General features: G+C 71.8%; 42 protein-coding genes and 4 pseudogenes (2 of these 46 cut by a window edge). 28 read left to right on the top strand and 18 right to left on the bottom strand.

From position 1 onward, the window contains the following. Both E9549_RS04255 and E9549_RS04250 read right to left on the bottom strand, forming a co-directional pair. Positions 1 to 1,664, bottom strand: partial view of a BCCT family transporter gene (locus E9549_RS04255; RefSeq protein WP_236825337.1) — the 5' portion only. It extends 208 nt beyond the left edge of the window; only the first 1,664 of its 1,872 coding nucleotides appear in the window; it begins with the start codon at positions 1,662 to 1,664; its stop codon lies off the left edge, out of view. Between the two features lie 324 nt (positions 1,665 to 1,988). After that, positions 1,989 to 3,272 carry a glutaminase gene (locus E9549_RS04250; RefSeq protein WP_236825336.1) on the bottom strand — a complete coding sequence of 428 codons (1,284 nt, stop codon included), beginning with the start codon at positions 3,270 to 3,272 and terminating at the stop codon, positions 1,989 to 1,991. A gap of 311 nt (positions 3,273 to 3,583) precedes the next feature. Between E9549_RS04250 and E9549_RS04245 the strand changes: the two genes are divergently transcribed. Continuing rightward, entirely contained in the window at positions 3,584 to 4,654 is a 1,071-nt protein-coding gene (locus E9549_RS04245) for an alpha/beta fold hydrolase (protein WP_236825335.1), read from the top strand. A 30-nt stretch (positions 4,655 to 4,684) separates the two neighbouring features. On the opposite strand, the gene E9549_RS04240 is transcribed toward E9549_RS04245, so the two are convergent. Beyond that, positions 4,685 to 8,026, bottom strand: coding sequence for a BTAD domain-containing putative transcriptional regulator (locus E9549_RS04240; RefSeq protein WP_236825334.1), 3,342 nt, complete (start codon positions 8,024 to 8,026; stop codon positions 4,685 to 4,687). Positions 8,027 to 8,542: 516 nt separating this feature from the next. Between E9549_RS04240 and E9549_RS04235 the strand changes: the two genes are divergently transcribed. The 10 genes and pseudogenes from E9549_RS04235 (at position 8,543) to E9549_RS04190 (ending at position 21,457) form a co-directional block, all read left to right on the top strand. Continuing rightward, on the top strand, positions 8,543 to 9,043 hold the full coding sequence (locus tag E9549_RS04235) for a MarR family winged helix-turn-helix transcriptional regulator (protein WP_236825333.1): 501 nt from the start codon (positions 8,543 to 8,545) through the stop codon (positions 9,041 to 9,043). 890 nt (positions 9,044 to 9,933) lie between these two features. Next, a complete protein-coding gene (locus tag E9549_RS04230) occupies positions 9,934 to 12,240 on the top strand; it encodes a penicillin acylase family protein (RefSeq protein ID WP_236825332.1) in 2,307 nt (768 codons plus the stop codon). A gap of 48 nt (positions 12,241 to 12,288) precedes the next feature. Beyond that, positions 12,289 to 13,212, top strand: a complete 924-nt coding sequence (locus E9549_RS04225; RefSeq protein WP_236825331.1) for a polysaccharide deacetylase — start codon at positions 12,289 to 12,291, stop codon at positions 13,210 to 13,212. Positions 13,213 to 13,354: 142 nt separating this feature from the next. Then, positions 13,355 to 14,986, top strand: coding sequence for a GAF domain-containing protein (locus E9549_RS04220; RefSeq protein WP_236825330.1), 1,632 nt, complete (start codon positions 13,355 to 13,357; stop codon positions 14,984 to 14,986). A gap of 4 nt (positions 14,987 to 14,990) precedes the next feature. Further along, positions 14,991 to 15,620 carry a response regulator transcription factor gene (locus E9549_RS04215; protein ID WP_236825329.1) on the top strand — a complete coding sequence of 210 codons (630 nt, stop codon included), beginning with the start codon at positions 14,991 to 14,993 and terminating at the stop codon, positions 15,618 to 15,620. Between the two features lie 591 nt (positions 15,621 to 16,211). Further along, positions 16,212 to 17,454, top strand: a pseudogene (istA, locus tag E9549_RS04210) (IS21 family transposase). Then, complete coding sequence (gene istB / locus E9549_RS04205; RefSeq protein WP_236825328.1) at positions 17,451 to 18,224, top strand: IS21-like element helper ATPase IstB; 774 nt, start codon at positions 17,451 to 17,453, stop codon at positions 18,222 to 18,224. Before istA ends, istB begins: the two are co-directional and overlap by 4 nt. A gap of 752 nt (positions 18,225 to 18,976) precedes the next feature. Further along, positions 18,977 to 20,476, top strand: coding sequence for an amidase (locus tag E9549_RS04200; RefSeq protein WP_236825327.1), 1,500 nt, complete (start codon positions 18,977 to 18,979; stop codon positions 20,474 to 20,476). Between the two features lie 29 nt (positions 20,477 to 20,505). Continuing rightward, a pseudogene (locus E9549_RS04195) lies at positions 20,506 to 20,748 on the top strand (integrase core domain-containing protein); the annotation flags it as partial. 19 nt (positions 20,749 to 20,767) lie between these two features. Then, positions 20,768 to 21,457, top strand: coding sequence for an MFS transporter (locus E9549_RS04190; protein WP_236825326.1), 690 nt, complete (start codon positions 20,768 to 20,770; stop codon positions 21,455 to 21,457). A gap of 130 nt (positions 21,458 to 21,587) precedes the next feature. Here E9549_RS04190 and E9549_RS23995 read toward each other — a convergent pair whose 3' ends face one another. After that, positions 21,588 to 22,178 carry a PadR family transcriptional regulator gene (locus E9549_RS23995; protein WP_236825325.1) on the bottom strand — a complete coding sequence of 197 codons (591 nt, stop codon included), beginning with the start codon at positions 22,176 to 22,178 and terminating at the stop codon, positions 21,588 to 21,590. Positions 22,179 to 22,250: 72 nt separating this feature from the next. Here E9549_RS23995 and E9549_RS04180 point away from each other — a divergent pair, with 72 nt between their 5' ends. The 6 genes and pseudogenes from E9549_RS04180 to E9549_RS04160 all read left to right on the top strand — a co-directional run bounded on the left by E9549_RS04180 (position 22,251) and on the right by E9549_RS04160 (position 29,018). Then, entirely contained in the window at positions 22,251 to 23,768 is a 1,518-nt protein-coding gene (locus E9549_RS04180) for a class I adenylate-forming enzyme family protein (RefSeq protein WP_236825324.1), read from the top strand. Next, positions 23,761 to 24,784, top strand: a pseudogene (locus tag E9549_RS23990) (xanthine dehydrogenase family protein molybdopterin-binding subunit); the annotation flags it as partial. The gene E9549_RS04180 and the pseudogene E9549_RS23990, both read left to right, overlap by 8 nt. After that, on the top strand, positions 24,785 to 26,080 hold the full coding sequence (locus E9549_RS23985; RefSeq protein WP_308191117.1) for a molybdopterin cofactor-binding domain-containing protein: 1,296 nt from the start codon (positions 24,785 to 24,787) through the stop codon (positions 26,078 to 26,080). It begins immediately after the preceding pseudogene. Positions 26,081 to 26,111: 31 nt separating this feature from the next. Continuing rightward, positions 26,112 to 26,894, top strand: coding sequence for an enoyl-CoA hydratase/isomerase family protein (locus E9549_RS04170; RefSeq protein WP_236825323.1), 783 nt, complete (start codon positions 26,112 to 26,114; stop codon positions 26,892 to 26,894). Between the two features lie 115 nt (positions 26,895 to 27,009). After that, positions 27,010 to 27,780, top strand: coding sequence for a xanthine dehydrogenase family protein subunit M (locus E9549_RS04165; protein WP_236825322.1), 771 nt, complete (start codon positions 27,010 to 27,012; stop codon positions 27,778 to 27,780). Beyond that, positions 27,777 to 29,018 carry a 2Fe-2S iron-sulfur cluster-binding protein gene (locus E9549_RS04160; protein ID WP_236825321.1) on the top strand — a complete coding sequence of 414 codons (1,242 nt, stop codon included), beginning with the start codon at positions 27,777 to 27,779 and terminating at the stop codon, positions 29,016 to 29,018. The genes E9549_RS04165 and E9549_RS04160 overlap by 4 nt, the downstream gene beginning before the upstream one ends. A 772-nt stretch (positions 29,019 to 29,790) precedes the next feature. Here E9549_RS04160 and E9549_RS04150 read toward each other — a convergent pair. Together E9549_RS04150 and E9549_RS04145 are read right to left on the bottom strand one after the other, a co-directional pair. After that, positions 29,791 to 30,966 carry an NDMA-dependent alcohol dehydrogenase gene (locus tag E9549_RS04150; protein ID WP_236825320.1) on the bottom strand — a complete coding sequence of 392 codons (1,176 nt, stop codon included), beginning with the start codon at positions 30,964 to 30,966 and terminating at the stop codon, positions 29,791 to 29,793. Positions 30,967 to 31,259: 293 nt separating this feature from the next. Continuing rightward, complete coding sequence (locus E9549_RS04145; RefSeq protein ID WP_236825319.1) at positions 31,260 to 31,592, bottom strand: hypothetical protein; 333 nt, start codon at positions 31,590 to 31,592, stop codon at positions 31,260 to 31,262. 349 nt (positions 31,593 to 31,941) lie between these two features. Between E9549_RS04145 and E9549_RS04140 the strand changes: the two genes are divergently transcribed. From E9549_RS04140 to E9549_RS04115, 6 genes are all read left to right on the top strand, one after another. Next, positions 31,942 to 33,153 carry an alpha-hydroxy acid oxidase gene (locus E9549_RS04140; protein ID WP_236825318.1) on the top strand — a complete coding sequence of 404 codons (1,212 nt, stop codon included), beginning with the start codon at positions 31,942 to 31,944 and terminating at the stop codon, positions 33,151 to 33,153. 38 nt (positions 33,154 to 33,191) lie between these two features. Then, positions 33,192 to 34,193, top strand: coding sequence for an acetamidase/formamidase family protein (locus E9549_RS04135; protein WP_236825317.1), 1,002 nt, complete (start codon positions 33,192 to 33,194; stop codon positions 34,191 to 34,193). A 19-nt stretch (positions 34,194 to 34,212) separates the two neighbouring features. Then, positions 34,213 to 34,974, top strand: coding sequence for an SDR family NAD(P)-dependent oxidoreductase (locus E9549_RS04130; protein ID WP_236825316.1), 762 nt, complete (start codon positions 34,213 to 34,215; stop codon positions 34,972 to 34,974). 806 nt (positions 34,975 to 35,780) lie between these two features. Continuing rightward, entirely contained in the window at positions 35,781 to 35,987 is a 207-nt protein-coding gene (locus tag E9549_RS04125) for a DUF2191 domain-containing protein (protein ID WP_236825315.1), read from the top strand. Then, on the top strand, positions 35,984 to 36,400 hold the full coding sequence (locus tag E9549_RS04120) for a PIN domain-containing protein (protein WP_236825314.1): 417 nt from the start codon (positions 35,984 to 35,986) through the stop codon (positions 36,398 to 36,400). Before E9549_RS04125 ends, E9549_RS04120 begins: the two co-directional genes overlap by 4 nt. A gap of 214 nt (positions 36,401 to 36,614) precedes the next feature. Then, positions 36,615 to 37,457 (top strand): HNH endonuclease, encoded by an 843-nt coding sequence (locus E9549_RS04115; RefSeq protein WP_236825313.1) that lies wholly within the window; start codon positions 36,615 to 36,617, stop codon positions 37,455 to 37,457. Between the two features lie 43 nt (positions 37,458 to 37,500). Here E9549_RS04115 and E9549_RS04110 read toward each other — a convergent pair whose 3' ends face one another. The 3 genes from E9549_RS04110 to E9549_RS04100 form a co-directional block, all read right to left on the bottom strand. Continuing rightward, positions 37,501 to 38,109 carry a hypothetical protein gene (locus E9549_RS04110; protein WP_236825312.1) on the bottom strand — a complete coding sequence of 203 codons (609 nt, stop codon included), beginning with the start codon at positions 38,107 to 38,109 and terminating at the stop codon, positions 37,501 to 37,503. A gap of 39 nt (positions 38,110 to 38,148) precedes the next feature. Next, complete coding sequence (locus E9549_RS04105; protein ID WP_236825311.1) at positions 38,149 to 38,901, bottom strand: hypothetical protein; 753 nt, start codon at positions 38,899 to 38,901, stop codon at positions 38,149 to 38,151. Between the two features lie 232 nt (positions 38,902 to 39,133). Next, entirely contained in the window at positions 39,134 to 40,921 is a 1,788-nt protein-coding gene (locus tag E9549_RS04100) for an SIR2 family protein (RefSeq protein WP_236825310.1), read from the bottom strand. Between the two features lie 711 nt (positions 40,922 to 41,632). On the opposite strand from E9549_RS04100, the gene E9549_RS04095 reads away from it, so the two are divergent. Beyond that, positions 41,633 to 41,998, top strand: a complete 366-nt coding sequence (locus E9549_RS04095) for a hypothetical protein (protein ID WP_236825309.1) — start codon at positions 41,633 to 41,635, stop codon at positions 41,996 to 41,998. Next, positions 41,995 to 42,261 (top strand): DUF2442 domain-containing protein, encoded by a 267-nt coding sequence (locus E9549_RS04090; protein WP_236825308.1) that lies wholly within the window; start codon positions 41,995 to 41,997, stop codon positions 42,259 to 42,261. The genes E9549_RS04095 and E9549_RS04090 overlap by 4 nt, the downstream gene beginning before the upstream one ends. 413 nt (positions 42,262 to 42,674) lie before the next feature. On the opposite strand, the gene E9549_RS04085 is transcribed toward E9549_RS04090, so the two are convergent. Beyond that, positions 42,675 to 42,854 carry a hypothetical protein gene (locus E9549_RS04085; RefSeq protein ID WP_236825307.1) on the bottom strand — a complete coding sequence of 60 codons (180 nt, stop codon included), beginning with the start codon at positions 42,852 to 42,854 and terminating at the stop codon, positions 42,675 to 42,677. Between the two features lie 290 nt (positions 42,855 to 43,144). On the opposite strand from E9549_RS04085, the gene E9549_RS04080 reads away from it, so the two are divergent. The 3 genes and pseudogenes from E9549_RS04080 to E9549_RS24435 all read left to right on the top strand — a co-directional run bounded on the left by E9549_RS04080 (position 43,145) and on the right by E9549_RS24435 (position 46,679). Next, positions 43,145 to 44,380 (top strand): hypothetical protein, encoded by a 1,236-nt coding sequence (locus tag E9549_RS04080; RefSeq protein ID WP_236825306.1) that lies wholly within the window; start codon positions 43,145 to 43,147, stop codon positions 44,378 to 44,380. A 101-nt stretch (positions 44,381 to 44,481) separates the two neighbouring features. Beyond that, positions 44,482 to 45,894 (top strand): DUF4041 domain-containing protein, encoded by a 1,413-nt coding sequence (locus E9549_RS23980; RefSeq protein ID WP_236825305.1) that lies wholly within the window; start codon positions 44,482 to 44,484, stop codon positions 45,892 to 45,894. Between the two features lie 162 nt (positions 45,895 to 46,056). After that, positions 46,057 to 46,679 (top strand): annotated as a pseudogene (locus E9549_RS24435) (hypothetical protein). A gap of 40 nt (positions 46,680 to 46,719) precedes the next feature. Here the strand turns inward: E9549_RS24435 and E9549_RS04065 are convergent. The 8 genes from E9549_RS04065 to E9549_RS04030 all read right to left on the bottom strand — a co-directional run. Beyond that, positions 46,720 to 49,077 carry a hypothetical protein gene (locus tag E9549_RS04065; protein WP_236825303.1) on the bottom strand — a complete coding sequence of 786 codons (2,358 nt, stop codon included), beginning with the start codon at positions 49,075 to 49,077 and terminating at the stop codon, positions 46,720 to 46,722. Positions 49,078 to 49,909: 832 nt separating this feature from the next. Then, entirely contained in the window at positions 49,910 to 51,238 is a 1,329-nt protein-coding gene (locus E9549_RS04060; RefSeq protein ID WP_236825302.1) for a hypothetical protein, read from the bottom strand. Positions 51,239 to 51,301: 63 nt separating this feature from the next. Beyond that, a complete protein-coding gene (locus E9549_RS04055; protein WP_236825301.1) occupies positions 51,302 to 51,931 on the bottom strand; it encodes a hypothetical protein in 630 nt (209 codons plus the stop codon). 667 nt (positions 51,932 to 52,598) lie between these two features. Then, the gene (locus tag E9549_RS04050; RefSeq protein ID WP_236825300.1) at positions 52,599 to 52,844 is read right to left on the bottom strand and encodes an excisionase family DNA-binding protein; all 246 of its coding nucleotides are present in this window, start codon (positions 52,842 to 52,844) and stop codon (positions 52,599 to 52,601) included. A gap of 248 nt (positions 52,845 to 53,092) precedes the next feature. Beyond that, positions 53,093 to 55,102 (bottom strand): 3'-5' exonuclease, encoded by a 2,010-nt coding sequence (locus E9549_RS04045; RefSeq protein ID WP_236825299.1) that lies wholly within the window; start codon positions 55,100 to 55,102, stop codon positions 53,093 to 53,095. 148 nt (positions 55,103 to 55,250) lie between these two features. After that, positions 55,251 to 55,961: a spermidine synthase gene (locus E9549_RS04040; protein ID WP_236825298.1), complete on the bottom strand. Its 711-nt coding sequence runs from the start codon at positions 55,959 to 55,961 to the stop codon at positions 55,251 to 55,253. A 6-nt stretch (positions 55,962 to 55,967) separates the two neighbouring features. Next, the gene (locus E9549_RS04035; RefSeq protein WP_236825297.1) at positions 55,968 to 56,339 is read right to left on the bottom strand and encodes a MerR family transcriptional regulator; all 372 of its coding nucleotides are present in this window, start codon (positions 56,337 to 56,339) and stop codon (positions 55,968 to 55,970) included. 104 nt (positions 56,340 to 56,443) lie between these two features. Next, positions 56,444 to 57,671 carry the 3' portion of a SulP family inorganic anion transporter gene (locus E9549_RS04030; protein WP_236825296.1) on the bottom strand. The gene runs 263 nt beyond the window's last position, so only the last 1,228 of its 1,491 coding nucleotides appear in the window; its start codon lies beyond the right edge, outside the window; the stop codon is at positions 56,444 to 56,446.

The following is a 57,671-nucleotide window of genomic DNA, read 5'->3' as shown; positions in this document are numbered from 1 at the left end:
GCCTGCCGCACCGCCTCGAGGGCGACCGTCCGGCGCATCATCGCCGGATCGCTGCGCAGGTCCTTGGCCAGGGACACCATCAGCACGGCGATGACGACGGCGAACGGCACCGCTCCGATGATCGTCAGGTTCTGCAGGCCCTGGAGCGCCTCGTCGCCGCCGGCGAGCATCATCACGGCCGCGACGGAACCGGTCAGCACGCCCCAGAAGATGACCACCCGCGAGCGGGGCTCTCGGGTGCCGCGCTCGGACAGCGACGCCATCACCACGGACGCCGAGTCGGCCCCGGTGATGAAGAAGATCGAGATCAGCAGCATGACGAGGACCGTGGCGATGGCGGACAGCGGCAACCCCTCGAGCAGCCCGAAGAGCTGCGCCTCCGTGGAGGACTGCCCGGCGAGCTCACCCCCGGTCCGCTGCACGTCGATCGCCGCGCCGCCGAAGATCGCGAACCAGAGGACGCTGACCGCGCTCGGCACGAGCAGTACCCCGGTGACGAACTGGCGGATCGTGCGTCCGCGGCTGATGCGGGCGATGAAGATGCCGACGAAGGGTGTCCAGGAGATCCACCACGCCCAGTAGAAGACCGTCCACCCGGACAACCAGGTCGCCATGGCGTCTCCGCCGACGGCTTCCGTGCGCGCCGCCATGTCGGCGAGCTGGTCGAAGTAGGCGCCGAGCGCCGTCGGGATCGCGTTGAGGATGAAGACGGTCGGGCCGAGCACGAACACGAACAGGGCCAGGGTGAAGGCCAGGACCACGTTGATGTTCGACAGGTACTGGATGCCCTTCGCGATGCCCGAGAACGCCGAGACCACGAACGCCGCGGTCAGGATCGCGAGGATCGCCAGGATGATCGCGTTCCCGGCCTCGCCGACCCAGCCGACGATCTCCACCCCGCTGCCGATCTGCAGGGCACCGAAGCCCAGCGACGCCGCGGTGCCGAAGAGGGTGGCGATGACGGCGAGCGTGTCGATCACCTTCCCGGCCGGCCGGTCGGACACGTCGCGCCCGAACAGCGGGACGAACGCCGACGACAGCAGCTGCCTGCGGCCTCGCCGGTACACCCCGTAGCCGACGGCCAGGCCCATGAACGCGTAGATCGCCCACGGGTGCAGCGTCCAGTGGAACAGCGTGGTCGCCAGCGCGGTGCGCACGGCGTCGTCCGACCCGCCCTCGACGGTGCCCGGTGGGGGTTGCACGAAGTGCGCCAGGGGCTCGGCGACCCCGAAGAACATGAGGCCGATGCCCATCCCGGCGCTGAACATCATGGCGATCCAGCTGATGGTCCGGAACTCCGGCGCTTCGTCGTCCCGGCCCAGCGGGATGCGGCCGTACTTGCTCGCCCCCAGCCACAGGACGAAGACCACGATCGCCGTGGCGAGCAGGACGAAGAACCAGCCGATGTTGTGCACCACCCAGCTGAGGCCGGCGGTGGACGTGCTGCCGAGGCTGCTGGGGGACAGGAAACCCCAGCCGACCAGGACGAGGGCCACGACCGCGGCGACGCCGAAGACGCCCTTGTCCAGCCCGCGGGTGTCCTCCGCGACGTCCGCCGGGGGCTGGACGAGCGCGGGGTGCCGGCGAGGCGCTCCTCTCAGGCGCCGGGCGGTCGACCCGGCCGGGGATGGCCGGCTCCCGGGAGGTCCGTCGTTCTCGCTCATGGATGCGCGGCGCCGCCCTCGCGGCGCCCCTCCTCTCGCCGTCGACTCTCCCGCGGGCGACCTCCGCGGACGCGGGAGAAGGTGCGCTGCGACGCCGTCTCGCCGCCGCCGGACCGGGGGTGCTGCGGACCGACCCGACCGGGGTGCCCGCGCCGTGCCGGGAGCACACCTCGCCGCGTCGGCCATGGATCGAGCGAGCGACCTGATGGAGGTGCTCGATCCGGCAGAGCGAGTCGCCAGCACAGGCCGGGGGAGAGGCCGGGCTGACCGCTGGTCCGGCAACCGGTCCTGGCCTCGGGGCGGGGAACGCCCGGGGCTGCGAGGTCAGACCCGTTCGTGGCCCTCCAGCGGCGCGAGTGAGCTCCATCGTTCGGGGAGCCGCACGACCGCCTCCTCGGACAGCCGGAGGACCTGGTCCGGGTCGAGCAGCGCCACCTCGGCGCCGTCGAGCTGCAGGCGGCGGAGCATCTCCGTGAGCATCCGTCGAGCGACGTCGTTGACCGACGCCACCCGCCGGAGATCCAGGACGAACACCGCGGCGGGACTGCCGTCGGTCACCGTGCGCAGCACGCGTTCCGCGCTGCTGAACTGCAACGTGCCCTGCAGGCTGCACACGCGTGCGAGGCGGCCGTCCGGCCCGCGAAGCGTCCGGTCCCGTCGAACCGTCGACCGTGCCGGCTCCGGGGCCTGCATGATGTGCATCCCCATGTCGGCGGACATCCGGGTGCAGATCCGGACTCCCCGCGTGCTGTTGCCGTGGGAGTCCAGCCTCGGTGAGAAGGTGGCCAGACCGAGCTGCCCCGGCATCGCCCCCAGGATGCCTCCGGAGACGCCGCTCTTCGCCGGGAACCCGACCGTGGTCATCCAGTCCCCGGCGGCGTCGTACATGCCGCAGGTCATCATCACGCTCAGCACCTGCCGGGCCACCTCGGCCGGCACGACCTGCTTGCCGGTGGTCGGCTGCACACCACCCGCTGCGAGCGTGGCAGCCATGGACGCCAGGTCGGTCGCGGTCACCGAGATCGCGCACTGCTGGGTGTACCCGCGGACGACGTCCTGCGGCTCCTGGCGGATCACCCCGTAGGTGCGCAGCATGTTGGCGATGGCCAGGTTGCGGTAGGCCTGCGACATCTCCGACTCGTAGATGCTCCGGTCCACGTGCAGGTCACGGCCGGCGAAGTCCGACATCAGTCGCCGGACCCGCTCCACCCGGGTGCCGACGTCGTCCTCCGGGTCGCCCACCAGGGCGTGTGCCGTGAGCGCCCCGGCGTTGATCATGGGGTTCCGGGGGCGCCTGGACTCCCGTTCCAGCGAGAGCTCGTTGAACGCCTCCCCGCTGGGCTCCACGCCGATCCACCCCAGGACGTCGTCCAGCCCGCGCTCGGCCAGGGCCAGGGCGTAGACGAACGGCTTCGAGATCGACTGGATGGAGAACTCGGTGTCGGTGTCGCCCGCGCGGTAGAGCGTCCCGTCGATCGTCGACAGGCACACGGCGAGCCGGTCCGGGTCGGCTGACGCCAGCTCGGGGATGTAGCCCGCCAGGGCCCCCGCGTCGTCGCCGCAGGCGTCCAGGATCTCCCTCAGGTAGTCGGGCACCGGTGATCTCACTGGGTCCACCTCTCCTCGTCAGCGCAGTCGAGGACCATTCCACGTGGCGCGCCGCCGACACGTGCCTGGTGTCGCACGCCGGCTGCATGGCCGTGCGTGAGCGGCGGGCACGCCGGTTCGCCGGAGATGAGCGGAACTCCCACGGGCAGTGACCGTGACCGGCGGGTCACGCCCATCGCCGTCAGGAGCCCACCCCGGCGACCTCCGGACGGCTCCCGACGGTGACGCGCGCTCCAGAGCCGTGTCAGAGCGGTGTCAGAACCGGGAGACACGGTGGGGCTGCACCGACGAGAAGCCCCCCGGAGGTCCCGATGTCCGCACTGTCCACCGGTCGCATCCCCCGCGACGACCGTCCCGCTGCTCGGTCGCCGCGCCGCAGGTCCTGGCGGCGCCGGCTGCTGCGCGCAACCGCAGGCCTGGTGCTTGTCATCTGCGTGCTGGCCGCGTTCGGCGCCGGCGCGCAGGCCCTGGTGCAGCACCGCAACGCGTCCGAGCACCCGGCGCCGGGCCGGCTGGTCGACGTCGGCGACCACCGGCTGCACCTGCACGCCGAGGGGCCGCGCGGCACCGGCCCGACCGTCGTGCTGGAGGCGGGCATGGGCACGCCGTCGACGTCCTGGGCATGGGTGCAGCAGATGCTCACCTCCGACGTCCGCGTCGTGTCCTACGACCGGGCGGGGATCGGCTGGAGCGACGACCGCGACGGCCCGGTGGATCCGGCCGGCCAGGTCCGGGACCTGCGGACCGCACTGGACGCCGCGGGCGAGGAGGGTCCGTACGTGCTGGTCGGGCACTCGCTGGGCGGCCTGTTCGCCCGCACCTTCGCCGCGAGCTACCCGGAGGTGACGGCCGGGGTCGTGCTGGTGGACCCCTCGCACGAGGACCAGTACACCGACCTGCCGCCGGAGCTGCAGGCGACGGTGGACAGCGCGTCGACGGGCGCGCTCCTGATGAAGATCGCCTCGCGGGTGGGCATCACCCTGCTGTACAACCCGGCCGAGGCGTTGACCGCCGGGATGCCCGAGGAGGCCGCCGCGTCCTACGCCGCGTGGAGCGCCTCGCCGCGCGCCGCATCGGCGACGGCGGCCGAGTTCGCGGCCTTCGACGCGGTCGCCGACGGCGCCCGCGACCGGGACCTGGGCGACCTGCCGGTGCGGATCCTCAGCGGCGCCGACACCTCCGATGCCTCCGGCGACCCGTCGCAGGCCGCGCTGCTGGAGCGGCAGCTGAGCCTGCACGAGCAGCTCACCGAGCTGTCGTCCGACGCCCGCCGCACCGTGGTGCCCGGCGCCACGCACTTCACGGTGCTGACCGACCGGGGCCACGCAGCGACGGTGGCCGCCACGGTCCTCGACCTGGTGAACGAGGTCCGCGCGGGCTGAAGCCGGAGTCGACCCGGGGAGCCGGGCCGGTCAATGGGACCGGCCCGGTTCTGCGGTGTCCGCGTCCTGGCCGGGCCCGTGGTCGGTTGCCGCGGTGAGCTCGTCGAGCAGCCGCTCCACGGCGGGGGCCTCCGGTGCGGCGGGCTCACCGGTCGGGTTCCCGAGCATGATCCGGGCGCGGGCGGTTGCGTCCTCGACGTCGGCTGGGTCGTCCGGGGGGCCGCCGCCGCGGAGTGCGCGCGCGGCGGCCAGGACCCGCAGCACCTGCCGGGCGGCGGAGGTGTGCTCACCGGTCCCCTCGCCGTCCGTCCCGGTGGCCGGCAGGCCGGCGGCGGCGCCGACGGCGATCGCCTCGAGGACCGAGGCGACCAGCCGGGGGTCGCCGCCCGCCCGCGCGTGCTGCAGCGCCCCCCGGTGGAGCCGGCGCGCCCGCTCGACGTCACCGGTCAACCGCGCCACGGTGCCCAGTTCCCGCAGAGTGGCTGCGGCCCCGGTCGCTACACCGGCCCGGCGGTAGACGGCGAGGGCGGCCTCCTGCGCCGTGGCGGCCGCGGACAGCCGGCCGAGCCCGCGGGCAGCCAGCCCGGCGGTGTGCTCGGCCATCGCGGTCACCAGGGCGGAACCGACCTCGGCCGCGGTCGACCGTGCCTGTTCCGCGGCTGCGGCGGCCTCGGCGGCGTCGCCCCGGCGCAGGGCCAGCGAGGCGGCACGGGTGAGCAGCACCGCCTGCATCTCCCGGACGCCCAGCTCACCGGCCAGCGGCAGCGCCCGTTCCAGGATCCCGCCGGCCCGCTCGAGATCCCCGGCCGCCTCGGCCACGGTGTACAGGCCGTTGAGGCTCTGCACCTGTCCCCAGCGGTCACCGGCCTCGGCGAAGCGGTCCAGCGCTTCTGCGAGCAGGTCCCCGGCGGTGGCCAGGTCGCCGCGCTGGGCCGGCGGCAACGCGTCCAGGTAGTCCAACGTGGCCAGGCCGTGCCGGTCGTCTGCGGCGACGGCCACCCACCGGGTGGCAGTGCTGATCCGCTCGGCGGCCTCGGCGTCACCCGCGCCGCGGGCCAGCACCACGGCCAGGCAGCCACCGATCACCCGCTGCTCGGCGGTGCCCCCGTCCAGTGGGGGAAGCAGGTCGGCGATCCGGGGCCAGGACGCGGCCGGTCCCTCCGCGGCCGCGCCGAGGAAGGCGGCCCACAGCGTGGCGAGGGCGTTCTCGGGACCGGGGTCGGACCGTGCTGCCGCGGCGGCGGGCCGCAGCCAGCGCAGCGCCTCCTCGGGCTGTCCGGTGAGGTACCAGTACCAGCACAGGTCGGTGACCAGCCGGATGAACGGTGCTCGGTCGCCGGCGTCTGCCGACCAGGTCAGGGCGGCCCGGATGTTGGCCCGCTCCTCATCCAGCCGGCGGGCGGTCTCCAGCTGGTCGGCGCCGCGCAGCGCCGTCGTCGCCGGCGCGGCCAGCTCACCGACGTAGGAGACGAGGGCTGCGCGGGCCTCGTCCTGCTCGCCGCGTTCGGCCAGCCGGTCGGCGGCGAAGCGCCGGACGGTCTCCAGCAGCCGGTAGCGGGGAGCCCCGTCGGTCGACGCCTCGACGACGACGAGCGACTTGTCGACCAGCCGCGCCAGCAGGTCGGCGACCGGCTCTCCGGCCACCTCGTCGGTCCGCCCGAGGTCCGGGCGCGCGTCCGCGCCCACCCGCTCGGCGGCGGCCAGCCGCCAGCGGCCGCCGAGCACCGACAGCCGGGCCAGCAGGGTCCGCTCGGCGTCCTCGAGGAGGTCCCAGCTCCACCGCACGACGGCCAGCAGGGTCTGCCGCCGGCGGGGGACCCCTGTGCGAGAGGCCAGCAGCCGGAACCGGTCGTCGAGCCGCCGGGCCAGCTCGGTCACCCCGAGGGTGCGCACCTTCGCGGCGGCCAGCTCCAGGGCCAGCGGTAGCCCGTCGAGCTCCCGGCACACGGTGGCGACCGCGGGGGCGGTCGCCTCGTCCAGCGCGAAACCGGGTGCGGCTGCGGTGACGCGGTCGAGGAAGAGCTCCACCGCGGGGGAGCGGCGCAGGGCGTCTGCGTCGCCGGCGCCGTCCGGCGGACAGCCCAGCGGTGCGACGGAACGCATCTGTTCACCGGGCAGGCCCAGTGGCTCCCGGCTGGTGACCAGCAGCCGCAGTCCGGGGGCCGCCGCGAGCAGCTCCCCGGCCAGCTCGGCGACCGCCGCGACGAGGTGCTCGGCGTCGTCCCAGACGAGCAGCACCGGCCGCTCGGCGAGGGCGGAGACCAGCCGCGCCCGCGGGTCCGCGGTCCCGCCACCGACCGCCCGCTCGTCGGCCAGGCCCAGGGCGGCGGCGATCTCGCGCACCAGCTCGGCAGGGGAGCCGACGACGGAGAGGTCCACCCACCACGGGCCGTCACCGTCCCCACCGATCCGGTGGGCGACCTCCAGAGCCAGCCGGGACTTGCCGACGCCGCCCGGCCCGGTCAGCGTGACCAGCCGGCTGCCGGCCAGCAGGGCGCCCACCGCGTCGACCTCCTCGGCCCGGCCGACGATCGTCGTCAGCGGTGCCGGCAACCGTGCCGCGGGCGGCACCCGCGGGGCCGCGGGTCTCGGGCGCGCCGATGAGGTGCTCGTCAGCGCCGGGTCGTGGTGCAGGACCGCCTCGAAGGCGGCCCGCAGCTGCGGGCCGGGTGACACGCCGAGCTCCTCGTCGAGGAACCGGCGGGCGTGGTGGAAGGCGGCCAGCGCGTCGGCCTGCCGCCCGGCGGCGTACAGCGCCCGCACCAGCAGCGCCCGCAGCCGTTCCCGGGTCGGGTGCGCGGCGACCAGCGCCTGCAGCTCGGGCACCAGCCCGGTCGCGCCGTCGAGCGCCAGGTCGGCCTCGATCCGGTCCTCCAGGACGACGGCGCGCTCCTCTTCCCACCGGGCGACGGCGGCCGCGGCGAACTCCTCCCCGGCGAACTCCGCCAGCGGCGGACCGCGCCACAGGGACAGCGCGGCGCGGAACCGGTCGGCAGCGGCCGCGGGGTCGCCCGCGGCGAGGGCTTCCCGGCCCTGGCCGGCGAGGCGCGCGAACACTGTCGCGTCGACGTCGTCCGCGGCCAGGTCGAGCAGGTACCCGGGCGCGCGCCGGACCAGCACCCGCGCCGTCGCGCCGGCGGGCCGGGGCTCGAGGAGCCGCCGCAGCTGGGCGATCTTGGCCTGCACGGCGTTCGCCGGATCGCGGGGGGACTTCTCGCCCCACAGCACGTCGACGATCCGGTCGGCCGAGACGACCTCCCCGGCGTGCACGGCGAGCAGCGCCAGCAGGCGGCGCTGCTTGGCCCCGGGCACGGTCACCGGGGCGCCCGCGTCGTCGAGCACCTCCAGCGGTCCGAGCAGCAGCGCCCGCACCGGATCACGGTAGGCAGGGAACCGGTGGACCGGTCAAGGGGCATCGGGCCTGGAAGGTCCGACTGCCCGCAGCGCGAGACAAGATCGCCCCAGGTGTCCCGTCCGTCGAGCAGCGGAGCCGGGAGACCGACCACCAGGGCTGTGCAGCTGCCCAGGCACCATGCGGTGACCTGCGGAAACAGCGGAGCCTGGACAGGCCGCAGGGGGCGGTCGGGCGGCAACCACTCCGTGGTCACCGCGTACGTCGTCCCCCATGACGCGGGCGCCAGCGCGGTGACCGTGGTGAGCGCCCACACCCGGCGACCCCGGTCGTCCGGCGCTGCGCCCCCGACAGGGCCGGACCGGGTCGCGGAGGGCCGGACGGCCTCGGTCGGATGCGCGGACGTCGACATGCGGCACGCTCCCGTCATTCATCTCGCCATCAAGTATCTTGCTAGCAAGATACACGAGGAAATGTATCTTGGTTGCACGGGAGCTGCCGGGGTGTTGCCAGGGCATGAGGAAGAGGGGTCACACATGCCGGACAGGGACGGCGTCGACGAGATCGTCGAGCAGTGGCGGCGGGAGCGGCCGGAGCTCGACACCACCGCCATGGCGGTCTTCGGCCGGATCTACCGGGCGGCCAAGCGGGTCGGGGACGCGCAGGAGCAGGCCTACGCGGAGTTCGGGATCACCCGCGCAGACTTCGACGTGCTGGCGACGTTGCGCCGCGCCGGCACCCCCGACGGCATGTCACCGGGGCGGCTCACCAGTGCCCTGATGCTCACCAGCGGTGGGATGACCAGCCGGCTGGACCGGCTGGAGCGCGCCGGCCTGGTCGCCCGCCGACCGGATCCCGAGGACCGCCGCGCCCTGCTGGTGACGCTCACCCCGGCCGGGCGCGAGCTCATCGACCGGGCCGTCGTCGCCGGGCTGGAGGTCCAGCAGCGACTGCTCGGCGACCTCTCCGCCGACAAGCAGCGGCGGGTCGACGACCTGCTGCGCGAGCTGCTGTCCTCCGTGGAACGCCACGCCTGACGATCGGGCAGCGCCCGGCGTGCTGATGCCTGCGCAGCCACGCTGGGCCGGGGGAGAGGATGCGCTGGCGGCATCAGTGACAGGGAAGCTCCGGCTGCGCGCGAGCGGGAGGACGCCACGGCGCTGAACCTTTCCCCGCCCGGAGGAACGCGTGCGTCCGGCGATGTGGTCACGGTCCGGCCGGCATGTCCAGGACCGGCTGGTCGCAACGAAGCGGGTGCAGGTCCCGACAGTGGGCGATCGCTCACTTCGTGGTGTTCGAGGGGCGACACGCTACATGCGCACACGGCTGGGACCGCTGTGCCTCAGCCGGGTCGCCGATCTAGGACTCGTCGCAGAATGCCAGCGTTAGCCAGGCGTTTCTCGAGCAGTACGGCTGGGGGCTGGCGCAGGTCGTGGAACATCGCCCTGCCGGGACCGCATACCCCTGGTTCTGTCGTTCGCGCGGAGTCTCCAGTGGATCTCGTCGCAGTCGAGTGGCACGAGGCGAGCCCTTCACAGACCTCCTCTGGGAACGGCGGACCGGCCGGTGAGTCAATCTCGCGGGTCACCATATTGGTGCACGGGTACAGGTCGCCGGCCAAGGCGGTTGAAATGGCGATCGGAAGTCCCCAGAGGCACTCGTCGATGAATCGACCCGGCGTTCCGCAGCATCGAACGGTCACCGACCTAACCGTATGGCTAGTCGCAGGTCACCGTTCGGATCAGGCAACCCTGTCCGCGTGGCCTCTTCGGTTGCGGCTTGAGTGGGTGTGGTCGGACGACGCGACGGCAGTCGGTAGCCGGCTCGCAGCGGCCTGACCTCGGCGACGTAACCCCAACGAGGGAGTTGAGCAACCATTTCTCTTCGGGAACACAACCTCGACAAGCGCACCTTCGTCCTGCCGGGCTTGACGGAGCCGGCGCAGATCATCATCGATCGGTGGGGCGTCCCCCACATCTATGCAGCCACCACTTACGACGCGTTCAGGGTCCAGGGCTTCAACGCCGCGCGGGACCGCCTTTGGCAGATCGACTTCTGGCGGCGACGGGGCCTGGGGCGGCTGTCCGAGGTGTTCGGCGAAGACCACGTCGAGCGTGACCGGGCAGCGCGCCTGTTCCTATTTCGCGGGGACGCCCACGCCGACTGGTTGTCTTATGGCTCGGACACCAAGCGCGCCAGCACCGCGTTCGTGGAGGGCATCAATGCCTTCGTCCAGCTAACCCGCGACGACCCGGATCTGCTGCCCATCGAGTTCCGTGAACTGGGTTACGAGCCCTCCTTCTGGGCTCCCACAGACGTCACCCGCATTCGTAGCCACGGGCTGTTCTACAACCTGCGCGAGGAGGTGGCGCGAGCCTTCACGGTCCGGGACCACGGCGTCGCCGTCGAGGAGCTCCGGCGACGTCGCGAGCCGCACCGAGACCTGGTCGTGCCGGAGGGGCTCGACCTGGCGAAGATCCCTGACGACGTCCTGGCGGTGTACGAGCTGGCCACCACTCCGCCTGTCTTCACCGCACGTCAACCTGATGAAGCACAGGGCGCGGTCCTGCCCGAGGGCAGCAACAACTGGGTCCTCTCCGGAGACCGGACCGCCACCGGGCGCCCGCTGCTCGCCAACGACCCGCACCGGGCGGCCGCGGCGCTTCCCGGCCTGCGCTACCTGGCTCACCTGAGCGCTCCCGGCTTCGACGTCATCGGCGGTGGTGAACCCGGACTGCCGGGCATCAGCATCGGCCACAACGGCCAGATCGCGTTCGGTTTGACGATCTTCGCGATCGACCAGGAGGACTTGTACGTCTACGAGCTCAACCCCGACGACCCCTTGGAATATCGGTACCAGGGTCGGTGGGAACGGATGCGGGTCGAGCACGACACGATCGACGTGGCCGACGGCCAGCAGATCGAGGTTGAGCTCGTCTTCACCCGGCATGGTCCTGTCATCCACAGCGATCCCGCCGCCGGCACGGCCTTCGCCGTGCGAGCCGCCTGGCTGGAACCTGGCATGGCGCCGTACCTCGGCAGCATGGACTACATGCGGGCACGCAACTGGGACGAGTTCCTGGGCGCGATGAACCGGTGGGGAGCGCCTCCCGAGAACCAGGTCTACGCCGACATCGGCGGGAACATCGGCTGGAAGACCGGCGGCCTCACCCCGATCCGTCCCAACTGGGACGGCACGCTGCCGGTCCCCGGCGATGGCAGGTACGAGTGGGCCGGCTTCTACGACATGGACGAGCTGCCCGGTGCGTACAACCCCGACAAGGGATGGCTGGCCACCGCGAACGAGATGAACCTGCCCGAGGACTTCCCTGCGGATCGGCACATCACCTACGACTGGTACGCCCCGTACCGCCGACACCGCATCGATGACGTGCTCGAGGGCATGAGCGCGGCCACCGTCCAGGACATGGTGGACCTGCAGGGCGACTACGTCAGCATCCCCGCCCGGCGGATCCTCGCAGTGGTCAGAGAACTGGATCTCCCGGACCGCGACGAGCTCGACGGGCTCGGCCTGCTGCTGGACTGGGACGGTGACCTCCGTGCGGACTCACCGGCGGCAGCACTGTTCGAGGTGTGGTACCGGCGGCATCTGCGGCCGGCGGTGCTCGGCCGAGCAGTCGCCCAGGTGACCGGCCGCGACGACAACGCCGACGTGCTGGCCGCCATCGCCAACAAGGAGGACCTGCTCGCCGACGCCCGCATCGACATCGAGCTCCTGGAGTCACCGGGGAATCGGCTCGGGTCCGACCCAGCCGGCTTCCTGGCCGCCGCCGTGCCACGGACGCTGGCGTCGGCGGTGGCCGACCTCGAGCAGCTGCTCGGATCGGACCGCGGTGAGTGGGCCTGGGGCCGGCTGCACGTCACCCGCGCCACCCACCCGCTCAGGGCGCTGTTGACCGGTGTCCCGGAGGACCGGCTCTCCGTGGGCCCGTTGCCGCGCGGAGGCAGCGGCGACACGGTAGGCAACATAGCCTACGGACCGAACTTCGTCCAGACCGCCGGATCGACGTTCCGCATCGCGATCGACGTGGGGGAGTGGGACTCCTCGACGGCGATGAACGCGCCCGGACAGTCCGGGAACCACGACAGCCCGCACTACGCCGACCTGTTCGAGCCCTGGGCGCAGAACACCGCCTTCCCGCTCCTGTACAGCCGCGACCGGATCGAGGCAGCGGCCGAGCGGGTGGTCGAACTCCTGCCGTCGGACGACTGACGGTCACGTCCACCGGATCCCTCCAACAACAGAGAGAAGGTCACGCACGTGGGACACCTGCAGCTGCCAGAAGGAAAGAAGATCGCCGTCAACCTGGGCACGGACTTCGACGCCCAAGCCCTCTGGCTGGGAGCGTTCAACCGGCCGAGCCCGGCCTTCATGTCACGCGGCGAATTCGGTGCCGAGGTGGGAGTGCCGCGGCTGCTCGAGCTGTACAAGCGCTACGACATCAAGTCGACCTGGTTCACTCCCGGCCATTCCGTGGACACGTTCCCCCAGTGGTGCCGGAAGATCCTCGAGGACGGGCACGAGTTCGGGCACCACGGCTATTACCACGAGATCCCGCCGGGAATCACCCGCGACACCGAGCGGCGACTGGTCGACCTCGCCTTCGACAGCTTCAAGAACCAACTGGGCATCCGCCCGACCGGCTACCGATCCCCGTACTGGGACTACAGCGACAACACCCTCGACATCATCGAGGAGTCCGGGTTCACCTACGACACGAGCCTCATGGCCCGCGACCTCGTGCCCTACCACCCCCAGCGGTGGCAGGTGAACTGGGAGAAGGGCAATGTCGCCGGCAAGGCCAGTGAGGTGCTGGAGATCCCGGTGAACTGGTACCTCGACGACTTCCCGCCACTGGCCTACACCGGCGTGTCGACGGGCATGCAGGACACCGAGACCATCTTCCGGCGCTGGCGGGACATCTTCGACTACGCCTACGAGAACGTCGACAACGCCGTGTACGCCACGTGCGTGCACCCGCAGATCATCGGGCAGGCGCACCACATTATGTGGTACGAGCGCCTCATCCAGCACCTCGTGGAGAAGGACGGCGTCTGGTTCGCCACCATGGACGAGATCGCGCGGTGCTGGGTGCCCGATGACGAGGACCGCCGCAAGATGGCACTGCCCGACGCCCGCGGAGTGGAGCCGGCGCCCGCCGACTCCAGCTTCGCGCGGCAGTAGGGTGACGCTCCCCCCGAGCCGATCACTTATGCTCGGGGGGAGCCCCCCAGCTCCGGCCACAGGAGGGCCGTCCCCTGGTACACCCCGCACCCGTGCCGCTGGAACCCGGTGGTCCCTCGGTCCTCCGTCGCTGGCGTGCGGCATGATCCCGGAGGCAGCGCAGGTCTACTGGGCGGACGGCGGCGGCTCTCGGGCGGTGTTCGACTCGCTTCGGGACATCCTCGTCGAGCTACGGGAAGCGGTCCTCAGCGAGCGGGCCACCGCCCTGTACCAGCCGACAGGCACTCGGCGCAGTGACTTCTTCGTCCTTTCCGACAGTTGTTCGGCAGGACTCGAACCGGCGATCGCGAACGAGCCGCTGCGCCTGAACCAGCCGCTGGACTCGCTGGTGCCGGAAACCCTGTCCGGAGTGGCGGCCCAGTCCAGGCTGCGCCCGTTCGGCCTGCACCTGGCGTCGGCCCTGGCCATGCCGTGGCGCGATCCGTTCGGTCGAGGGGTCGTGCTCGTCGGCATCGAGGTCGAGGGCGGTGACTGCCATTCACTCGAGCGGCTCAGCGCGGTCGCCGACGTGGCCCGGCTGACGCGAACGCTGCGGGAGTCACGCCTGAGCGGCACCCTGCAGATCCAACGTCAGCTCAGCTCGGCCCTCCGGTCGGTCCTGGCTGCCGACACCAGCGGCGCGGGACCCATGGGACGACTGCGCTCCCTGGTCGACACCGCGCGGGTGCTGCTCCGCTCGGACGCCGCCTATCTGGCGCTGCCCGAGCAGGAGCCGAGCGGCACGCATTACTACTTCGCGTCGTTCTCCAAGGTCTACACCCCTGATTTCCGGCACCTTCGGATGGAGTTCGGCCAAGGCCTGGGCGGTTTGGCCCGTAGGACGGGAAGGGTAGTCAGCTCCATCGACTACGCCCATGACGAGCGGCTACTTGAGGCGCCGGTGAGCGAGACGCTCGACGAGGGAATCCTCTCCGCTGTCGCGGCCCCCCTGGCCCGGAGCGGGAGCGACGTCCACGGCGTCCTTTACGTGGGCAACCGGACTCCACGGCCGTACAGCGAGACGGACGAGCGCCTGCTCAGTGAGTTCGCCGAGTACGTGTCCCTGCTCATGGACACCTCCGAGTTCAAGGAATCCGCCCAGAGCGCCCGGCTGGGCCGACTGCGCGAGGACTTCGCGCACGCCATCCACGACTCCGTAGTGCGCTCGCTGGTCGAGATCGGGTTCACCGCTGAGCAGGCTGCGGCATCGGCCGAAGGCGGGGTGGCTGCGGCTTCGGTCGAGGCCATCCGCCAGTCAGCGGCGGACGCACTGCAGACCCTGCGGGCGGAGCTCAGCGAGTTGGTGCCGCGCGGGCCTGCCCAGATGACCGTCAGCCAGGTGCTCGACAGCATCACCTCCATCAAGGCGCGGCCCGGCGTCTCCCGGACGGTCCTCGTCCTCGGCCCCAATACGGAGACCCCGCTGCCGTCCCACGTCGCCGAGGCCATCATTCAGGTGGGCGCCGAGGCCCTGACCAATTCCCTCAAGCACTCCGGTTGCACCGCGCAGACCATCAGCATCGACAGCTCACCGACCAGCGTCACGCTGCGCGTCACGGACGATGGCCGAGGTTCTCCCATCGTGAATCTGGACCCGGCCCAGCTGTCGAGCATGGGGCATCTCGGTCTCACGTCCATGCGCAGGAGAGCGGCCAGGATCGGGGCCTCGCTGACGATCGCCTCAAGTGTGGACGACGGCACCCAGCTGTGCCTCGATGTGCCCCGGACCTGGTGACGTGATGGACGAGCTCGTGCGCTTCAGCGCGATCGACGACCACGACATCATCCTGTTCGCAGTCGAAGCCATGGCCGCCAGGGAACCGGACCTGGAGTACTGCGGCGGCGCGACCGATGCCCGCCGGGGTCTCGAACTGGTCGAGGAGACGAAGCCTGACCTCGTCCTGCTCGATCTGCGCCTCGGCGCCGGCAACAGTTTCCCCCTGTGCGAGGAGTTGTCCGAGCGCGCACCTGGAACAGGGATCCTCATGTTCACCGCGTTCGCCAACGAAGACCTCCTGCAGGGCGCCATCCACGCCGGCGCGGTCGGCTACCTGCTGAAGGACACGTCGACGAGCGCGCTCCCGCACGCGCTGCGCAGCGCGAAAGCCGAGGGGGCCTACTTCGATCCGCGGGTGGTCAACGCGTCGCTCATCGGATCCAAGCACGGCAAGGACTCCGCGCTCACCGAGCGAGAGCTGGCCATCCTGCGCCTGGTGGCGGACGGCAAGGACAACCACCAGATCGCCGAAGCGCTGCAGTTCAGCGTGCACACGATCAAGCTCAACATCGCCCAGATGTTGAAGCGCTTCGGCGTGCGACGGCGAGCGGAGCTGGTGAAGGTCCTCATGGAGAGGCAGTTGCTGACCTGAGGGCTGGTGCCGATCGCGGGTTCCGAGAGCCCCGTGTGCTCGTCGGACGACGTGGAGTTCGGCTGGCCGGTCACGTGGGTTCTGTCACATCTGTCGACACAAGGCTCGCGAATGGGTTGTCGGCACAGGCGGGGAAGGAGCTGGCGGTCGAGACAGCCATGGCGCCTGCATCGTGAGGGCCAGAGGCCTCTCAGCCCTGCGTACCAGGTCGCGGCCAGCACGGTGACGCGGCTGGCGGCGGTGATCTCGCCGCGGCTTCGGTGGCGGCGCGGTTGCGCAGGGCGACCCTAAGCGCCCGCCTCGGACATCGATCGTGCTCGGCGCGCGGCTTGGGGGGCGCTGAGGTCCCCGTCGTAGTTCCGGGCGAGCGCCCGGGCGCGACTGGTGAGCCGCGGCCCGCCCGCCTGCGGGCGGGGCCGGCCAACGGAGGCGGCGCAGACTCCGCGGCGCTTGTCGATGGCGCTCGAAGACTGACTCCCTGGCGGCAGGCCACGCAAGTGTCGACGACGCCTGAAAACTGACCCCCTCGCGACGCTCGAAATCTGACCCCCTCCCGAGACCCTGGCTCGAGCCGAGCCGGGGAGGGACGAGGTGTTGTCCGTGGAGGATTGGGGCGGAGATCCGCCGGCTGCATCGGGCCGAAGGCATCCCGATCAAGCAGATCGCGCGGGTGCTGGGCGTCTCGCGACACACGGTGCGGTCGGCGCTGCGGGCCGACGGGCCACCGAAGTACGAGCGAGCCGAACGGGCGTCGATCGTTGATGAGGTCGAGCCACGGGTCCGGGAACTGCTGCAGGCGTTCCCGACGATGCCGGCCACGGTGATCGCCGAGCGGATCGGCTGGACCCGGTCGATGACCGTGCTCAAGAAGCGGGTGGCCGAGCTGCGGCCGGTCTATCTGCCTCCGGATCCGGCGTCGCGAACGGCCTATGTGGCCGGCGAGATCGCCCAGTTCGATCTGTGGTTCCCGCCGATCACGTTGCCCGTCGGCCACGGTCAGAGCCGGACCGCGAAGCAGCTGCCGGTGCTGACGATGGTCTGCGGCTACTCCCGCTGGGCCGCCGGGGTGCTGATCCCCTCCCGCACCGGGGAGGACCTGTTCGCCGGCTGGTGGCAGCTGCTCGCCTCGCTGGGGGCGGTGCCGCGGGTGCTGGTCTGGGACGGCGAGGGCGCGGTCGGTCGCTGGCGCGGCGGCCGCTCGGAGCTCACCACCGAGTGCCAGGGCTTCCGCGGCACGCTGGCTACGAAGGTGCTGATCTGCCGGCCGGCCGACCCGGAAGCCAAGGGCCTGGTGGAGCGGCTGCACGACTACATCGAGCGATCCTTTCTCCCCGGCCGGACCTTCACCGGGCCGGCCGACTTCAACGCCCAGCTCAGCGCCTGGCTGCAGCTGGTGAACACCCGTCCCCGCAGGGCACTGGGGTGCGCACCGACCGAGCGGATCGCCGCGGATCTGGAGCGGATGCTGCCGCTGCCGCCCGTCGCTCCGGCCACCGGCTGGCGGGCCTCGACCCGGTTGGCGCGGGACCACTACGTGCGCCTGGACGGCAACGACTACTCGGTCCATCCGGCGGTGATCGGCCGGCGAGTCGAGGTGCTCGCCGACCTGCACCGGGTGCGGGTGCTCTGCGACGGCCGGATGGTGGCCGACCACGAGCGGATCTGGGCCAAGCATCAGACGGTCTCGGCCGATGAGCACGTCACCGCGGCGAAGGCGTTGCGCGCCGCCCGGATAGGGCTGCTGCGCCCGGCCCCGAACACAGAAGAGGTCGAGGTCCGGCCGCTGAGCGACTACGACACCGCGCTCGGCCTCAGCGACGGAGGCGTGGCATGAGCCGGGACCTGGGCGCGGAGGTGGCGTTCCTGACCCGCGCGCTGAAAGCACCGACCCTGCGGGAGGCGGTGCCACGGCTGGCCGAGCGGGCCCGCGAGCAATCCTGGTCGCACGAGGAGTTCCTCATCGCCTGCCTGCAGCGGGAGGTCTCCGCGCGGGAGTCCCACGGCGGCGAGGGCCGGATCCGCGCCGCCCGGTTCCCGGCCCGCAAAAGCCTGGAGGAGTTCGACTTCGACCACGCCCGCGGCCTCAAGCGGGACCTGATCGCGCACCTGGGCACGCTGGACTTCGTCACCGCCAAGGAGAACGTGCTGCTGCTCGGCCCGCCCGGCACCGGCAAGACCCACCTGGCCACCGGCCTGGCCATCCGCGCCTGCCAGGCCGGCCACCGGGTCCTGTTCGCCACCGCCACCGAGTGGGTCACCCGGCTGGCCGAGGCCCACCACGCCGGCCGACTGCAAGACGAACTACGGCGCCTGGGCCGCTATCCGCTGCTGGTGGTCGACGAAGTCGGCTACGTGCCCTTCGAGCCCGAGGCCGCCAACTTGTTCTTCCAGCTCGTCTCCAGCCGCTACGAGCGGGACTCGCTGATCGTGACCAGCAACAAACCCTTCGGCCGCTGGGGTGAGGTCTTCGGTGACGAGGTCGTCGCCGCCGCGATGATCGACCGGCTGGTTCACCACGCCGAAGTCATCTCCCTCAAGGGCGACAGCTACCGGCTCAAAGACCGAGACCTCGGCCGCTCCGCGGCCGCCACCGAAGACGCATGACCACGAGGGGGTCAATTTTCGGCCGTCGCTAGGGGGTCAACTTTGGGCCGTCGTTGACAGCAAGCGCCACGATCACGCTCACCGTCTACCAGCACGTCCACCCGGCGTAGGGCGGCAAGCGGCCGACCGGTTCGCGGCGCTGCCCGAGGGCTGATCGGGGCCGCTAAGGATCACGCGGGTATCACGATGGCTCAGAGGCCCTGGCATGGAAGCGCCCCGGGCTCCTTGCCTGCAGGGGCACCAGGGCAATGCTGTGTCCGAGGGGCGACACGCTACATACGCACACGGCTGCCGGTAGGCGGTTGAAGAGCGTCAAAGCGTCGACCACATACTCCGTTGGCGTCCTCGTGGTCACCCTCTTCGCGGTCCGCTCCCCGAGCCGACGCTCGCGTCCTCCGGAGCGGTGACGGCGTCGCGCGGCCTCGACCTGTGGCAGCGAGGTGCCCAGGAGTTGGAGGTCGCCGCGGGGCGGCTGGCACAGGTTGAGCCGCGCATCGCGCAGCTCCTCCGGCCATAGTGCCAGGGCGACGGCGCCGATCGCCGGCGGCGCGTCGAGCAGCCGCCCGTTCTGCCCGGCGGTGGAGTCGGCGTAGGGCGCCAGCAGCGCAGCGAGCCGCTGCGTTGGCCGCGCTGGCGTGCTCTGTGCCGCTGCGCGTGCGGCCACCGGTGGACCGCGCCAGCGCCCCGCTCGTCAACCGTCCACCATGTTCGGACATCCGGCGATCTTGACGCGACCAACGTGGCGTGACTGGATGTCGATGACCTGCGACCGGTGGTCGAAGACCCCGCTCGCCACCCGCAGACGGGAGACCGCGCCGATGACCACGAGACCTGATGCAGCCCCCGCGGGCACTCCGCTGTGGAAGCGCGGAGCCGGCGAGCTCGCCGGGCTGATCGCCACGGGAGCGGTGACCTCCTCGGAGGTGGTGGATGCCCACCTGGACCGAATCGACGAGGTCAACGGGCACGTCAACGCCGTCGTCCGGGTCTTGCGAGACGAGGCCAGGGCGGCGGCGCGGGAGGCTGACCGGGCCGTGGCCGAAGGCCGTCCCCTCGGCCCGCTGCACGGCGTCCCCTGCACGGTCAAGGAGAACGTCGACGTCGCCGGCACGCCGACGACGGAGGGGATCCCCGCCCTTGCCGAGGCGGTTGCCGCGCAGGACGCCCCGCTGGTGGAGCGGCTCCGGGCGGCGGGCGCGATTCCGATCGGCCGGACCAACATGCCCGACTTCGCACTGCGCATCCACACCGACTCCAGCCTGCACGGGCTGACCCGCAACCCATGGGACCCGACGGTCACTGCGGGTGGTTCCAGCGGTGGCGATGCGGCGGCGCTGGCGGCCGGGATGACGCCGCTCGGCATCGGCAACGACATCGGCGGCTCGTTGCGTAACCCGGCGCACGCCTGCGGCATCGCTTCCATCAAGCCGACCACCGGACGCGTGCCAGAGGCGCACGCCAACGAACCCTTCGACGCGGGCCTGAGCGTGCAACTGATGCAGGTCAACGGCGTCATGGCGCGCACGGTGGCCGACGTCCGGTTGGGCCTGTCGGTCATCGCCGGCCCGCACGTCCGGGACGCGACCACGGTCCCCGTGCCGCTGGAGCTGCCGCGCCCGCAGGGGCCGCTGCGGGTCGCGCTCATCGCGGCGCCGCCCGGCGGGGAGACCGACCCCGGCGTCGAGGACGTCGTGCGGCGGGCCGGGGACACCCTGCAGGCAGCCGGCTACGAGGTCGAGGAGGTCCTGCCGCCGATGTACGAGCAGGCCCTCGACGTCTGGGGCCGGTGGCTGCTCGCGGACGTGCGCGCGATGCGCCCGCTGCTCCAGCAGCTCATGGGCGCCGACGGCATGCGGTTCCTCGACTTCGTCGATCCGCTCTACGCGGAGCTGACCGTCGAGACGCTGGTCCAGACGTTCGTCGAGCGACGCACGATCGCGCGGCAGTGGGCCGAGTTCATGGCCCGGTATCCGCTGATGCTCTCGCCGATCTGGACCCAGCCGGCGTTCAAGGCCGGCTTCGACATCGACAGCGCGGAGAGCGCGGCGGCGACGATACGGCTGCTGCGCCCGGTCATGCCGGCCAATGTCCTCGGGCTACCCGCCGCCGCCGTCGCCGGGGGGACGACGGGTGGGCTCCCGGTCGGGGTGCAGGTCATCGGCGACCGCTTCCAGGAGCTGCTGTGCCTGGAGGCCGCCGAGGAGATCGAGCGCGCGGTGGGGGTGCTCACGCCGATCGACCCGGTGCGCTGACGCCGGCTCAGCGCTCCTGGAACTGCTGCATCGGCTCGATGGGCAGAGTCGGTGCAGCAGGGGACAACGCCGCCATGGAGTCGCTCTTCGCCCTGTTGCAGAAGAACGTGCTCGACCGCCGGCAGTGGCGCACTCGACAAGAGCTACGGATCGCGATCGTCACCTGGATCGAACGGACCTACCACCGACGGCGCCGCCAGGACGCCCTCGGTCGACTCACGCCCATCGAGTACGAGAGCATCACACCCACACTGGCCGCTCAGGCTGCTTGATCCAACCTGTCACCGATCCGTGCAGCAGTCCCTGGAGACCCCCGCGGCCCGGTGGGTGCTGCTGGCGACCGTGCTCGGGTCGAGCATGGCCATGCTCGACGCGACGGTCGTCAACGTGGCCCTGGAACGCATCGGCACCGACCTGGACGCCGGATTCGCCGGCCTCCAGTGGACGGTCAACGCCTACATGCTGACGCTGGCCTCGCTGATCCCGCTCGGGGGGTCGCTGAGCGACCGGTTCGGCCGCCGGCGGATCTTCGTCGTCGGCGTCTGCTGGTTCGCGGCCGCCTCGCTGCTGTGCGGACTGGCGTGGGACATCGAGACGCTGATCGCCGCACGGGCCCTGCAGGGGGTGGGCGGCGAGCTTCTGACCCCGGGAAGTCTCGCGATCATCTCGGCCTCCTTCGCCGGCGCGGACCGGTCGGCCGCGGTCGGGGCATGGTCCGGGGTCGGCGATGTGGCGGGCGCGGTCGGCCCCTTCCTCGGCGGCTGGCTGGTCGAGTGGAACTGGCGGGCGGTGTTCCTGCTCAACCTGCCGCTGGCACTGCTCGTGCTCCTGGTCGTGGTCCGGCACGTCCCCGAGACCCGGGATCCCCGGGCCGCGCCGCACCTCGGCGTGGCCGGCACAGTCCTCGTCACGGCGGGTCTGGGTGGGCTCACCTACGCGCTGACGGCCGCCGGCGGGCAGACCTCCTCGGCCGTGGTCTGACGGCGCACCCGACGGGGGAATGCGGACGGCGCCAGGCGGCCGAACACTGGTGGCCAACCACGGCCGCCCTCGGGTCATCTCTGCCATCGGCCGGGCCGTGGCGCTCGTCGGCCCGGGCAGTCGCGCGCGGCTACCGCGTCGTTGACCTACCCCCGGCGGCCGCGTCGCCGGGCGCCGGGGGCAGCCACGCGGCGGGGTCCTTCTCCAACGCGGTCCAGAACCGCAGCGCCGCGTGCTCCATCTCCAGGCCGAGCCGGAGCGTGACCATGCGCGGGGCGACGCCGCGAACGTCGCCGTACCGCCGCTGCATGTCTTCGTAGACCGCGATCCGCTCGGTGTGTGCGGCGATCTGCTCGCGCGCCAGCCGCGCCACGTTCCCGGGCTCCCCGAGCTCGTTGAAGAAGAGCTTCAGCTCAGCGACGTCGCGCATCTGGAAGTGTTCGTTGGTCGGCGCGGCCAGCCAGGCGCGCAGCTCCCGCAGCCCCTCCTCGGTGAGCGAGTAGGTCCGCCGCCGGCGGCCTTCCTGCTCGCTGGAGGCGGTCAACAGCCCCATCTGCTCGAGCCGCTGCGGCTCCGAGTACAGGGCAGCGTGGGGGAACGTCCAGAAGTAGCCGATCGACCGGTTGACCGCCCGCTTGAGGTCGTAGGACGTGGACGGCCCGCGCAACCCGATCGTCCCGAGCACCACGTAGGAGGTCGGGGAGAGCCGTTCGGACGCCACGTTGCCAGCTTAATCTTCCGGTCTGTATGGTCCAATACAGATCATCGGCGATCGGCTTTCGGAGGGTCACGCATGGACCTCGCCACCGCCCTGTCGTGGACCGCGGAGCGCCATCCGGACCGCCGGGCGGTCGGTGGCCCCCGGCCCATGTCGTACCGCCAATGGGACGCGCGCACCAACCAGCTCGCCCGTGCCCTGGCCGATCTCGGGGTCCGGCGTGGCGACCGGGTCGGGCTCTTCCTGGCCGGCGGCGAGCCCCTGGCCAGCCTGCACCTGGCTGCCCAGAAGCTCGGGGCCGTCAGCGTCCCGCTGTCGACGCGCCTCGGTCCCGAGGAACTCGGCTACTGCCTCGGTGACGCCGAGGCAGCACTGCTGGTCACCGACGAGACCACGGCTCCGACGGCGGAGAAGGCCGGGATCTCGACGCAGCACCGCGACGTGGGGAAGCTGGCCGTGGACGGGCAGCCGGACGGTGCCCTCGGCGACCCGCCCGACGAGTCCGACATCAGCGTCATGCTCTACACCTCCGGCACGACCGGCCGGCCCAAGGGCGTGCCACGGTCGCACCGCGCCGAGCACACCGCTGCGGTCGCCCACCTGGTGCAGACCCAGCTGCGGCACGGCGAGGTCGTCCTCGGAGTCATGCCGATGTTCCACACGATGGGGTTGCGTACGCTGCTGGCCAGCATCGTCTGCGGTGGCACCTGGGTGCCCCAGGTGCGGTTCGACGCGGCCGAGTCCGTGCAGCTGATCCGGGAAGAGCAGGTCAGCTCGCTGTACCTGGTGCCCACCATCTACTGGTCGCTGCTGCGCGAGGACGGCTTCGCCGCCACCGGGGTCGACCGCCTGGCCTACGCCGGCGCGGCGATGACCCCGGCCCTCGCCGAGCAGCTCGCCGAGGCGCTCAATCCGCAGGTGCTGGTCAACCACTACGGCAGCACCGAGATCTACACCTTCACCATCGGCCCCGACGGGCTGCGCAAGCCCGGCTGCGCCGGCCGCGCCGGGCTGTTCTCCCGCGTCCGGCTGGTCGAGCCCGTCGTCGGCGCCGCGCCCGAGGCGCTGGTCGGTCCGGGGGAGCAGGGCCAGGTCATCGCCAGCATGGCCAGCCCCGAGGCGTTCGGCGGCTACTGGCACCGCCCGGACGCCGACGAGAAGTCGATCCGCCAGGGCTGGTACTACACCGGCGACCTCGCCACCGCCGACGAGGACGGCGACCTGTGGGTCTCCGGCCGGGTCGACGACATGATCAACTCAGGCGGCGAGAACATCTACCCCGACGAGATCGAGGCCGCCCTCGTGCGCTGCCCGGCCGTCGCGGACGTCTGCGTCGTCGGGATGCCGGACGAGCGCTGGGGCAGCGTGGTCACCGCGTTCGTCGTCCCCGCCGACGGCCGCGCCCCCGACCACGTCGTGCGCGAGCTGCAGGACTACGCGACGACCCACCTCCCGTCGCTGAAGCGGCCCAAGCGCGTCGTGGCGATCAGCGCCATTCCCCGCTCCGCCGTCGGCAAGACCCTCCGTCGCGCACTGACCGCCGGGGAGTACGAGTCCCTGGCCGCAGCCGATCCCGGGAGCTCCCGTGCCTGACGTCGACACCGACACCGTCCCGCGCTGGACCCCCACCCGCATCGAGGACGCCCCGCTGGTCACCGGGCAGGGGAGGTTCCTCGACGACCTGGACCCGCTGCCGGGCACGTTGACCGCGGCGATCGTCCGCAGCCCCCACCCGCACGCCCGGATCCGCAGGGTGGACCTGTCCCGTGCCCGCCGGCATCCCGGCGTCGCCGCCGTCATCGGGCCGGAGGAGGTGGCCGCCGAGCTCAGGCCCTTCCCGCTGTCGGTGACCACCCGGATGCCGTACTTCCCGACCGGCACCGACAAGGTCCGCTACGTGGGCGAGCCGGTGGCGGTCGTCGTCGCCGGCGACCGGTTCATCGCCGAGGACGCCGCCGAGCTCGTCGACGTCGAGTACGAGCTGCTCGACCCCGTCGTCGGCGTCCGCGCCGCCCTGGCCCAGGACGCCCCCCTGCTGCACGACGACCAGGGCTCGAACGTCGCCACCGATCGCACCTTCACCTTCGGCGAGGTGGACCGCGCCTTCGCCGAGGCCGCCCAGGTCGTCACGGGCACCTACGACTTCCCGCGCTACTCCTCGGTGCCGATGGAGTGCTACTCCGTCGTCGCGAACTGGACCGACGACCCGGCCGGTCCCGCGGTCGAGGCCTGGGCCAACTTCCACGGCCCGTTCACGATGGTCCCGGTCATGGCGGGGGCACTGGGCATCCCGACCTCCCGGGTGCGGCTGCACGTGCCGGCCGACATCGGTGGCAGCTTCGGCATCAAGGCGGGCATCTATCCCTACGTCGTCCTGCTGGCGCTGGCCTCCAAGTACGCCCGGACACCGGTGCCTCGTCGACAACGTCGGCGCCTACATGCGCCCGCCGGAGCCCAGCACGCTCTACCGCTGCTACGGCAACATCACCGGCGCCTACCGGATCCCGGCCGTGCAGATCCGCGCCCGCGCCGTCGTCACCAGCACCATGCCCACCGGGCTCAACCGCGGCTTCGGCGGCCAGCAGCTGTACTTCGGACTGGAACGGCTGATGGACGACGTCGCCAGGGCGACCGGGCTCGACGTCGTCGAGGCACGCTGCCGCAACCTGGTGCCTGCCGACGCCTTCCCGTACGAGACACCGACCGGCGGCGTCTACGACTCCGGCAACTACGAGGAGGCCATCCGCCTCGCGGTGCGCAACGCCGACCTCGACGAGCTGCGACGCCGGCAGGCGGAGGCCCGGGAGCGCGGCGAGCTCTACGGCATCGGCCTGGCCGCGGTCGTCGACCCCTCCGGCACCAACATCGGCTACGTCGGGCTGGCCACGCCCGCCGCCGACCGCAAGCCCGGCCGCGACAAGTCCGGATCCACCGAGCACGTCCGGGTCAGCGTCGACCTCCAGGGCATCGTCACCGTGCTGCTCGGCAGCGTCCCGCAGGGCCAGGGGCACGCCACCACCGCGCGGCAGGTCGCCGCCCGGCGGCTCGGGCTGCCCGAGGAGCAGGTCCGCGTCGTCATCGAGATGGACACCGCGACCACCCCGTGGACGGTCACCTCGGGCAGCTACTCCTCCCGCTTCGCGCCGCTGGTCACCAGCGCCGTCGTCGCGGCCTGCGACCGGATCGCCGGCACGGTGAAGGCCGCCGGCAGCGTGCTGCTCGAGACCCCACCCGAGCAGCTCGAGCTCGCCGACGGCGCGGTCCGGGTGGCCGGTGACCCCGGCCGGTCCGTGCTCTTCCGGCACGCCGCCGGCGTCGTGCACTGGGATCCCGGCGCGCTGCCCGAGGGCACCCCGGCCCGGCTCTACGAGGAGGCAGCCTTCGCCCCGCGCGAGGTGCGTGCGGCCACCCGCGACGAGCGGATCAACTCCAGCCTCTGCTACGGCTTCGTCGCCGAGCTCGTCGCCGTGCGGATCGACCCCGACACCCTCGAGATCACCATCGAGCGGGTCTCCTCGGTGCACGACGCCGGCACCGTGCTCAACCAGACACTGTTCGACGGCCAGGTCCACGGCGCGCTCACCCAGGCCCTCGGCGGGGCGATGTACGAGGAGTTCACCTACTCGGCGGGCGGCCAGCCGACGGCGGCGACCTTCCTGGACTACCTCTGCCCGACCACCGCGGAGGCCGGGTTCCCCCTGGTGACCGACCACGTGGTGACGCCGTCGCCGCTGACCCCGCTCGGGGCGAAGGGCAGCGGCGAGGGCAGCTCGATGAGTTTCCCGGTGGCCGTGGCCAACGCGGTCACCGACGCGCTGTCCCCGCACGGCCTGGCCATCGACCGGCTGCCGGTGCACGGCAACGTCCTGTTCGACCTGCTCGACGGCGCCCGCCGTCCGGCCTGACACCCACTCCCTTCAACCGAGGAGCTCCCGCATGCCCACGACCGGTGGCGACGTCCTGCTCGACCACGGCCACGACGGCCAGGTCGCCTACCTGACCCTCTCCCACGGCGGCTACACCGTCGTCACGATGGAGATGCGGGCCAGGATGGCCGAGCGCTTCGCCGAGATCGACCGGGACGAGCGGGTGCGCGCCGTCGTCATCCGGTCCGATGGCAAGCACTTCACCTCCGGCGGTGACATCGCCGGGTTCATGGAGGTCGACCCGATCGACCTCTCGCACCTGGGCCAGGACATCACCGCCCCGGCGCGCAGCGGCAAGCCGGTCATCGCGGCCATCGACGGCTACTGTTTCGGTGTCGGCCTCGAGCTCGCGCTCTCCTGCGACATCCGGCTGGCCACCGACCGCAGCCAGTTCGCGCTGCCGGAGATGAACCTCGGGATGATCCCCGGCAGCGGCGGCACCCAGCGGCTGTCCCGGCTCATCGGTCTCTCCCGGGCGAAATACCACATCCTGACCGCCACCCGGATCCAGGCGCAGGACGCGCTCGACTGGGGCCTGGTCTCCGAGGAGCTCTTCGCCGACCGCGACGCTCTCAACGAGGGCGTGGAGAAGCTGGTGACCAAGCTGCTCGGCTTCTCGCCGATCGCGCTGCAGACCGGCAAGGAGGTGCTCGACCGGGGCATCGACGGCCCGCTGTACACCGGCATCGAGCTGGAGCGGAAGGCCTACGCGATGCTGCGGGCGACGCAGGATTTCGCCGAGGGCGTGAAGGCGTTCGGCGAGAAGCGCAAGCCCGAGTTCGTCGGGCGGTGAGCTGAGTGAAGCCGGCCCCGTTCGCCTACGTGCGCCCGGCCACGCTGGACGACGCCGTCGCCGAGCTGGCCGCGACCGACGGTGACGGCAAGGTGCTGGCCGGGGGCAATCCCTGGTGCCGGTCCTGGCGATGCGCCTGGGCCGGCCGGGCACCCTCGTCGACATCAACGCCGTCGTCGGCCTCGACGGGTTCGAGCGCCGCAAGGGCGCCCTGCGGATCGGTGCCACGGTCCGGCAGCGGCACGTGGAGCGCAGTTCCGCGGCAGCCGCCGTGCCGCTGCTCGGGCTGGCGCTGCCCTTCGTGGGGCACCGCGAGCTGCGCAGCCGCGGCACGGTCTGCGGCAGCCTGGCGCACGCCGACCCGGGCGCCGAGTTGCCCGCCGTCGCTCTCTGCCTGGGTGCGACCCTGGAGATCACCGGACCCAGCGGCCGGCGCACCGTGCGCGCGGCCGACTTCTTCCAGGGCGCGATGACCACCGCGGTCGGCACGGACGAGATTCTCTCGGCCGTGGAGTTCCCGGCGGCCGGGCCGGGGGAGGGGTTCGGCTTCGCCGAGCTGGCCCGCCGGCACGGCGACTTCGCGCTGGCCGGCGTCGTCACCCGGGTCCGTTCCCGGGACGGCTCCGTCGCCGACGCGGTGCTCTCCGGCTTCGGCGTCTCCGACCGCCCGGTCACCCGCGACGTCACCGAGCTGGTCCGGGCCGCGGCCGGGGAGGCCGACGTCGAGACCGCGCTGCGCCCGGGCACCGAGGAGCTGGCCCGGGTGATGGTCGACACGGCGGGGGACGCCCACGGCTCGCAGGGCTACCGGCGGCGGCTGTTCGCCGTCCTCGCGGCCCGGGAGCTGGCCCGCGCCAACCGCCGAGCAACGGAGAGCACCTCATGACCACCACCGAGCACCAGCGCGCGGTGAAGGCCGCCGCGGACGAGCTGATCGACGTCTCGTTCACGGTGAACGGAACGCCCGTGACCATCCGGGTTCCGGCCCGCATGCACCTGGCCGACGCGCTGCGCCAGCACCTCGGCCTGACCGGCACGCACCTGGGCTGCGAGCACGGCGTGTGCGGCATGTGCACGGTGCTCGTCGACGGCGACGCCGCCCGCGCCTGCCTGGTCTTCGCCGTGCAGGCCGAGGGCACCGACGTGGTCACGGTCGAGGGGCTGGGCACCCAGGACGACCAGCACCCGCTGCAGCAGGCCTTCAGCCACCACCACGCGCTGCAGTGCGGCTTCTGCACGCCGGGCTTCCTGATGAGCTCCTATGACTTGCTCACGCACGAGCCGGGCGTCGACGACGAGCGCTTGCCGGAGGAGCTGTCCGGGGTGATCTGCCGGTGCACCGGCTACCGCGGCATCCTCGCGGCGGTCGCCGACGTCGCCGAGGCGCACCCCGAGGGTGTGCCGGCACCTCGCAACTGCGCGCCGCGCACCCTCGTCGGCCGCGGCGGCGCCGCCACCGCGGCAGCTCCGGAAGCGGCGCCGGTGGGGGACGCCGAGGAGGCGGTGCCCACCGACATCACCCGGCCGACCGGCACCCCCACCATCACCGTCGAGGTCACCCGGCTGCTGACCAGCCCGCTCGACGACATCTGGGCGGTCATGACCGACGTGCACCGGCTGGCCCGCTGCCTGCCGGGTGCGGAGATGACCGAGGACCTCGGCGACGATCGCTACCGGGGCCGGGCCACGGTGGCTCTCGGCCCGGTGCGGCTGGCGTTCCGGGGGCTAGCGCGCATCACCGAGCGCGACGAGAGCTTGCACCGACTGGCACTGCTGGCCCAGGGTGCGGACACCGGCGGCAACCGCACCGCCGCCGACATCGGGCTGCGCGCGACGGCCACCCCCGACGGCGGCACCGAACTACGCGCCGACGCCGCGGTGTTCCTCTCCGGCCGGATCGCCCAGTTCGGCCGCGCGCTGGCCGGTGACGTGAGCCAGAGGATGTTCGAGCAGTTCGCGCACGCCCTCGACGAGACTGCGCGGACGGGTCAGCCGCCGGATGTCGGCGCCGGCCCGGGCGCGCTGTCGATCGGTGTCGCCGCGGTCCGGGACGCCGTCCGGCGGCGGTTGGCGGCCGTCAGGACGACGCTGCAGGAGCGGAGGGCCCGCCGGCGTGGATGCTGAGCCCTGCGAGCCGGTGCGACCAGCCCGACACAGCGGAGCCCACTGGTCAGCCGATCGGTGCGTTCCCGGACGTCGCCGAAGCACATCGTGCTCGCGTCGGTGATCAGGCGGGGGGCTCCGGGCGGCGCGGCACGCCACACCTCCTCGGGATCCGTGAGCTCGACTGCTCACCGTCCCCGCTCCTGAGCGCCCTGCCCGACTACTGGCAGCCCGATCCGGGCACCGTCACCCGGCACTCGGCGAGGTCGGTGTGAGGGCACGGAGGGCTGTCGGTCGTCGGCCGCACCCGGCACCCACCGAATGCGGCCGGCCGCCGTCTGGACATCCCAAGGCGTGAGGGGTCGGGCCGCGGCAGGGGTGGAGGTTGTCCAGGCGGCGTCCTCGTCGTAGGGGGGTCGGGTTTCAGGCAACCCGAGTCTGCCCGGCGATGCCCTCGGGCAGCCGGCCTCGTGCCAGCCGGCGCCCTGTTCGTCTTGCACCTCGACGTCGTGGTGGTCTTCGGCCCAGTCGTCACCCACGAACAACATCCGCGCCCCCTCTGGCCTCGGCTCCGCGTTCGGCAGCGCGGAGGGAGACAGCCAGCGGACTCATGGTCAAGTGCTCACCGGCGAACTCCGGGACACCTCATTCCAGCAGCGATCAGGCCCCGTCACGACCGGTGGGCGCACGATCTGAGCACGGGAATCCACCGGTTCCCGTCGTCGAGAGTGCTGACCCACCGGCCGCTACCGGCGCCGAGCCTGCCAGACACCAGCGGGCTCGATAGGCCCCCTTAGTCGTCAAAGACGACGACGCCTCGGATGTTCTTGCCTGCGTGCATGTCTTCGTAGCCCTGCGCCACCTGGTCGAGCGTGTACCGGTGCGTGATCAGCTCGTCGAGCTTCAGCTGGCCCCGCATGTAGAGGTCGACGAGCCACGGGATGTCCGCAGTGGGGTTCGAGCCGCCGAACAACGACCCCTGCAGGCGCTTCTGGAAGATGGTCAGCTCACCGATGGACAGCGACAGGTCGGTCCGAGTGATGTCGCCGACCCCGGTCACGACCACCGTGCCTGCCTTGCGGATGGAGGCGAACGCCTGCGAGACGTGCTCGGGGGTGGTCACCCCGACGGTGACGATCGTGGCGTCGGCTCCCTGACCGTTGGTGAACGTGCTGGCCAGTTCGGCCGCATCCTCGATGTTCTCGGCCACATGGGTGGCGCCGAACTCCACCGCCTTCTCGCGCTTGAACGCCACCGGGTCGACCGCGATGACCTGACCCGCGCCGGAGTGCGCGGCGCCCTGGACGGCGTTGATGCCGATCCCGCCGATCCCCATCACGATCACGGTGTCCCCGGGGTAGATGTCGGCGAGGTTCACTGCGGACCCCCACCCCGTGCCGACTCCGCATCCGAGCAGGCAGAGGCTCTCCAGCGGCGCGTCGACCGGCACCTTGACGGCGTTGTCCGCGTCGACGGTCGTGAACTGGCTGAAGGTCGAGATACCGAACATCTGCCCGACCGGCTGCCCGTCCAGGCGCATCCGGAAGCTCGCCGGGTCGTCCAGCCGTGAGCCGTTCAACAGCCCGGCACCACGGTCACAGAGGTTCTGCATGCCCCGCGCGCACCAGCGGCACTTCCCGCAGGACGGCAGGAAGGAGAAGACGACGTGATCACCCTCGGACCAGCCACGGACGCCCTCGCCGACCTGGACGACGACGCCGGCACCCTCGTGACCGCCGCAGACCGGGTAGATCCCGTACTCCATGTCGCCGGTGGCGATGTGATCGTCGGTGTGGCACAACCCCGAGGCCACCATCTTCACGGTGAGCTCGCCCGGACCCGCCTCCTCCAGCTCGAGTTCCGCCGTCTCGTAGCGCCCCGGTACCTGTCGGATGATTGCGCCCTGCGTCTTCACTCCTGCGGCCTCCAGTTCGAATCGCCCGCTCGCGATCACGAACGGGTTCAGCATGGTCTAGAACAGATCGTGCGGAGTGGAGTGTGACACGTCGCGGTGTGATCTGGAACACCTGGAGAGGGCGGCGCGGCCCGACTGCTCGACGTGCTCGGTCTACACGTCACCTGGAGTTTTGCGGCACCGCCCCTGGGGAGCGCTGTGTGCTCGGGGTGGGGCGAGGACGCCGAGGACGAGGTAGCGGCGGCCTGCGGCCATTCGTCGTGCTGCTGTTGGTGACGTGGGTGACGACCGGAAGAATCCGTTCGGGGCTACTGCGTCGTTCGACTTCACCGGCTCGGTCGTCCTGCTCACCGGGGGCGGCAGTGGCATCGGTCGACCAGCACACCGCCGTCACGTTCGGCCGGCAGCTGCGCGTCGAGTACCGGGCACAGGGGCAGCGGGAGTCGGTCCTTGGCGTCCAGCTTGGTGAAGGTCAGCTCCGTGCGGGCCGGCGCCGGCTCGGCGGCGTGGGCGTGCAGCGGGCTGAAGTCGGCGGCGCCCGGCGGACGTTGGTTGCGCTCCCGAAGCAGGTCGGTGTTCAGCCAGAGCTCGTTGAGCTCCGCGGTGGACGGTGCGCTGCCGCCGAACGCCCAGCCGTCGGGCAGGGACGGGCCGACTGCCGGGGCGGCGACGGCGGGCACGGTGGCCGCATGAAGCGAGGAGCGGCGCGTGCGCGCGGACTGGCCGGCGGCGTCGGGCGTGTGGCGGGGCCGGTGGTGCGGGTCGTGGCATGGCCGCAGCTGTGCCGGGCGTTTCGCCAGCGGCGCTCGGATTCGGCCGATCTGCGGGATTCTCACCCGAAGGAGGGTGGGACGCGTCCCACTTCGTTGTGTCCGAGGGGCGACACGCTACATACGCACACACTTCGCTCAGGCGACCGCGAGCCGCCGTGCGGGGTAGGGCGCGGTGGCGCTCCCCGGAGCCGTGGCGATGTGGTCTCTCGGCGGCGCAGGATCGACCGGCTGCGGCGCCAGGTGGCAGGGTGTACGCGTGCCCCAGCGACGGGTTCCACGGTGGTCGGAGTTCTCCGAGCTGATCCGGCTGCGCCGATTGCCGGGCGACGCGCTCGATCGGCGGCTGGCCCGGGCGGCGACGGTCGGCGACCTCCGGAAGATCGGCCGCCAACGCGTGCCGCAGGCGGTGTTCGACTACACCGACGGAGCCGCGGGCGCGGAGATCTCGCTGCGCCGGTCCCGCGAGGCGTTCGAGCGGGTCGAGTTCCTGCCCAACGTGCTGCGCGACGTCAGCGTGGTCGACCCGACGACGACGCTGCTCGGCGCACCGTCGGCCCTGCCGCTGGCCTTTGCCCCCACCGGCTTCACCCGGCTCATGCACGCCGAGGGAGAGGGCGCGGTCGCCCGCGTCGCGGAGCGCAGCGGCATCCCGATGGCGCTGTCGACCATGGGCACGACGTCGGTGGAGGTGCTGGCCGAGACCGCACCCAGCGCCCGGAAGTGGTTCCAGCTCTACCTGTGGCGCGACCGCGACGCCAGCCGCGCCCTGGTCGAGCGGGCGAAGGCGGCCGGCTTCGAGGCGCTGGTGCTGACCGTCGACACCCCGGTTGCCGGGCCGCGGCTGCGCGACGTCCGCAACGGCTTCTCCATCCCGCCCGCGCTGACCCTGCGCACGTTCGCGAACGCCGCCGTCCACCCGCGCTGGTGGATCGACCTGCTCACGACCCCGCCCCTGGAGTTCGCCTCGTTGCAGACGTGGGGCGGCACGGTCGCCGAGCTGGTCGACCGGGTCTTCGAGCCGGCCGCCACGATCGCCGACATCGGTGAGCTGAAGGCGTCGTGGCCGGGTGCCCTGATCGTCAAGGGCGTCCAGAGCGTGGACGACGCCCGCGCCGTCGTGGACGCCGGCGCCGACGCCGTCGTCGTCAGCAACCACGGCGGTCGGCAGCTCGACCGGGCGCCGGTGCCGCTCGAGCTGCTGCCCGCCGTGGTGGAGGCCGTCGGGAACCGCGCGGAGGTGTACGTCGACGGCGGGATCCTCGACGGCGCCGACGTCGTCGCCGCGGTCGCGATGGGGGCGCGGGGCTGCCTCGTCGGTCGGGCGTTCCTCTACGGGCTCATGGCCGGCGGCGAGCGCGGCGTGCAGCGCGTCGCCGATATCCTGACCAAGGACATCACCCGCACCATGCAGCTGCTCGGCGCGACGACCGTCGCCGAGCTCGCGGGCAAGGCCCGGCTGCGGCCCTGAGTATTGCCGCGCGGACCTGCGTCTTCCTAGGGTGGCGTATGGACGTCGTCGAAATCGTGCCCACGTTCGAGCAGTACGCGTTCACCTTCGGCGGGGTCGCCCCGCTGCGCCGCATCCAGCCCGGGACGGCGCTGCGGCTGTGGTCCGACGACGCGTTCTGCGGCGCGCTGCGGTCGGTCAAGGACCTCTCCAGCGAGAAGGTCGACCTCCGCTACGTCAACCCGCAGACCGGTCCGTTCTACGTGGAGGGTGCCGAACCCGGCGACACCCTCGCGCTGCACCTCGTCGCCCTCGAGCCGGCGCGCGACTTCGGCGCCTCCGCGGCGATCCCGTTCTTCGGCGGCCTGACCAGCACCGACCGCACCGCCACCCTGCAGGACCCGCTTCCGGACACCACCTGGATCTACGAGCTGGACCGCGCGAGGAACACCGTCACCTTCGTGGCCCAGCACACCGAGCTGGCCGTGGAGCTGCCGGTCGAGCCGATGCTGGGCACGGTCGGCGTCGCGCCGCCCGGGGGAGAGGTGCGCAGCTCGCTGGTGCCCGAGCGGTTCGGCGGCAACATGGACACCCCGCAGATGCGCGCCGGAACGACGTGCTTCCTCGGCGTCAACGTCGAGGGCGCGCTGTTCTCGATCGGCGACGGCCACTACCGCCAGGGCGAGGGCGAGGCCTGCGGCACCGCCGTCGAGGGCGCCATGACGACGACGCTGATCGTCGAGCTGATCAAGGGGGGCGCACCAGCCTGGCCGCGCCTCGAGGACGACACCCACTGGATGACGGTCGGCTCGAGCCGGCCGCTGGAAGACGCCTGGCGGATCGGCCAGGCCGAGCTCGTGCACTGGTTCGGCGAGCTCTACGGCCTGCACCGGATGGACGCCTACCAGCTGCTCTCGCAGATCACCGAGGTGCCGATCGCCAACGTCGTCGACGCGAGCTACAGCGCCGTCGTCAAGGCCCGCAAGTCCCTGCTGCCGTCGGCCTCGGCCTACGGCGGCCTGCACGCCGAGCTCCGTTCCCGCGCTCAGCAGCTTCACTGACCAAGGAGGTACGAACCGGATGGATCTCCACCTCAACGGCTCCCGGGTGCTCGTCACGGGAGGCACCAAGGGCATCGGGCGAGCGATCGTCGAGGCGTTCGCCGACGAGGGCGCCGTCGTCGAGTTCTGCGCGCGGGACGCCGCCGAGATCGAGATGACCGAGACGGCGCTGGCCGGCCGCGGCTCCGGGGTCCGCGGGGTGCAGCTCGACGTCCGCAACGCGCCTGCGCTCATCGCGTGGGTGGACGCAGCCGCGGACCGGCTCGGCGGGATCGACGCCGTCGTCGCCAACGTCAGCGCGCTGGCCGTGCCCGACACCGAGGAGAACTGGTACACCTCCTTCGAGGTCGACCTGATGCACACGGTCCGGCTGGCCAAGGCGGCGCTGCCGCACCTGGAAGCCAGCGACAACGGGTCGATCGTCGCCATCTCCAGCGTCTCGGGCCGGGAAGCCGACTTCGCCGCCGGCCCGTACGGGACGATGAAGACGGCGCTGGTCGGCTACATCTCGGGACTGGCCTTCCAACTGGCCGGCCGCGGGGTGCGCGCCAACGTCGTCTCGCCCGGCAACACCTACTTCGAGAACGGCTTCTGGCAGAGCGCCGAGAACGACCTGCCCGACCTCTACGGCATGGCCCTCGGGCTCAACCCGACCGGCCGGATGGGCCGGCCGGACGAGATGGCGAAGGCCGCCGTCTTCCTGTCCAGCCCGGTCTCCAGCTTCACGACCGGGACCCATCTCGTCGTCGACGGCGCGCTGACCCGCGGCATCCAGCTGTAGCGCACCGGCGCGACGGCGAAGTTGGGCCGCGGGCCCTCGGCGGCGCCGGGCAGGAAGACGGTGAGCATCGCGCCGCCGCGCTCTGTGGGCACCCGCGCCGCAGCGCCGGCCTCGAGCGGCAGCATCAGGCGGCCCTTGCCGTCCAGGGCGCGCAGCACGGTGTTGCTGCGCGCGGCCGCCATCGCGGCGTCCAGCGTCCAGATGCCGGAGAGGTCCACGCCTCCGCCGGACCCGGCCGCGGCGGTGAGGGTGGGCGCGTCGGCGGGCACCCGCTCGCCGGCGTCGGCGAGAAGCGCCCCGATCCCGGCGAAGGAGGCGGGCAGCCCGGCCAGTGCCGGGGAGGTCGACGCGGATGCGGTCCGGGCCGGCGCGGCCGGCGTGGAGGCAGTCGGGGTGGGTCGTGGGGTGCGGCGGCCCGGCGGCGCGCGGCCGCAGGCTTCGGGGGAGCAGCGTTGGGCATTGCCCGGACCGTCCGTGCCGCCGCCGGCTCGGCAGTCGCTCCCAGCACGCGGCGCAGCGCTGCCTCGTCGGAGACGGCCGCAGATGCGGTGGGAGGGATGGTTGCCGAACCGGGGTCGGCGGGGACCGTGGCGGTCGTGGACGCAGAGCGTGGTTCTGCGTCGATGAGGTGGGTCGAATCCCACTTCGCTGTGTCCGAGGGGCGACACGCTACATACGCACACGCCTTCCGGCCTTGTCCTCGTAGCCATGGCGGGCGAGTCGAGAACCGGAGACCCCGATCCCTCCACGTTGGATGTATATGGTCTTCGCACAGATCGCATATACCGGCGAGGAAGGGGCCCACCGTGACGAAGCGCTTGATCGACCTCGATGACGAGTTGCTGGCTCGGGCGCAGCGCGAGTTGAACACGACGGGGGTGTCGGACACGGTCCGGGCTGCGCTGGCGCAGGCGGCGAGTGCAGCTGCGCGCGCCCGACAGGTGACATGGCTTCGCGAAGGCGGACTCGAGGCGATGGCGGAGCCGGCCGAGCGGGCTGACGTGTGGCGGTGATCGCCCGGTTCCTCATCGACACCAGCGCGGCGGCTCGGATGCGGCTGACCGAAGTCGCGGACCGGTTGGAGCCGCTCATCACCGGCGGCTTGGCCGCCACCTGCGCCACTCTCGATGCCGAGGCCTTCTACAGCGCTCGCAGCCCGGCGGAGTACGAGCAGGTGCGGGCTGACCGCCGAGAGGCATACGAGTACCTGCCTACCGACGACGGTCATTGGCAGGGCGCGTTCGACGCGCAGCGCGCCTTGGCTCTCACCGGGCGGCACCGAGCGGTAGGCATCGCTGATCTGCTGACCGCTGTGCTGGCGGCTGAGCACGGACTGACGGTCCTGCACTACGACAGCGACTTCGAGATTGCTGCCGAGGTACTCGACTTCGAGCACAGATGGGTCCTGCCACGCGGAACCGTGTAGAGCGATACCCGATCGGTGTGCATCAGCTGGTGTCCGAGGGGGGACTTGGGCACCGTGAAGTGGGAGCCGTCCCACCGGCTTCTCCCGCTGGGGGAGTGGAGCGCGGTGTGCGCGGCTTCGTGGTCACTGTCGGAACGTAGCGCGCCGGTCGGACAGTGACGATCGCCCGGCTCTGGTCACCATTCTCACGGCGTCCGCTGGCACACTGCCTTCCGTGTGGTCAGGCACAATCAGCGAGAGCGAAGGAGGGGACTCCGCGCGGCGGCGGCGGGGCAACATCCCGGTTCGGAAGCTCGCGGTGGTCGGCGACGACGGCGAGCTGCTCAAGGTGGTCCACGCGCCGCGGGAAGGATCGACCGACCACCGGTTCCACATCGTCCGCGAGATCGAGGCGCACTACTTCGACCGGTGCCCGATCTGCCTCGGCCCCGAGCCCACCAGCGCCGAACACCTCCCGCCCGCCGCCCTGGGTGGACGGCCGATGACCCGCATCTGCACCCCGTGCAACAACGACCTCGGACGGGTCGAAGCCGAGCTGACCGACTGGCGCGACGACGCCTTCCGGCACACGACGACTACCTCGGACGCGATCGTCGGTGCGCGCAAGCTGCCGCGGCTGCTCCACCGTCGGACTGCCGACGGCAAGTTCGCGCTCATCATCGACGGTCCGATGCACCCTGACGCCGAACCGATGCTCAAGGGGCCGGAGTTCTCGCTGCAGTTCACGCCGCCGAACCCTCGCCTCTACAAGCTGGCAGCCCTCAAGCACGCCTACCTCGCCGCCTGCCTGGACCTGCGAGCCATCCCGGAGACACCGCGCGCGGACGTCATCCGGCGAGATCTGCTCGCTGCCCGCGACGCCCCATCGCGGAAGGAGATCCCCGCCAGCGAGTACGCCCTGTCGATGCCGCTCATGCGCACGCACGAGCAGCCGCGGGGGCCGTCGGTGGAGCTGGGCTACATCCAGCGGTCGGGCGGACTTGCCGAGTGGTGGATCTCGCTGGCAGGGACGATCGCGGTCCCGTGGCCCCTGCCCGACTCGCCTCCCGCCGCCTGACGAGCGGGGCAGTGCTAACACGCGGGCCGCAGCGTCTGAGCGGTCAGCCGCTCAGGTGGCCGGCTTGGCGAAGGTCGGCGATCAACTGTTGCACGGCTCGCACCAGCAGGATTCGGTGACCGACCCAGACGGAAGCGCTGATCAGGCACTCGTCCTCGGAGATGTGCTTCAGCGCCCACTGCTTGTCCATGTCGTTGTGCCAGACGTGCGCGTCGAACCACAGCTCGGCGATCTCGACGTCAGTCAGCCGGGTCGGCTCGGGAGCCCCGGGGCCACCGACCATCACCACCCACCGTTCCGCCTTCAGCAGCTTGTTCACCTGGCGCTGGACATCACGGAGGTAGTCGCGAACCGGCTGCGGGGCGTCCAGCAGGAGCAGGCCCACGGCATTGAGCACCTTCCCGATCTGGACAGGATCCTTCTGAAGGAAGACCACGGGACGGAGCATCACGGCGGCCTGGATGAGCTCGGGTTCCGGCAGGTGGGTCCGCTCGATGCGGTGCTCGCGCTGGCCGACGCGGACCAAGATGTTCATGGTGGAACCGACGGTCGCGAGATCCTCGCGCTGCGCCGCGGCGGTGCGCATGATCGCCGCGGCTCGGTCGGCGAACGCGGCGAGGGTGCGCCGCGCGCCGTCCGGATCCCCCGCCACGACCTCACCGTAGAGGTGACTGCCGACGCGCTCCGCCGACTACTCCCAAGGGCGGACGAGCTCCCGGACGATCTGGCTGTTCACGTCGAAGACGCCGTCGTCGACGAGCTCCTCCCCGTTCCACCAGAGGCGGGGCACGGCGTCGCAGCTGGTGGCGAACTGCATCGACGCGGTCGTGGTGCTCGTGATCGAGCCGTTGGGCGTCGTCGTGACCGATTCCTCGGCGATGGTGATGGAGGGCGGTGTCCAGCCGCGGCGGCCGACGATGACGCCGGTGAGCAAGCCGGTCAACTTCAGCGCCGGGACTCGGCCGTCCTCGAGGGGAGTGTCCCCCCAGCACAGGCGCCACTCGCGCTCGGCGAGCCAGTCCGCTTCGCCCGGCTGATACCTAACCCGGAGGTCCCGGAAGAGGGCCGGGAGGTGGTTCGTGACCTGGAGTGACTGTTCCGACATGTGCCAGACCGGCCGGAACCCGCGCTCGATCAGCGCGTCTCGGTCGAGCAGCAGCGCCCACGGCTCGTAGGGCCCACGGGTGGTCACGCCGGTGCTGAGCATCACCTTGATGGCATTCTCGGTGGACTCGGAGACGCAGACCACCGGCCCAGTGGTTCCCCACGTTGACGCGGCCCGCAAGAGTCCCTGCTGGAGGATCTGCAGCAGTCGGCCCTCGGCCCCGTCCGCGGCGAACGGTGGCGGCCTGTCGCCGGCGCCTCGGGGCCGTCCGGTGAAGTGGACGAAGCTGGTTGGCAGGTCCGGGTGCACCCCGGCACCGAACAGCGACGACTGCGACATGACCTCGATCATGCATCCCGGACAACCGGCACGTCAGGCGTCTGTGTCGCCCGCCCGCGGGTCGGGGCCGCGCACCCGCGGCGACGGATAGGTCATCGGTCGCGCCAGCGGGATCGCGGCACGTGCCCCGGGCGGGCGTCTCGCTCAGCGTTGCACCGCCGCCGACCGTCCACGGCGTCATCGAAAGCGGCGATTAGTCGACCCGTCGGGCGTGTCGGGCCATCGCGGCGCGTCACCAGCGCTGGAGCTTGGCCAGCACCTCCCGCAGCCCGTCGAGCACCTGCTGGTGGCCCTCACGTCCGCCGACGACTCCCCACCATGGCCAGTTGTCGTCGGCTCGGTCGAGGGTCGCAAGGAAGTCATGTTCCGAGCCGGGCTTGCCGTCGGTCCAGGTCCACTCGCCGATGTACTCGCCCGGAGCGGCCTTGTAGGCCCCAGGCACGTGCTGGGTGGTCTGAACGACGAGCGCAGCGCGGTACTCGTAGGAGTCGAAGGTGCGGGTGTAGTCGTCGTCGTAGGGGATCCAGTCACGCAGTGGCTCGCGGAGGTCTCCACGGATGAGGTGGCTCATCGGGTAGAGCCAGCGCTGCCCGTTCCACCGCGGGAAGAGGTTGACGAGGTCGGTGTTGAACAGCTTCATGTCGTGGAGGGCGTGAACGGCGGGGATGCGTGTGTTGCTCGAGTACTTGTCTCGGTACGCCGGCTCGGTGAAGAGGCGCAGCAGCACGTCGTCATGGCCGACGTGCAGGGCTACGAGGCCCATGGCCCGCAGCGCGAGCAGTGCGGGGTAGTGGCGGATCCGGTCGAGGTGGTCGTTAAAGGGACCCGCCGGTGCGGTCCGGGCCTGGATCAGCCGTTGCAGGACGGCGAGCCACAGGTCGGTGTGGTCGCCCTGCCGGTCGTGCGCGACGCCGGTAGTCAGTAGTCGGAGCAGCGGCTCGGTGTTGGTGCGGTGCTCTTCGAGGAGTTCGTCCATCCGCGTGGGACCGAACCCCTGCACCTGGAGCGGCTGTACGGCGACACGCTCGACGACATGCTCGACCTGGCTCATGACCAGGTCGTGTAGGTCGATCCGCCGCACCGGGTCGGGCAGGTACCGCTTCAGGCGTGCGACGGCCATTGCTGTAGTCAGCGTCGGCTCGGTGAGCTGCTCGAGCGCCTCCACGCTGGCGACCAGCCGACCGAACAGGTCGTCGGCGGAATCGGCGGTGATGACCTGCCCGCGGTGCTGGGCCAGCAGCCTCTGGGCCGCCTCGCCCTTGCTGCTCCGTGCATCCCAGTACAGCGGGTAGCGCCGCGACGGCACCGCCTCGAGCGCGCGTACGAGGGCCACGTCCCAGTCCGCCGACCACCCGCTGATCACGAGCCCGTACTCGTCGGTGACACGGGCGAGGAGCGCGTTCCACTCCGGCGGGTAGTCGCTGAGTTCCTCGACGGTGTTGCGCGACTGCAGGTCGGCGTAGTCCCCGTGCAGTTTCACCACTGTCGCGCGGGCGTGCGGCAGCGGTGTTATGCCAGCGACGGCGTCGGATCGGGAGACCACCTGGGGCGGCACTCCGGCGTCCTCGAGTGCCCGCTCGATCAACCGATCGAAGTTTGTCGTCAGGACCACCCGGATGAGTCCGCGTTTGACCAGCTCGGCAATCGCCCGGTGGGCCGGGCCAGGAACCTTCAGCCCCTGCTCGGCGTCGTCGTCGGTGGGCTCGAAGAAGCCGGCGAGCAGGTCGCGCCGGGCGGCCTGCGTCGGCGCTAGGGCGGCGAGCAGGTTGGAGTACCCCAGCTCCTGCCCGTCGCCATGCTCCGCCCACCAGGCCTCGGGGTCCGCAGCGGCGCGACCCGGGGCCTCCGGGTCGCCCGGTGCGGCGGCCGCGGCCGCTCGGCGGACCAGCTCGGTGACTACACCCCAGCCGGTAGGGATGCCGGCGCCGGTGGAGACGCCTGAGCCGAGCAGCAGCGCGTAGACCCCCGGTTGACCGTGCATGCCGGTCGAGAGCATGACCAGGGGGTCGAGTGCCGTCATCGGTTGTCGCCGAGCGGGCCACGGGTGGCAGGCGGGCAGAGCGCGACCCGGCGCTCGAGGGCGGCCGCATCCCTCCGCCCTTGGTGCTGGCTCAGGCGCCGGGCTGTCACGCCGCGGATGCTGCCATGGCTCACCGACCATCGTGCCGAGTGCCGTTGGGCGGGAGTGTCGTTCGGCTGCCCAGATAACGACCTCAAGGGGGTCGTTATCTGGGCAGCCGGCACTTCCACCGGCATTCAGGGGCGGCTACTGCGCATCGCTCGGTGGCTCGGACAGATTTCGTCGTGGCCTGCGGCAGTCGCCCAGTCCGGTTCGTCTGAGGAGGTCCCGTGGAAACCAATGCTTTTCGGTGGATTTGCCCGTCTTGTGGGCTCAAGAGGGGGGTGACAGGGGTGTTCGTGTGCGAGCCGTGCCTGGATACGGCGGCTGATCGGGCACGGGTCGCCTTGATCGCTGGCGGACACCTCGATGGCGATGAGGGGGCGGCCGAGCCTGCGATGGACAGGTGGTTGTTGGCGGATGCCGGGCTTCCCGTTCAGCCGGCAGTGCCGCTGTCGGCGGTGGGGGCCGAAGGCGACGAGACAGTGGCGATCCACCGGGCCCGACTCATCTGGCTGCTCGCCGAGGAGATCGCGGACTGGCGCGCGCAGTGGGACGAGATCTACGACATCTTGGACAGTCGCGGGCTTCTGAATGAGGACGTGTCCCGCCATGACGGAGGAGTACCGCCGGACGTACCGCAGCGGGCTGAGCCGCTTCGACCAGAAGCGCGACCCCGTCGACCACCAGATCGACCCGGCGCTGCCGGCCGAGTTCGCCCCGGTACACGCGGTGCAGGTGACCCGGGCGGACCGCGGGCTGTCTCGCCCGCAGTTCCTCACCTCCCCGCTGGTCTACAAGACGGCGCTCTGCGGCGCCGCGGTCAAGGTCGAGTTGCCGATGGAGTTCGACACCGGCGACGAGGACAGCTGCCCTCGGTGCGTCGGCCCCGCGCTCCGCAACGAGCGCACGCCTGCCTGCGGCTGGGACGAGGTCCCGCCCTCGGTCCTCGACGACCAACCAGTAGACGAACCGTGAGCGGCGAGCGGTTCGTCGACGTCACTGGCGTCCGCGTGCTGCACGGCTACGTGCTCGAGCTGACATGGGCCGACGGGCTGGTCACAACGATCGACGCCGAGCCGTACCTGTGGGGACCGGTGTTCGAGCCGCTGCGGGATCCGACGGTGTTCGCCACGGTGGCCGTCGACTCCGAGGCGGGCACCGTGGTCTGGCCGAACGGCGGGGACATCTCACCGGCGGAGCTACGGCTGAAGTCGCGCCCGGAGGAAGACCCCCGATGACGCAGGACGACCGGCTGACCCGCGACCAGGTCCGCTCGCTCCTGCGCGCCGGTCAACGTCTTGGCGGACGGCGCCCCGGCGGCCTCGACAGTCACCACGCCACTGTGGGAACAGGGAGCCTGCCCCGATGAGCACCGTGACCCGGCTGCACCGCGCCGCCGGCCCGATGACGCTGGCCGAGGCGTCCCGCCGGTTCCTGCGCCGGGACGCCTTCGAGCCGACCACCCGCAACGCCTACGGCCGCACCCTGGCCGCGCTGGCCAACGTCGTCGGCGCCGACACCGACGTCGCCGCGGTGACCACCGAGCAGCTGGAGGACGAGCTGCTCGAGCGCTGGGCCGACGCGGCGGCGACCACCTACAACCGGCACCGGGCGGCGCTGCTGAGCTTCTCGGCTGGTGCCTCGAGCGCAGCTACACCGCCGCCAACCCGGCCGGGACGAACCCGGGGGCCGCGACCAGCGCCCGCACCACATCCGGTCGCCCGGCGACCGCCGCGGTCAGGGGCCCGTAGTCGTGGCGCAGCGGCCAGCCCGCGGCGAGGTCGGCGAGCACCCAGCCCAACGCCTCCGCATGCCCGCCGGCACGGTTCACCTCATCCGCGACGACGGCGGCAACGAAGGGCCCACGCCCGGCCGCAGCACCTCCCCGCCACGCCTCCGGCACGGACTTCTCTTACCGCACGAGTCGACACGACCCGCGGCGGGGGCGGCGCGCTTCACCCGCCACACCCGCCGCTGCGGTGCCGCGGCCACCCCATTTCGTCGGCGCCGTGTGCTTTCGTGTACGGACAGTTCCGCTCGGTGCCGGGATCGGCCCCGGTCGGCGGCCGTCGTGGCCAAGCCGTGCGAAGCGGACCGCAACGGGGATCGTCGGGAGTACTCATGGCACGCAGGCGCGGCTTCTTCGCCGAAATGGCACATCAGGCTGCTGTGGCGGAGAAGAACAGGCAGCGCGCTCAGGCCGCCGCGGTGCGCGACCAGGCCCGCCGGCAGCGCGAGGCGGAGCGGCTTCGGCAGCAGCTCGCGCGAGCCGAGAAGCTGGTCGAGAAGGAGCAGAAGCAGCTCTACATCGCCGCCATGGAGGCCGAGGTTGAACGGCTCAACGGCGAACTCGCGCTGCAGCTGGCCGACATCGACAACGTTCTGTCCGCCACCCTCGAGGTCGACGACTACGTCGACCTCGAGAAGCTCCGCAAGGTCGCCGAGCACCCGCCGTTCCAGTCCCAACACAGCACCCCGATCCCGCCGCCGGCGCCGATCCAGGTCCCGCCGGAGCCGGTGTACGTCGAGCCCGAGCCGCCCCGCGGCGTCGGCGCCGTCTTCGGCGGCAAGAAGAAGCACGCCGAGGCGGTTGCCGCCGCGCAGGCGGCACACGCCCAGGCGTACCAGCAGTGGCAGCAGGCGGCGGCCGCGGTCCCGATGCAGCAGCTCGCCCAGCTGTCGGAGCACAAGCAGGCGGAGGACGCCCGCCAGGCGAACCTGGCCGCCGACCAGGCCCGGTACGACGACGAGTGCGCGCAGCGTCAGCGTGAGGTCGACGAGTCCAACGCCTCCCTCGACGAGCTGATCCGCGACCTCGCGCAGGGCACGCCGGAGGCGGTCGAGGAGTACCTGGGCATCGTGTTCGGCAACTCCGTCTACCCGGCCGAGTGGCCGTGGCCGCCGGCCTACATCTACGACGCCGGCACCAAGGAGCTGTCGATCGAGCTGGAGTTCCCCGCGCCGGCCGACCTGCCCACCGAGCGGCAGTACAAGTACGTCCGCGCCAGCGACGAGATCACCTCCAGCACGCAGACACAGAAGGAGCAGAAGGAGCGGTACGCCGGCCTGGTCAACAACATGACGTTGCGGACCCTGCACGAGGTCTGGGAGGCCGACCGGGGCGACAAGGTCGGCAGCATCTCGCTGGTCGGCTCGGTCGCTCACGTCGACCCGGCCACCGGCAAGGACACGACCACCCCGCTGATCGCCGTCGCCGTCGACCGTTCAACGTTCGCCGAGATCGACCTGCGCCGCGTCGCGCCGGCCGAGACGCTGCGGCACCTCGGCGCGGTCGTCTCGAAGAACCCGCACGCGCTCACCCCGATCAAGCTCACCGCCGGCGTGCGCGCCCACTGACCGGCCCGCACGACAAGGCGACGCAGATGCACGGCTTCCGCTTCAACAGCCCACCAGGCTGGCCGCCCCCGCCGCCCGGCTGGGTTCCGCCGGAGGGCTGGGTGCCCGACCCCACATGGCCGCCGGCCCCTCCCGGATGGGAGTTCTGGGTGCCCGACGAGGCGCCGGTGCCGCCGCAGCCGACCGCGCCGACACCGCCCCCGGTCGCTGAGGCGCCCACGCCGTCCGCGCCGCCGTCCCCGGCACCGGCACCCACACCCGCGCCGGAACCGCCACGGCCCTCACGGCACGCGGCCCCCGACGAGCCCGACGACACCGTCCTCGTCGGCGCATCCGCGGCCCCGCCACCCCCCGCAGCGACCGCCCGCGTCCGGGAGCTCGAGGCCGAGGTCGACGCGCTGCGCCGCCAGCTTGCCGAGGCCGAGCGCCGGGCCACGGAGCAGCGCCCCACTGGCGACGACGACTTCGTCGAGCTCGACGACGCCCGGCTCCTGCAGCAGGTGGGCATCTACCACTACCACCACCCGCTGGAGAACGCCGAGCTGTACCGCGAACGGCTGGCCGAACTGCGCGAGCAGATCAAGGAGATGGTCAAGGCGGGCAAGGCCATCGAGGCCTCCGACCGGTTCTCCTTCAACAACTCCCTCGCCGCCGGCCGCCGCATGACCGCCGACTTCTCCAAGCTCATGCTGCGCGCGTACAACGCCGAGGCCGACAACTGCGTCCGCGCGCTCCGGGCCGGCGCCCTGGCCGCCGCGACGAAGCGGCTGGAGACCGCGGCGGGCACCATCGCCCGGCTGGGCCAGATGATGGAGATGCGGGTCTCCCCGGAGTACCACGCGCTGCGGATCACCGAGCTGGAGTTGACCGCCGACTACCTGTTCAAGCAGCAGGAGGAGCGCGAGGCCGCCCGTGAGGAACGCGAGCGGCTCCGCGAGGAGCGCAAGGCCGAGCAGGAACTGGCCGCCCAGCGGGAGAAGCTGGACAAGGAGCGCGCCCACTACCTGAACACCCTCGCCGCCCTCCGCGCGCAGGGCGCCGTGGACGACGTCGCCGACATCGAGAACCGGCTGGCCGCCATCGACGCCGCCATCGAGGAGAACGACTACCGCGCGGCCAACATCCGCGCCGGCTACGTCTACGTCGTCAGCAACATCGGCGCGTTCGGCAAGTCGGTGGTGAAGATCGGCATGACCCGGCGCCTGGAGCCGATGGACCGCATCCGCGAACTCGGCGACGCGTCGGTGCCGTTCCCGTTCGACGTACACGCCCTCTACTTCTCCGACGACGCGGTGACGCTGGAGAACGAGCTGCACGCCGCGTTCGCCGCCCGCCGGCTCAACCACGCCAACCCGCGCCGGGAGTTCTTCTTCGCCACTCCCGAGGAGGTCCGGGACGTCCTGGCCGAGAAGGTCGGCAACCTGCTGGAGTACGCCGCGACGCCGGAGGCCGAGCAGTTCCACCAGAGCCTGTCGAGCTGGCCCGCCGGCGTGCGCGGCGAACCCGCCGCATAGCGCCACCGGTCATGGCGAGGACAGCGGAAGACCCGGCGGCCGCTCCGCCCTCACAGGCACCGGCGCACCCCCTGCCGTTCCCCGGCGCCCCACCGGACCGCTCCACGTGGGTCCTGGGGCAGGCGACCGCGTTCAACCCGGAGCATTGGCGCGAGCACCTCGGTGACGACGCGTTCCTGCCTCCGGAGTTCGCGTCTCTCCGGATCGACGACCGGGGGATACCGGCTCATCACCCGGCAGGACGTGCACCAGATCGGCAAGCGGACGACCGAGCCGCTCGGCGCGCTGCACACGTACGTGGCCGCCGCCGCGTGGGGCAGCGGTAAGCGGCCGGCCCGCCCGCGGAAGATCTTCACCGGCGACCGAGAGCGGGCGTGGACCGTAGCCGGGAAGCTGAAGGCGGCGGCCGACGAACTGGCCTCGGCCGGCGCCGTGGCGGCCTACCGGGCGCTGGACGTCGGCGGCCCGGCGTACACCCCCGGCCTGCGCGCGGCGTACGGGACGAAGTTCCTGTACTCGCCGGCTGGGCCCGCACACCGGCCGGGAAGCGGCGTCCGCTGATCCTCGACAGCAACGTCGCGATCGCGCTGAACCGACTGCTGGACCTGAGCTGGGGGAAGTTCGGGTGGACCAGCGACCAGTACGCCCGGTATCTCGACCTGGCGCACGACTGGGCCACGCAGTGGGACCGCTGCCCCCCGGACGTCGTCGAACGGGTGCTGTTCAGCATCGGGCAGAGCAGGTCGCTGGCTGTCGCTTCGCTGGCCGGCCTGCCGGCCCGCTGATCCGCGGCGGGACCGGGGGACCGCGGGGGAACCCAGTCACTCAGCCAGGCGCAGCCGCTCCGGCGGCACGGTCGTCACGTACCGGCCCACCTTCCTGAGCGTGCTTGTGCATGTCCTCGATCCAGCCCGCCGTGATGTCGCGGAGCAGCCCTCGGGCGACGACGACGTCGTCGGGAACGAAGTGGGGTGGGGCGGTGGTGCCGATGCGGGAGGGATGCGCGGCACGCTTCTGTCGCAGCGCGGCCACGGTCTGGAACCACGGGAACAGCTGGAGGCGCTGCTGCTGGGTGACCAGGGCACCGGCCTCGGGGCGGTTCGCCGTGTTGGAGCGCAGGGCGTCGACCTGGGCTGTCTTGAGCGCGACTGGCTGCCCGGCGTCGTGCGCGGCGATGACGGCGAGGTCGACCATCTGGTCGGCGACGTTGATGGCCGCCTCGATGAAAGCCCCTGGGTCATGGCTGTTGGCTGAGCGTGCCCGCGCCATGTCGACCCACTTCGCGAACCGGTCCCGGTGCGTCGGGTCGGGGATCAGCACGTCCGGGTCGAGACCAGTGGTTGGCAGGTCGAGCAGCTCGGCGAGGTTGCGGAGGGCCTCGCCGGCGTCGCCCGAGGCGAGCCGGTGCAGCGCCGCCTGAAGCAGCTCGGCGACCTCGGCGTGGTCCTCGGCCGCCACGAGGTCGGCCAGCGTCCCGTGCTCGTCAGGGGAGCCGGCGGTCTCGGCGAGGACGCCGGCCGCCGCCAGCCGGATCTCCGTGGTTGGGGACGACGCCAGGAGCACGGCGGCCGCACGGGCGCTGGCCGCATCGAGATCGGCCGCGGTGCGCAGGTACGCGATCCGCTGTTCCGTGTCGAGCGCCAGGTTCTGTGCCAGCTGCGCGTGCCGCTCCGCAAGCTCCATGCGCAGGGCGCGGAGGTCGGGATCACGGTCTCCACGGCTGATGTCGGCGGCGAGGACCAGCTGCGCCCGACCGAGGTCTGCACCGTCGGCGTCCAGGTCCAGCCGGCGGATCCACCGGTAGGTGGCGCGCAGCACCTCGGGGTCGCGCTGCTTGGTGAGCAGTCGTCGGATGTGTCCGGTCGTGTCCTGGCCCAGGTGGTCGGCAAGCGCGTGCGCCTCCGCGTGCGCGAGGAGCGCTCGGAGGACCTCGGCGGTGGGGTGTCTCGCCTCCGGCTCGTCGAGCGCCGCCAGCGCCCGCGACAGGACGCCGAACACAGCCTCGGGCCAGGCGTTGGCTACCTCCAGGATTTGCAGGTACGTCTCACGGTCCGAAGTGGTCCAGTCGACGCCCGCCGGGGGCGTCTCCGTCTGCGGGTCCGATGGGCGCCGCCGCTCTTGCCGGCCGGTGTGGATGCCGAGCAGTGCGTTGGCGTCCTCAGCGCTGAGGTGTGCCCGCGCGGCGAGCAACACCGCCGCGGCATGGTCGGGGGTACGCGCCGCGTGAGCGGTGAGCACCGTCAACCCGCCCTCAGCGGCGAAGGCGGCGATGGTGTCGCCGTCCTCGAGCACCGCGTCCAGCAGGTCGCCGTGCAGCATGGTCATCGCTGGCGTGCCCGTGGCGGCCCGCACCAGTCCGGCGAAGTAGTGCGGGGCGAGGTGGGGGCTCAGCGCTCGGGCGGCACGCGCCGTGTCCGCGACGAGCTGACCGACGCGCGCTTCGTCGGCCGTGCGGGGATCGACCGCGAGCATCCCGGCGGCGACGGCGCCGAGCTGCCGCGCGGCACGGTCCGAGTCCACGTCAACGGCGCGCTCCACGAGGTCAGCCGTTCCGCTGGCAGCGACGAGTTCGTCAGCGATGGCGTCGGCGTCGTGGCCCGCGAGCGCGCTCGCCCACAGCCCGTCCAGCGCCTGGCGGCGGCGCTCCTCGCCGCGGAGGTGGGCGCTCTGCAGGCCGCGGGCGAGCCGCACCCGAAAGCCGGCGCACGCCGCGGCCGGGTAGCGGTCGTGGGCCCACGCCGAGAAGGCGGCGACATCGTCCTGCGGCAACTCGCTCGCGGCGCGCTGAAGGAGTTCCTCGGCCACGGCCGGCTCAGTGAGTCCCGTCAGCACCTCGCGCAGCCGCTCGGCGCCGAGGCTGGTCACCAGTCCGGCCTCGAGCAGCGTCTGGCGGCCGGTCCCATGCCGGAAGGGTTCGGCGAGGAACTCCGTCGCGACCTCCGCCGGGATCCGGCGCAGCAGCCTCGCGACCGGCTCCCAGTCCGTGCGTTCGGCACCCCGTCCCCGCATGTCGGCGATGGCCTCGACGATCCTGCGGGCCTCCTCGGCCTCGATTGGGTCGCTGAGCCGGGCGAGGACTCCGCCTCGCTTCGAGTAGTTCTGCTGGTTCGCGAGGTCGAAGACCGCCGCACGGTCCTCCGGGCGCCGTGACGCGCCGAGGATGTCGAGGGCGGCCTCGACCACCGCCGCCGTGCGCTCCGCCGGATCTCGCACCACCTCGCGCGCGAGGGACACCACCCACGGCACGCTCGGGTCGAGGCGGCGCAGGATCTCCGCTCGGCTGCCGGCGGCAGCCGAGCGGTACTGGCGCTCGTGCTGCGTCAGCTTCTCGAGGACGTGCGCGGTGACCGCCTCGGTGAGGGTGTCCGGCACGGCCACCCTGCGGGCCAGCTGGTTCGCAGTGCTGAACCGGTCCGCGCTCTGGCGCACCAGGGCCCACCACCAGGTGAAGGCCGTCGCATCGTCGCACCGTCCCGCGAGCAGCTGCAGTGCACGGTCGCCCTCCCGGCGGGACGCCACGGCGGCCAAGGCGGTGTACTCGCCGGCGGCAGCAAGGCTGTCCTCGCGGAGCCGGCCGACTTCCCCCGGCTGGATCGGGGTGCTCATACGCGATCCTCCCCGTCAGCCGATGCCACAGCCGCCTCCACCTCGAGGTTGCGGAGGCGGCACTCCCCAGCGATCTCATCGGGTGGCTCGCCGTTGGGGCCGAGGCGCTGGGCTGTCACGCCGCGGATGTTGCCACGGGCTACCGACGCTGGCCGATGCGAGTGTCGTTCAGCGGATGGCCAGTGTCGTTCGGGGGACGGGCGGTCCCGATGGTGTCGTTCCCCGGACAGCCGACACTCCGGCCGGATTTCACGCGCCAAGGTGGGGCGGCGTCGAATCGACCTGCTGATCGCGCTCAACGGCGGCCCGCCCGACACGTGGTGCCGGGGGCTATCGCGTGCCGCAGACCCGCCGAGGACAACCGCAGGCCCACCGGGGGGGTCCCCGGTGGGCCTGCGACGGAGGTGCACTACTGCTCGTCGTGCAGCGGGCGCTCGAAGAGCTGCTGCTTGAGCTTGGCCAGTTCGTCGAGGCGCTCCTTGAGGTAGTGGTCGGTGGAACTGCCCCCGTCGTGCGCCAAGTGCAGCTTGGCGGCCTGCTGGTCGGCGGCCTTGAACACCATGCGTCCGCTGGTGTGGCGGATGTCGTGGCAGCGGAGCTCGACGCGCTCCGTCCACGGCAGGTGACGACGGACCCGGGCGAACAGGCTTTCGATGCGCTTGCGCGAGATGGGCCGAACCGTGCGCGAGACGAAGTAGCCGTGCTGGTCGAAGGTGTCGACGGGCCGGCCGTAAAACACGGGGGAGGACCCCGTCAGTGCGGGGATGCCGTGCCGGCGGTCCTCCTCGGAGGCATCCGGCGGCGCGGCGACCCGGGGTCCGCGGGTGAGGGCGTGGATGACGAGGTCGGCCATGTGCGTGCCGGTGGTGGGCCGGTACCGCCAGGTCTTCTTCTTCTTGTCCCAGTAGCGGATGCGGCAGCCCTCGACGTCGAGGCCGCCGCAGGTGGTGTCCAGCAGCGCCCCGCGGCGGACGGCCTGGATGAGCAGGTGCCGCAGGATGAGCCCGTCGAGGGCAGGGTCCTGGCCGGTGCTGACGGCGGTGCCGTAGACCTCGATGAACTCCTGGTCGGTCAGCGAGCGCGCGCCCGCCTCCTGCCGCGGCGGCAGCTTGACCTTCTGGGCCGGGTTGGTGGCGGCCTTGTCCTCGTCGACCAGCCACGTGAACATCCACCGGGTCGCCTGGATGAACTGCTCGCGCGCCCCGCGACCGTCGCTGTGCAGGAGGTTGCGGCCGGCCGCCTCGCGCTTGACGTTGCGGGCGACGGTGCGCTTCAGTCCGCGGCGCTGGGCCCACCAGGCGGCCTCGGCGATGACGCCGCGGGTCATCTCCTTCACCGCCAAGTCGGCCACGCCCAGGTAGCGCTCGGCGCAGTCGGTGTGCAGCTCGCCTTCGGGCATCGTGCACCCCCCGGCGTGCCCGTCGGCACCGCCGGGGCAGGGGCAGGGGCCGGTGGCGCAGGCCGGGCAGGGGCAGGGGCACACGTCGGGCAGCCCGTCGACGAGCAGCCGAAGGTAGGGCGCCCAGGTCTTCTCGCTGTCGGGCAGGTCCTGGCGCAGGGCGGTGGTCGCCTCGGCGACCGCCTTCCGCACTCGATAGAGCTGGACCTGGGCCGGGAGCATCGTCTCGACGACGGACGCGTCGAAGCCCTGCGCGAGCAGGGTGGCGCGCATGGCTTCACGGGTGGCCTCGTGCACGGCGTCGTCCGAGCGCGTCGCGGGGGTGGGGATGGTGGTCATGCGGAGTTCTCCGGTCGTGGCGGCGGCACCGGTCGTGCCGCGGACGTGAAGGGACGGTGCGGGTCAGCGGACGATGCGCAGTCGCCCGCCGGCGTCGCCGGCAGCAGCCGGGACCGAGGCGGCCGGCGCGACGCCCTCAGCACCGACCGGCTCGTCCCCGTGGGAGGCGGACGCGGTGGCCGCGGGGCGACGAAGCCCGTCGAGCAGGTCGCCGATGCCGGCCGACAGCCGGCTGGCGGCGGTCACGGTGATGACGCCGCGGTCGGTATCGAGGACGGCCAGGACGTCGGCGCCGTCGGGGATGCCGGCCTCGCGCCGGACCGCGGCGGTCAAGGTCAGCCGGCCGCGGGCATCCAGCGGAAGGGCGGCGACGACGAAGCCCGGCCGCGGGCGCTCGGCGCTACCGGGCAGGAACACGGTGAGCACCGCCCCGTCGCGCTCGGCTGGCGCGGGAGCCGCCGCGGCCAGCGTGAGCGGCAGCATGAGTCGGCCCTTAGCGTCGAGCGTGCGGATGAGCGTGTTGCTGCGGGGCGCGGCCGGGTCGGCGGGTCGCACCCTCATCCCGGAGAGGTCCACCGCGGGGCCGGTGCCGGCATCGCCGCTGGTACCGGTGGCCAGCCGCAGCGCGTCGGCCGGCGCCCGCTCGCCAACAGCGGCCAGGAGCGGGCCGACCCCGGCCCACGAGGCGGGCACCCCGGGTAGCGCGGAAGCGGCCGCGGGTGTGGCTACGGCGGTGACGGGCGACGTGGCACGCGCGGCCGGAATCGGAGTCGGCGCCGCCGCAGTGCGGACGCGCGCCATCCGCGGGAGCGGGGGAGCTGCGTTGGGCATGCGCAGACCGGTGCTGAGGTCCCGACGATCGGCAGTCGCCAGCACGGCGCGCAGGGCAGCGGCGTCAGATTCACCCATTCCGGGTGTCGCCCCGGGGGAGATGGTGGCCGCATCGGTCCGAGAGGGGACCGTGCGTTCTGGCCGGGGAGAGCCCCGCTCTGGGCTTGGAAGGTGGGAGAACTCCCACTCCATGGTGTCCGAGGGGGTGTCCGAGGGGGGACTTGAACTCCTGTCCGCGGCTAAGCATCTGGATGCCTTGAGGTGCCTTGACCTGCGCCTTTGCAGACCATCAGAGACGCCGACTGGCCTCCAATCACCCCCAGATACCCCCGAATGCGCCGGCGGCAGTATCACGCGGAGTATCACGAGCCGACTCTGGACGAGAGGGGCACTTGGGCGGGGGCACTCGGTTCAGGGCCTCCGGGCCGCCCAGGGGTCACGCGACCACGACGAGACCTGACTGACGTGCTCGCCGTTGCCGCCGACGCTCACCGGACTCGGCCGATCAGTCCCTTTGCGAGTCGCGCGGCTACCGGTCGTCCCGGTCGCCGGAGCCGGCGTCGTGAGCTTCGGTCAGGGTGTCGTCGGCCCTGACACTCAGGGCAGCAAGCAGCGGTAGCCGGGGAATCAACACCCGTCGGCCGAGACGGAGGGCCGGCAACTCGCCGTTATCGATGGCGCGGGTAACCGTGCGCACGTCGACACCGAAGACTGAGGCGGCCTGGGCGACCGTCACGACGGCGGCGCGGCTGATTCGCAGCTCGTCGAGATCCACGCGAACTCCTGAGGTCTAGCGGCGAACTCGCCAGTAGGCGGCACGCTGTCTCCGCCGACGATGGGGGATAGGTCTCCAGGGCTCCTCCAGTCTGGCTGTGATCGACGGCCGACCCCCGGGCACGGCGGGGAAGGTCAACCTCCAGTGATCCTTCAGTCCTCATCCGAAGTGCGGGGGAAAGGTGGAAGTAGAGGACGACGAAACGCCCCGCTCTCGCCGGCCGGCGGTTGCATCGCCCGGTCCAGCTCCTAGCCCATTTCCGGTGGGAGCGGTTGGGTCGTGACGATGGTGAGCCCGGACACGGCGCGAGTGAGCGCGACGTAGAGACGCCGCAGCCCGGTTCGGATGTCCGGTTCTGCGTCCGCAGGAGTGGTCGACGTGAAGAGCGCCGGTTCCACGACGACCACGTGGTCGAACTCGAGGCCCTTGGCGAGGCCGCCGGGGACGAGTTCGACGCGCTCGTCGACCGGTAGCGCGCGGCGGAGCTCGTCGAGAAGCGCGTCGGGGGCGATCACGCCGACCATTCCCTCGGCGACGAGCGCCTTCTCGACGGCGTCGGCGGTCCCGGCGATGACGTCGTGGACGGTCATCACTTCGACCGAGCCGTCCGTGCGCAGGGAGCGCGCCGGCGCGACCGGAACGCCGAGGTGGGGGAGTACGCGGTTGGCCAGGTCGATGATGACGCCCGGGACGCGGTAGCCGATGGTGAGTTCGGTGTACTCGGCGTCGGGCCTTCCCAGGTGGCCCATCTGCGTCGGCCAGTCCGCCGCGGCCCACGGTGTCGTCCCCTGGGCGAGGTCGCCGAGCACGGTCAGCGAGCCGTTCGCGCTGTGGCGCGAGATCGCCCGGCACTGCATCGGGGAGAGGTCTTGGGCCTCGTCGACGACGATGTGCGCGACGGACTGCGTCGGCTCCAGTGGCCGGAGTACGGCCTGCACCTCGTCGAGCAGGACCATGTCGGCCGCCGTCGGCTTCAGCGGTCCGGATCCACGGGAGATCAGGTTCGACTCCTCGTCGGTCAGCAGTCCGGCGCACACCGACGCGCGGAAGTCGGCGTCGGCGTACAGCCGCCGCAGCACCTGCTTGGCGGTGAGCCGCGGCCAGAGCGCATCGAGTGCCTGCTTGAAGCTGGGTCGGCGCTTCAGCTCCGTCTGCCACCGGTCCTCGACGGCGCGCAGCCAGCGCTGCTCGTACTGGCGGGTGAGTGCGTCGACGAGCGCGTGCTCGACGGACACACGCCCGCCCTCCCAGCTGTGTGAGCGGTGGCGTGCGGCCCGGACGACGTCGAGCACCTGATCGGCGGGCAGGGTGAACCTGCTGCCGCCGTGTTCGACCGTTACCGCGTCGCGGGGGCGCTGTAAGTGGCGCCAGACGGCACGCTTGCAGACCTCCGCCATCCGCGCGTCGTGCTTGAGGATCGCCACGCGGTCGGGCTCGGAGGCGCGGGCGTCGACCGCGCCGATCAGCTGGTCGACCGTCGTCTGCCGCACCGACGCCTCACCGAGGGTAGGCAGGACACCGGCGATGTACCGGAGGAAGCTGTCGTTGGGGCCCACGACGAGCATGCCGTGGCCGGCGAAGCGACGTGGATACGTGTAGAGCAGCCAGGCGGCGCGGTGCAGGCCGACCGCGGTCTTGCCGGTGCCCGGCGCCCCTTGCACGCACAGGGTCGTGTCGGCGTCGCGACGGATGAGCTCGTCCTGCTCGGGCTGGATGGTGGCGACGATGTCGCGCATCGGCCCGGTGCGCGGCCGTTCGACCTCGGCCGTCAGGAGGTCGGAGGTGGGCTCCTGACCCGAACGGAGGTCCTCGTCCTCGAGGCTGGTCAGCGTGCTGCCAGCGAAGCCGAAGCGGCGCCGTTTCGCGACCTCGATGCGGTCGTGCACCGACGCCTGGTAGTAGCGCCGGGCGATCTCCGCCCGCCAGTCGACGACCAGTGGCACGGACCCGTAGTCCTCGTCGCGGACGTGGTGCCGCCCCAAGTGGTAGTCCTCGCCGGAGTCGAGCCACATCCGACCGAAGAACTGCGGCAGGCCGCGATCGGCCAGGTTCTCGAGCCGGTGGACGCGGTAGTCGGCCATCGCCCGGCCGAGGTTGTGGTCGGGGCCGCCGTCGTGTGCGAAGCGGTTCTGCTTGCCCTCGAGGAAGTCGGCGTGGAAGTCGTCGACCAGGTCGACCGCGCTGCGCCGCATCGCCGCGATCGCGGCGCGGATCCGGTCGTGGTAGGTCGACTCGGCGCGCAGTTCGGCCTCGGACACGCAGGAACTCCCGACGATCGACATCAACTGACGACGGCAACGCGGCGCTCGCACCGCCCGGCGTTGAACCCTCGCACCCAATCTACCCTCACGTAAGGGTCAGTAACTCGTACGGCTTGCTGAGCCATCGGCTGCTCCGTGCCGAGCGTCAGGAGGCCGCCGTCGCGAGGTAGACCGTGTTGGTCGCCGTGCGGTCCTGGAGGGGGTTGGGGAAGGTGATGACCTCTGCGGCGACGTCCACGAAGACCTGCCGGAGAACGGCCAGGTAGTCGTCGTCGGGCGGATCGTTGGACCAGAGCGCGAAGACGCCGCCCGGCCGGATGTGTTCGGCCAGGCGCCGGCTCCCGTCCACGTCGTAGAAGTCGGCGTCGCCCTCGGCCAGCCGGTGCCGAGGCGAATGGTCGATGTCGACGAGCACCGCGTCGAACACCCGGTCCGGTGCCTCCGGGTCGAATCCGGCGCCGTCGGTCATCGCGAAGAAGTCGCCGTGCACCAACCGGCAGCGGTCGTCACCGGTGAGCTCCGGGCCGACCGGGACCAGACCGCGCTCATGCCAGCGGATCACCGGCTCGAGCGCGTCTACGACCAGCAGGTCGCGCACGCGCTCGTCGGCCAGCACAGCCTGGGCGGTGAAGCCGAGCCCCAGTCCACCGACGACGACGTCGAGGTCCGCGCCGGGCAGGCGGGCGAGGGCCAGCCGGGCCAGCTCGATCTCGGCCACGGTGAACACCGAGGACATCAGGAACTCGTCGCCGAGCTTGACCTCGAAGATGTCCGCGTCGCCGCCGGTGCGGCGGCGCAGACTCACCTCGCCGATCGGGGTGGAACTCCAGTCGAGCTCTTCGAACCACAGGCCCACTGGTGCTCAGCGCCGGGCGCGGAGGTGCTTGGCCAGGTCACCGGCGAAGCTCTCCGCCACGGAGAGCTGGTCGCGCAGCGCCGTCACCCGCGCGGTGGCGGCCTCGTGGAACATCCGCAACCGGTCGAGCAGCTCCGAGCGGTCTGCCGACGCGTGCTCGAGGTCATGGAGCAGCGCGAGCAGCTCCTGCATCTCCTCCAGCGAGAAGCCCAGCGGCTTCATCCGCTTGACCACCTCGAGCCGGGCGATGTCGGCCTCGCTGTAGAGCCGGAATCCGCCCTCGGAGCGGGCCGTGGGGACGACCAGACCGTTCTCCTCGTAGAAGCGGATGGTCCGCAGGCTCAGGCCGGTGCGTTCGGCGACCTGCCCGATCTGCATCAGGTCGCCTCGGGGAGTTGCCCTCACGCCCTCTTCATAGAGCATGCCGCCGGAGCCGGCTCCGCCGGAGGGTCGCCGAACGGCCGATCCGGCCGACGCCGGCATCAGTGGGCCCCAGCGAGCTGGCCGGTGTGCCGGTCGAACCGGTCGGCGGAGTGTCCGGTGAGGCCGACGATCTCGACGTTCTTGCCGCGGGTCTCGTACTTGTGCGTGATGGCGTCGAGCGCGGCGACGGTGGAGGCGTCCCAGACGTGGGCGTTGGACAGGTCGATCACGACGTTCTCGGGGTCGTCCGCGTAGTCGAACTGGGTGTAGAGGTCGTTGCTGGAGGCGAAGAACAGCGCGCCGTGCACCGAGTAGACCCGGGTGCCGCCGTCGGGGTCGGTGACGCTGGTGACCTCGGCGAGGTGGGCGACGCGGCGGGCGAACAGCACGCAGGCGGCGAGCACGCCGGCGCCGACCCCGATGGCCAGGTTGTGCGTCAGGAGCGTGCCGGCGACGGTCGTGACCATCACGGTGGTCTCGCTCTTGGGCATCTTGTGGATGGTCTGCAGGCTGTGCCAGTCGAAGGTCGCGATCGACACGAAGATCATCACCGCGACCAGAGCGGCCATCGGGATGACGGCGACGATGTCGCCCAGGGCGACCACCAGGACCAGCAGGAAAGCACCGGCGAGGAAGGTCGACAACCGGGTGCGGGCGCCGGACTTCACGTTGATCATGGTCTGGCCGATCATGGCGCAGCCGCCCATGCCGCCGAAGAATCCGGAGGCGATGTTGGCGATGCCCTGTCCCCAGGACTCGCGGGTCTTGTTGGAGTGGGTGTCGGTGAGGTCGTCGACGAGCTTGGCCGTCATCAGCGACTCCATCAGCCCGACGAAGGCCACGCCCAGGGCGTACGGGGCGATGATGCCGAGCGTCTCCATGGTGAAGGGCACGTCGGGCAGGAGGAAGAACGGCAGGCTGTCGGGCAGGTCGCCCTCGCCGCCGACGTCGGGCAGGTCCCAACCGGCAGCCACCGCGAGCGTCGTGAGCACGACGATCGCGACCAGGGGCGCGGGGATCGCCCGGGTCAGCCGCGGCAGCAGGAAGATGATCGCCAGACCGGCCGCGACCATCGGGTAGACCAGCCACGGGACGCCGATCAGCTGGGGGAACTGCGCGGTGAAGATCATGATCGCCAGTGCGTTGACGAAGCCGACCATGACGCTGCGCGGGATGAAGCGCATCAGCCGCGCAACGCCCGACGCGGCCAGCAGGATCTGGAAGACGCCGCCGAGGACGACGGCGGCGAACAGGTACTGGACCCCGTACTCCAGTGCCAGTGGCGCG

Origin of the sequence: Blastococcus sp. MG754426 (assembly GCF_021699055.1) — a bacterium.
GTDB lineage: Bacteria > Actinomycetota > Actinomycetes > Mycobacteriales > Geodermatophilaceae > Blastococcus.
The sequence above is the reverse complement of the archived record's forward strand: the minus strand, read 5'-3'. Positions and strand labels throughout refer to the sequence as shown.

Bases quoted from the DNA above. Each gene is read 5' to 3' on its own strand.
- E9549_RS04245 (WP_236825335.1), top strand. From the start codon at position 3,584: ATGTCCGCACTGTCCACCGGTCGCATCCCCCGCGACGACCGTCCCGCT.
- E9549_RS04235 (WP_236825333.1), top strand. From the start codon at position 8,543: ATGCCGGACAGGGACGGCGTCGACGAGATCGTCGAGCAGTGGCGGCGG.
- E9549_RS04220 (WP_236825330.1), top strand. From the start codon at position 13,355: ATGATCCCGGAGGCAGCGCAGGTCTACTGGGCGGACGGCGGCGGCTCT.
- E9549_RS04215 (WP_236825329.1), top strand. From the start codon at position 14,991: ATGGACGAGCTCGTGCGCTTCAGCGCGATCGACGACCACGACATCATC.
- istB (WP_236825328.1), top strand. From the start codon at position 17,451: ATGAGCCGGGACCTGGGCGCGGAGGTGGCGTTCCTGACCCGCGCGCTG.
- E9549_RS04200 (WP_236825327.1), top strand. From the start codon at position 18,977: ATGTCGATGACCTGCGACCGGTGGTCGAAGACCCCGCTCGCCACCCGC.
- E9549_RS04180 (WP_236825324.1), top strand. From the start codon at position 22,251: ATGGACCTCGCCACCGCCCTGTCGTGGACCGCGGAGCGCCATCCGGAC.
- E9549_RS23985 (WP_308191117.1), top strand. From the start codon at position 24,785: ATGGACGACGTCGCCAGGGCGACCGGGCTCGACGTCGTCGAGGCACGC.
- E9549_RS04170 (WP_236825323.1), top strand. From the start codon at position 26,112: ATGCCCACGACCGGTGGCGACGTCCTGCTCGACCACGGCCACGACGGC.
- E9549_RS04160 (WP_236825321.1), top strand. From the start codon at position 27,777: ATGACCACCACCGAGCACCAGCGCGCGGTGAAGGCCGCCGCGGACGAG.
- E9549_RS04150 (WP_236825320.1), bottom strand. From the start codon at position 30,966: ATGCTGAACCCGTTCGTGATCGCGAGCGGGCGATTCGAACTGGAGGCC.
- E9549_RS04135 (WP_236825317.1), top strand. From the start codon at position 33,192: ATGGACGTCGTCGAAATCGTGCCCACGTTCGAGCAGTACGCGTTCACC.
- E9549_RS04130 (WP_236825316.1), top strand. From the start codon at position 34,213: ATGGATCTCCACCTCAACGGCTCCCGGGTGCTCGTCACGGGAGGCACC.
- E9549_RS04105 (WP_236825311.1), bottom strand. From the start codon at position 38,901: ATGTCGCAGTCGTCGCTGTTCGGTGCCGGGGTGCACCCGGACCTGCCA.
- E9549_RS04100 (WP_236825310.1), bottom strand. From the start codon at position 40,921: ATGACGGCACTCGACCCCCTGGTCATGCTCTCGACCGGCATGCACGGT.
- E9549_RS04095 (WP_236825309.1), top strand. From the start codon at position 41,633: ATGACGGAGGAGTACCGCCGGACGTACCGCAGCGGGCTGAGCCGCTTC.
- E9549_RS04080 (WP_236825306.1), top strand. From the start codon at position 43,145: ATGGCACGCAGGCGCGGCTTCTTCGCCGAAATGGCACATCAGGCTGCT.
- E9549_RS04060 (WP_236825302.1), bottom strand. From the start codon at position 51,238: ATGACCACCATCCCCACCCCCGCGACGCGCTCGGACGACGCCGTGCAC.
- E9549_RS04035 (WP_236825297.1), bottom strand. From the start codon at position 56,339: ATGCAGATCGGGCAGGTCGCCGAACGCACCGGCCTGAGCCTGCGGACC.